Annotated in this window: 60 protein-coding genes, 1 pseudogene and 1 riboswitch (2 of these 62 cut by a window edge); of the genes and pseudogenes, 43 read left to right on the top strand and 18 right to left on the bottom strand. The window is 35.6% G+C overall.

All coding sequences use genetic code 11. The features are described 5' to 3' along the window. Window positions 1-1,909, bottom strand: the 5' portion of a protein-coding gene (locus AC1Q8L_RS07095; protein ID WP_086387943.1) for an ATP-binding protein. Its footprint begins 782 nt before the window's first position; the window shows 1,909 of its 2,691 coding nt (coding positions 1-1,909); it begins with the start codon at window positions 1,907-1,909; its stop codon lies off the left edge, out of view. Window positions 1,910-2,113: 204 nt separating this feature from the next. Next, window positions 2,114-2,365, bottom strand: a complete 252-nt coding sequence (locus tag AC1Q8L_RS07090) for a hypothetical protein (RefSeq protein ID WP_000991350.1) — start codon at window positions 2,363-2,365, stop codon at window positions 2,114-2,116. Window positions 2,366-2,602: 237 nt separating this feature from the next. Between AC1Q8L_RS07090 and AC1Q8L_RS07085 the strand changes: the two genes are divergently transcribed. The 5 genes from AC1Q8L_RS07085 (at window position 2,603) to AC1Q8L_RS07065 (ending at window position 4,599) form a co-directional block, all read left to right on the top strand. Next, complete coding sequence (locus AC1Q8L_RS07085) at window positions 2,603-2,743, top strand: hypothetical protein (RefSeq protein ID WP_001004567.1); 141 nt, start codon at window positions 2,603-2,605, stop codon at window positions 2,741-2,743. A 36-nt stretch (window positions 2,744-2,779) separates the two neighbouring features. Then, on the top strand, window positions 2,780-3,310 hold the full coding sequence (locus AC1Q8L_RS07080) for a general stress protein (RefSeq protein WP_086387942.1): 531 nt from the start codon (window positions 2,780-2,782) through the stop codon (window positions 3,308-3,310). A 139-nt stretch (window positions 3,311-3,449) separates the two neighbouring features. Beyond that, on the top strand, window positions 3,450-3,653 hold the full coding sequence (locus tag AC1Q8L_RS07075; RefSeq protein WP_000635853.1) for a DUF4028 family protein: 204 nt from the start codon (window positions 3,450-3,452) through the stop codon (window positions 3,651-3,653). A 142-nt stretch (window positions 3,654-3,795) separates the two neighbouring features. After that, a complete protein-coding gene (locus tag AC1Q8L_RS07070; protein WP_000637510.1) occupies window positions 3,796-4,107 on the top strand; it encodes a YbjQ family protein in 312 nt (103 codons plus the stop codon). 345 nt (window positions 4,108-4,452) lie between these two features. Then, entirely contained in the window at window positions 4,453-4,599 is a 147-nt protein-coding gene (locus tag AC1Q8L_RS07065) for a hypothetical protein (protein WP_000498642.1), read from the top strand. 96 nt (window positions 4,600-4,695) lie between these two features. On the opposite strand, the gene AC1Q8L_RS07060 is transcribed toward AC1Q8L_RS07065, so the two are convergent. The 4 genes from AC1Q8L_RS07060 to AC1Q8L_RS07045 form a co-directional block, all read right to left on the bottom strand. Beyond that, entirely contained in the window at window positions 4,696-5,001 is a 306-nt protein-coding gene (locus AC1Q8L_RS07060) for a hypothetical protein (protein WP_000264238.1), read from the bottom strand. A 57-nt stretch (window positions 5,002-5,058) separates the two neighbouring features. Continuing rightward, a complete protein-coding gene (locus tag AC1Q8L_RS07055; protein ID WP_086387941.1) occupies window positions 5,059-6,249 on the bottom strand; it encodes an MFS transporter in 1,191 nt (396 codons plus the stop codon). 70 nt (window positions 6,250-6,319) lie between these two features. Continuing rightward, window positions 6,320-7,000, bottom strand: a complete 681-nt coding sequence (locus tag AC1Q8L_RS07050; RefSeq protein ID WP_001056900.1) for a FadR/GntR family transcriptional regulator — start codon at window positions 6,998-7,000, stop codon at window positions 6,320-6,322. A gap of 145 nt (window positions 7,001-7,145) precedes the next feature. After that, window positions 7,146-8,138, bottom strand: coding sequence for a zinc-dependent alcohol dehydrogenase family protein (locus AC1Q8L_RS07045; RefSeq protein WP_025118249.1), 993 nt, complete (start codon window positions 8,136-8,138; stop codon window positions 7,146-7,148). Window positions 8,139-8,287: 149 nt separating this feature from the next. On the opposite strand from AC1Q8L_RS07045, the gene bsh reads away from it, so the two are divergent. Further along, window positions 8,288-9,274, top strand: a complete 987-nt coding sequence (gene bsh, locus AC1Q8L_RS07040; RefSeq protein WP_000337600.1) for a choloylglycine hydrolase — start codon at window positions 8,288-8,290, stop codon at window positions 9,272-9,274. A gap of 59 nt (window positions 9,275-9,333) precedes the next feature. Here bsh and AC1Q8L_RS07035 read toward each other — a convergent pair whose 3' ends face one another. Beyond that, a complete protein-coding gene (locus tag AC1Q8L_RS07035; RefSeq protein WP_000273536.1) occupies window positions 9,334-9,474 on the bottom strand; it encodes a YflJ family protein in 141 nt (46 codons plus the stop codon). Window positions 9,475-9,628: 154 nt separating this feature from the next. Between AC1Q8L_RS07035 and AC1Q8L_RS07030 the strand changes: the two genes are divergently transcribed. Continuing rightward, window positions 9,629-9,991, top strand: a complete 363-nt coding sequence (locus AC1Q8L_RS07030; protein ID WP_000582776.1) for a hypothetical protein — start codon at window positions 9,629-9,631, stop codon at window positions 9,989-9,991. A gap of 27 nt (window positions 9,992-10,018) precedes the next feature. Here AC1Q8L_RS07030 and AC1Q8L_RS07025 read toward each other — a convergent pair whose 3' ends face one another. Continuing rightward, window positions 10,019-10,204 (bottom strand): YhzD family protein, encoded by a 186-nt coding sequence (locus tag AC1Q8L_RS07025; protein ID WP_000539552.1) that lies wholly within the window; start codon window positions 10,202-10,204, stop codon window positions 10,019-10,021. Between the two features lie 208 nt (window positions 10,205-10,412). On the opposite strand from AC1Q8L_RS07025, the gene AC1Q8L_RS07020 reads away from it, so the two are divergent. From AC1Q8L_RS07020 to AC1Q8L_RS07005, 4 genes are all read left to right on the top strand, one after another. Beyond that, window positions 10,413-11,654 (top strand): metallophosphoesterase family protein, encoded by a 1,242-nt coding sequence (locus AC1Q8L_RS07020; protein WP_016513175.1) that lies wholly within the window; start codon window positions 10,413-10,415, stop codon window positions 11,652-11,654. Further along, on the top strand, window positions 11,651-14,575 hold the full coding sequence (locus AC1Q8L_RS07015) for an ATP-binding protein (protein ID WP_086387939.1): 2,925 nt from the start codon (window positions 11,651-11,653) through the stop codon (window positions 14,573-14,575). The genes AC1Q8L_RS07020 and AC1Q8L_RS07015 overlap by 4 nt, the downstream gene beginning before the upstream one ends. A gap of 41 nt (window positions 14,576-14,616) precedes the next feature. Then, window positions 14,617-15,561, top strand: a complete 945-nt coding sequence (gene yhaM, locus AC1Q8L_RS07010; RefSeq protein WP_000726652.1) for a 3'-5' exoribonuclease YhaM — start codon at window positions 14,617-14,619, stop codon at window positions 15,559-15,561. A gap of 302 nt (window positions 15,562-15,863) precedes the next feature. Then, window positions 15,864-16,196 carry a DUF1904 family protein gene (locus tag AC1Q8L_RS07005; RefSeq protein ID WP_001120260.1) on the top strand — a complete coding sequence of 111 codons (333 nt, stop codon included), beginning with the start codon at window positions 15,864-15,866 and terminating at the stop codon, window positions 16,194-16,196. Between the two features lie 460 nt (window positions 16,197-16,656). Here the strand turns inward: AC1Q8L_RS07005 and AC1Q8L_RS07000 are convergent, their stop codons facing one another. Then, complete coding sequence (locus AC1Q8L_RS07000) at window positions 16,657-17,283, bottom strand: LysE family translocator (protein ID WP_000433006.1); 627 nt, start codon at window positions 17,281-17,283, stop codon at window positions 16,657-16,659. 492 nt (window positions 17,284-17,775) lie between these two features. Between AC1Q8L_RS07000 and AC1Q8L_RS06995 the strand changes: the two genes are divergently transcribed. The 15 genes from AC1Q8L_RS06995 (at window position 17,776) to glpD (ending at window position 32,066) form a co-directional block, all read left to right on the top strand. Beyond that, entirely contained in the window at window positions 17,776-18,720 is a 945-nt protein-coding gene (locus tag AC1Q8L_RS06995) for a ring-cleaving dioxygenase (protein ID WP_000272974.1), read from the top strand. A 43-nt stretch (window positions 18,721-18,763) separates the two neighbouring features. Then, window positions 18,764-19,741: a ring-cleaving dioxygenase gene (locus AC1Q8L_RS06990; protein WP_001072581.1), complete on the top strand. Its 978-nt coding sequence runs from the start codon at window positions 18,764-18,766 to the stop codon at window positions 19,739-19,741. A 255-nt stretch (window positions 19,742-19,996) separates the two neighbouring features. Further along, the gene (locus AC1Q8L_RS06985) at window positions 19,997-21,091 is read left to right on the top strand and encodes a response regulator aspartate phosphatase (protein ID WP_000500591.1); all 1,095 of its coding nucleotides are present in this window, start codon (window positions 19,997-19,999) and stop codon (window positions 21,089-21,091) included. Further along, window positions 21,091-21,336, top strand: coding sequence for a Phr family secreted Rap phosphatase inhibitor (locus tag AC1Q8L_RS06980; RefSeq protein WP_000714518.1), 246 nt, complete (start codon window positions 21,091-21,093; stop codon window positions 21,334-21,336). Before AC1Q8L_RS06985 ends, AC1Q8L_RS06980 begins: the two co-directional genes overlap by 1 nt. 240 nt (window positions 21,337-21,576) lie before the next feature. After that, window positions 21,577-22,449, top strand: coding sequence for an alpha/beta fold hydrolase (locus AC1Q8L_RS06975; protein WP_071713735.1), 873 nt, complete (start codon window positions 21,577-21,579; stop codon window positions 22,447-22,449). Between the two features lie 77 nt (window positions 22,450-22,526). Beyond that, window positions 22,527-22,727, top strand: coding sequence for a sporulation YhaL family protein (locus AC1Q8L_RS06970; RefSeq protein WP_000449225.1), 201 nt, complete (start codon window positions 22,527-22,529; stop codon window positions 22,725-22,727). 215 nt (window positions 22,728-22,942) lie between these two features. Beyond that, entirely contained in the window at window positions 22,943-23,794 is an 852-nt protein-coding gene (locus AC1Q8L_RS06965) for a DUF2935 domain-containing protein (protein ID WP_000554478.1), read from the top strand. 305 nt (window positions 23,795-24,099) lie between these two features. Further along, window positions 24,100-24,765, top strand: a complete 666-nt coding sequence (locus AC1Q8L_RS06960; protein ID WP_072939785.1) for a DUF7018 domain-containing (lipo)protein — start codon at window positions 24,100-24,102, stop codon at window positions 24,763-24,765. After that, entirely contained in the window at window positions 24,746-24,895 is a 150-nt protein-coding gene (locus AC1Q8L_RS06955; protein WP_000260576.1) for a hypothetical protein, read from the top strand. Before AC1Q8L_RS06960 ends, AC1Q8L_RS06955 begins: the two co-directional genes overlap by 20 nt. Before the next feature lie 233 nt (window positions 24,896-25,128). Further along, on the top strand, window positions 25,129-26,325 hold the full coding sequence (locus AC1Q8L_RS06950; RefSeq protein WP_086387069.1) for an oxalate decarboxylase family bicupin: 1,197 nt from the start codon (window positions 25,129-25,131) through the stop codon (window positions 26,323-26,325). Between the two features lie 263 nt (window positions 26,326-26,588). Beyond that, window positions 26,589-27,038, top strand: coding sequence for a helix-turn-helix domain-containing protein (locus AC1Q8L_RS06945; RefSeq protein ID WP_000577655.1), 450 nt, complete (start codon window positions 26,589-26,591; stop codon window positions 27,036-27,038). A 97-nt stretch (window positions 27,039-27,135) separates the two neighbouring features. Continuing rightward, window positions 27,136-27,696: a glycerol uptake operon antiterminator GlpP gene (gene glpP / locus AC1Q8L_RS06940; RefSeq protein ID WP_000394286.1), complete on the top strand. Its 561-nt coding sequence runs from the start codon at window positions 27,136-27,138 to the stop codon at window positions 27,694-27,696. 228 nt (window positions 27,697-27,924) lie between these two features. Beyond that, on the top strand, window positions 27,925-28,746 hold the full coding sequence (glpF, locus tag AC1Q8L_RS06935; RefSeq protein WP_001272200.1) for a glycerol uptake facilitator protein GlpF: 822 nt from the start codon (window positions 27,925-27,927) through the stop codon (window positions 28,744-28,746). Window positions 28,747-28,759: 13 nt separating this feature from the next. After that, entirely contained in the window at window positions 28,760-30,250 is a 1,491-nt protein-coding gene (glpK, locus tag AC1Q8L_RS06930) for a glycerol kinase GlpK (protein WP_000760007.1), read from the top strand. 133 nt (window positions 30,251-30,383) lie between these two features. Continuing rightward, window positions 30,384-32,066 carry an aerobic glycerol-3-phosphate dehydrogenase gene (gene glpD / locus AC1Q8L_RS06925; protein WP_000672829.1) on the top strand — a complete coding sequence of 561 codons (1,683 nt, stop codon included), beginning with the start codon at window positions 30,384-30,386 and terminating at the stop codon, window positions 32,064-32,066. A gap of 198 nt (window positions 32,067-32,264) precedes the next feature. Here the strand turns inward: glpD and AC1Q8L_RS06920 are convergent, their stop codons facing one another. After that, complete coding sequence (locus AC1Q8L_RS06920) at window positions 32,265-32,429, bottom strand: hypothetical protein (RefSeq protein ID WP_000561150.1); 165 nt, start codon at window positions 32,427-32,429, stop codon at window positions 32,265-32,267. Between the two features lie 280 nt (window positions 32,430-32,709). Here AC1Q8L_RS06920 and AC1Q8L_RS06915 point away from each other — a divergent pair, with 280 nt between their 5' ends. From AC1Q8L_RS06915 to AC1Q8L_RS06905, 3 genes and pseudogenes are all read left to right on the top strand, one after another. Then, window positions 32,710-33,243 carry a sigma-70 family RNA polymerase sigma factor gene (locus AC1Q8L_RS06915; protein ID WP_000344008.1) on the top strand — a complete coding sequence of 178 codons (534 nt, stop codon included), beginning with the start codon at window positions 32,710-32,712 and terminating at the stop codon, window positions 33,241-33,243. 4 nt (window positions 33,244-33,247) lie between these two features. Then, window positions 33,248-33,655: a PadR family transcriptional regulator gene (locus tag AC1Q8L_RS06910; protein WP_000390151.1), complete on the top strand. Its 408-nt coding sequence runs from the start codon at window positions 33,248-33,250 to the stop codon at window positions 33,653-33,655. 7 nt (window positions 33,656-33,662) lie between these two features. Beyond that, window positions 33,663-34,918 (top strand): annotated as a pseudogene (locus AC1Q8L_RS06905) (FtsW/RodA/SpoVE family cell cycle protein). Between the two features lie 4 nt (window positions 34,919-34,922). Here the strand turns inward: AC1Q8L_RS06905 and helD are convergent. After that, window positions 34,923-37,259 (bottom strand): RNA polymerase recycling motor HelD, encoded by a 2,337-nt coding sequence (gene helD, locus AC1Q8L_RS06900; protein ID WP_025118253.1) that lies wholly within the window; start codon window positions 37,257-37,259, stop codon window positions 34,923-34,925. Between the two features lie 277 nt (window positions 37,260-37,536). Here helD and AC1Q8L_RS06895 point away from each other — a divergent pair, with 277 nt between their 5' ends. Beyond that, window positions 37,537-37,782 carry a hypothetical protein gene (locus tag AC1Q8L_RS06895; RefSeq protein WP_000521398.1) on the top strand — a complete coding sequence of 82 codons (246 nt, stop codon included), beginning with the start codon at window positions 37,537-37,539 and terminating at the stop codon, window positions 37,780-37,782. A 203-nt stretch (window positions 37,783-37,985) separates the two neighbouring features. Here AC1Q8L_RS06895 and prsA read toward each other — a convergent pair whose 3' ends face one another. After that, the gene (gene prsA / locus AC1Q8L_RS06890; protein ID WP_016513168.1) at window positions 37,986-38,855 is read right to left on the bottom strand and encodes a peptidylprolyl isomerase PrsA; all 870 of its coding nucleotides are present in this window, start codon (window positions 38,853-38,855) and stop codon (window positions 37,986-37,988) included. A gap of 424 nt (window positions 38,856-39,279) precedes the next feature. After that, a complete protein-coding gene (locus AC1Q8L_RS06885; protein WP_000172690.1) occupies window positions 39,280-39,474 on the bottom strand; it encodes a hypothetical protein in 195 nt (64 codons plus the stop codon). Window positions 39,475-39,589: 115 nt separating this feature from the next. Between AC1Q8L_RS06885 and AC1Q8L_RS06880 the strand changes: the two genes are divergently transcribed. Continuing rightward, entirely contained in the window at window positions 39,590-39,925 is a 336-nt protein-coding gene (locus tag AC1Q8L_RS06880) for a DUF1878 family protein (protein WP_000383655.1), read from the top strand. Window positions 39,926-39,930: 5 nt separating this feature from the next. Here AC1Q8L_RS06880 and AC1Q8L_RS06875 read toward each other — a convergent pair whose 3' ends face one another. The 3 genes from AC1Q8L_RS06875 to AC1Q8L_RS06865 all read right to left on the bottom strand — a co-directional run bounded on the left by AC1Q8L_RS06875 (window position 39,931) and on the right by AC1Q8L_RS06865 (window position 41,764). Next, window positions 39,931-40,488 carry an HTH-type transcriptional regulator Hpr gene (locus tag AC1Q8L_RS06875; RefSeq protein WP_000834924.1) on the bottom strand — a complete coding sequence of 186 codons (558 nt, stop codon included), beginning with the start codon at window positions 40,486-40,488 and terminating at the stop codon, window positions 39,931-39,933. 298 nt (window positions 40,489-40,786) lie between these two features. Then, the gene (locus AC1Q8L_RS06870) at window positions 40,787-41,149 is read right to left on the bottom strand and encodes a YtxH domain-containing protein (RefSeq protein ID WP_000030302.1); all 363 of its coding nucleotides are present in this window, start codon (window positions 41,147-41,149) and stop codon (window positions 40,787-40,789) included. Window positions 41,150-41,329: 180 nt separating this feature from the next. Next, window positions 41,330-41,764, bottom strand: coding sequence for an HIT family protein (locus AC1Q8L_RS06865; RefSeq protein WP_001016835.1), 435 nt, complete (start codon window positions 41,762-41,764; stop codon window positions 41,330-41,332). A gap of 562 nt (window positions 41,765-42,326) precedes the next feature. Here AC1Q8L_RS06865 and ecsA point away from each other — a divergent pair. Genes ecsA through ecsC form a run of 3 tightly spaced genes read left to right on the top strand, consistent with a single transcriptional unit; the run spans window position 42,327 to window position 44,995 of the window. Then, window positions 42,327-43,070 (top strand): ABC transporter ATP-binding protein EcsA, encoded by a 744-nt coding sequence (gene ecsA, locus AC1Q8L_RS06860; protein WP_001292598.1) that lies wholly within the window; start codon window positions 42,327-42,329, stop codon window positions 43,068-43,070. After that, window positions 43,063-44,274, top strand: a complete 1,212-nt coding sequence (gene ecsB, locus AC1Q8L_RS06855; RefSeq protein ID WP_492339415.1) for an ABC transporter permease EcsB — start codon at window positions 43,063-43,065, stop codon at window positions 44,272-44,274. The genes ecsA and ecsB overlap by 8 nt, the downstream gene beginning before the upstream one ends. A 13-nt stretch (window positions 44,275-44,287) precedes the next feature. Next, the gene (ecsC, locus tag AC1Q8L_RS06850) at window positions 44,288-44,995 is read left to right on the top strand and encodes an ecs operon protein EcsC (protein ID WP_000634126.1); all 708 of its coding nucleotides are present in this window, start codon (window positions 44,288-44,290) and stop codon (window positions 44,993-44,995) included. A 40-nt stretch (window positions 44,996-45,035) separates the two neighbouring features. Here the strand turns inward: ecsC and AC1Q8L_RS06845 are convergent, their stop codons facing one another. Next, window positions 45,036-45,161 (bottom strand): YjcZ family sporulation protein, encoded by a 126-nt coding sequence (locus AC1Q8L_RS06845; RefSeq protein ID WP_081810414.1) that lies wholly within the window; start codon window positions 45,159-45,161, stop codon window positions 45,036-45,038. 155 nt (window positions 45,162-45,316) lie between these two features. Between AC1Q8L_RS06845 and AC1Q8L_RS06840 the strand changes: the two genes are divergently transcribed. From AC1Q8L_RS06840 to AC1Q8L_RS06810, 7 genes are all read left to right on the top strand, one after another. Further along, window positions 45,317-45,898, top strand: a complete 582-nt coding sequence (locus AC1Q8L_RS06840) for a TetR/AcrR family transcriptional regulator (protein WP_025118254.1) — start codon at window positions 45,317-45,319, stop codon at window positions 45,896-45,898. Between the two features lie 2 nt (window positions 45,899-45,900). After that, window positions 45,901-46,068, top strand: a complete 168-nt coding sequence (locus AC1Q8L_RS06835; RefSeq protein ID WP_000783806.1) for a hypothetical protein — start codon at window positions 45,901-45,903, stop codon at window positions 46,066-46,068. 79 nt (window positions 46,069-46,147) lie between these two features. Next, window positions 46,148-46,624 (top strand): PH domain-containing protein, encoded by a 477-nt coding sequence (locus tag AC1Q8L_RS06830; RefSeq protein ID WP_000371357.1) that lies wholly within the window; start codon window positions 46,148-46,150, stop codon window positions 46,622-46,624. Further along, a complete protein-coding gene (locus AC1Q8L_RS06825; RefSeq protein WP_016513166.1) occupies window positions 46,617-48,068 on the top strand; it encodes a PH domain-containing protein in 1,452 nt (483 codons plus the stop codon). Before AC1Q8L_RS06830 ends, AC1Q8L_RS06825 begins: the two co-directional genes overlap by 8 nt. Before the next feature lie 199 nt (window positions 48,069-48,267). Then, a complete protein-coding gene (locus AC1Q8L_RS06820) occupies window positions 48,268-48,921 on the top strand; it encodes a DUF975 family protein (RefSeq protein WP_000625399.1) in 654 nt (217 codons plus the stop codon). Window positions 48,922-49,101: 180 nt separating this feature from the next. Continuing rightward, window positions 49,102-49,545: a hypothetical protein gene (locus AC1Q8L_RS06815; RefSeq protein WP_081810415.1), complete on the top strand. Its 444-nt coding sequence runs from the start codon at window positions 49,102-49,104 to the stop codon at window positions 49,543-49,545. Then, entirely contained in the window at window positions 49,542-49,808 is a 267-nt protein-coding gene (locus tag AC1Q8L_RS06810; protein ID WP_000877837.1) for a CPCC family cysteine-rich protein, read from the top strand. The genes AC1Q8L_RS06815 and AC1Q8L_RS06810 overlap by 4 nt, the downstream gene beginning before the upstream one ends. Window positions 49,809-49,881: 73 nt before the next feature. On the opposite strand, the gene AC1Q8L_RS06805 is transcribed toward AC1Q8L_RS06810, so the two are convergent. Next, window positions 49,882-50,265: a hypothetical protein gene (locus AC1Q8L_RS06805; protein WP_000714567.1), complete on the bottom strand. Its 384-nt coding sequence runs from the start codon at window positions 50,263-50,265 to the stop codon at window positions 49,882-49,884. A gap of 331 nt (window positions 50,266-50,596) precedes the next feature. On the opposite strand from AC1Q8L_RS06805, the gene AC1Q8L_RS06800 reads away from it, so the two are divergent. Both AC1Q8L_RS06800 and AC1Q8L_RS06795 read left to right on the top strand, forming a co-directional pair. After that, window positions 50,597-51,133 carry a TetR/AcrR family transcriptional regulator gene (locus AC1Q8L_RS06800; RefSeq protein WP_000028013.1) on the top strand — a complete coding sequence of 179 codons (537 nt, stop codon included), beginning with the start codon at window positions 50,597-50,599 and terminating at the stop codon, window positions 51,131-51,133. 173 nt (window positions 51,134-51,306) lie between these two features. Beyond that, a riboswitch (cyclic di-GMP riboswitch) is annotated at window positions 51,307-51,399 on the top strand. 59 nt (window positions 51,400-51,458) lie between these two features. Continuing rightward, a protein-coding gene (locus tag AC1Q8L_RS06795; protein WP_086387073.1) for a SpaA isopeptide-forming pilin-related protein crosses the window boundary here: on the top strand, window positions 51,459-57,671 show its 5' portion. The gene runs 327 nt beyond the window's last position; only the first 6,213 of its 6,540 coding nucleotides appear in the window; it begins with the start codon at window positions 51,459-51,461; its stop codon lies beyond the right edge, outside the window.

Below are 57,671 nucleotides of genomic sequence, written 5' to 3'. Positions count from 1 at the left end.
AAGAAACGGATCCTTTTTCTGTAAATTTAAATGCATTGGATAATAAGTTTTTAATAATTTGCTCAATCCGTTTTGCATCTGTATAAAACAGATCAGGAATCGTATCACTGTCTTCAATAGTAAATTCGACATTTTTTTGTGCAGCTATATGTAAAAAGTTTTGATGCATATTGGCTGCCATGTCACTTATGTTCGTTGCTTCAAAAATGATGTCTAGTTTGCCTGCTTCTACTTTAGATAAATCGAGTATGTCATTAATTAAAGTAAGTAAGTCTTTCCCTGATGAATGAATGACAGTTGCTAATTCAATCTCATCGTCGGATAAATTGTTATCATGATTTTCTCTTAACATTTCAGATAATAGTAAAATACTATTTAACGGTGTGCGTAATTCATGTGACATATTTGCTAGGAACTCAGATTTGTATTTTGAGCTGCGTAACAACTCGCTTGCTTTTTCTTCTAATTCTGATTTGGTAATTTGTAAGTCAGCTGTCTTCTGCTCAGCCTCTTCAGTTCTAGACTCTAATTGTTCATTCGTTGTTCGTAATTCTTCTGCTTGCATTTGTAGTTCTTCCGCTTGCGTTTGCAATTCTTCTGATTGAACTTGTAACTCTTCTGTCATTGCTTGTGATTCATGTAAAAGAGTTTGAATTCGCATACGTCCCATAATGCTATGGATTGTTAAACCTAGATTATCAACGGTTTGTTGAATTAAATCTTGATGTAAATCTGAAATCTCAGTTACACTTACTAACTCCATTACTGCGATCACTTCATCCTCAAATAAGATAGGGATGACTAGTAGATTTTTAGGACGTATTTCTAATACTCCACTAGTGACATAACGAAACTCTTCGGGTATATCCCTGAGAATAAAACTTTTCTTTTCTAAGGCAGACTGTCCAATGAAACCTTCACCCATTTGAATGGATTGTTTCCCAATATCAGCACCTTGATCGGCGAAAGAAGCTTTTTTCACATAGTAGACAGTTTCTTCATATTCTTCACGTACATAAAATGCACCGCAAGAAGTGTGCGTTTTTTGTATAATTCCACTAAGAATTTTTTTACCTAACATCTCAATAGAAGATACACCTTGATACATTAAAATTAATTCTGCAAGCTCAGTTTGTAACCACTCTCTTTTCGATATTTCGTCTAGTAAGTGGTTCGTTGTATGAGCAAGATCTTTTATTTCATCACGTGTATTTACATGAATTCTTTCCGTAATTTTTTCTTTAGAAGAAATTGATTTAATAGCTTGAATTACATTTTTAATCGTTTTTGTAATGGAATTCGAAATATAGAGTGAAACGATAATGGAAATAAAAGAAAGTAAGAACAATAAACTGTATAACCAAATCTCTAATTTATTATTTTCAGTATCTAATTGTGCTGCTCTTTTTTTCGTTAATTGCTCCTCAGTGCTACGGAAGTTAGTTACCTGTGACTGTAAGGACTGAATTTTAGTCGTGTCGATTGTTTGTACATTATTACTATTATTATTTGTAATAAGTGGGTGAATCTCTTTATTAATCCAACTAGTAATGTTTTCGTTAATCTGTTTTAATTTTTCTTGCTGAGAGGGGTTATCCTCTAATAAAGAAAAAAGATCTTGATAATGTTTTTCGTAATCCTTTTCCGCAGAGTTAAGGGATTGCACGTAATTAGGGTTATTAGAAATGATAAACCCTTTCGCTTTATTTTCAATTGTTAGTAACTCTTTCTCCACTTGATTCGTCAAATTGAGAACTTTAAAATCATGATCAATAATAAAATTACGAGATTTTTGTAAGTTGGAAATCTCATTGTTTAACATAATGAAAGAAACAAGTAAGAACAAAATGATAACTAAATAACCAGCCATAATTTTGTAGCGAATACTAAATTTTGCTTTCGAGTTCATTAAAAATTCCTACCTTCAAGGTTATTAAAACTTTTCTATTTTAAAGAATGAAAAACGTAATATATATTATATCAGTTTTCATAAGGCCAAACTAGAAATCCCCCTATTGTATTAGGGGGTTCTTTTTTTATAGAGGAAATCATTTTGAAATATAAAAACATATATGAAAGGTAGTAAGCGAGGGAATAGAGGATAACAAACATTCTAAGAAGGGAAGAGTGTTCTTAAAGCTCTTTTTGCATCTATTCCTTCAAAAATAAATAATATAAGATCTTTCTTTTTTACAGTAAGGAAAAAGGATACTAGAGTGCTTAAATTTTTGATTGATGTCATTGTTCCATGTTTACTTATAAACAAATTAGCTTGAAATGTTGTCATTAAAGCATAAAAATGATGAATCTGAGTTATTGTAGGTGTTTCATTATAAGAAATAGTAGTAGAGTGAATGGCGTTCATCGTAATATTCCTTTCCATATAGTAAGCATAACAATATAAACATACCCGTTTTAAAAAATGTTAAACATATAAATAAGAAAAAATATAAGTATAGTTTTTTTACGTTTAGAAAAGGTTAGGAAGGGTATACATATACTACAAAGAGATTGATTGAAGATGAATTGTAAGATGTCTATGTTTAGTAGATTAGTCTATCAAAATATACTTTTACTTTAAATAAAAAGGAGCCTGGTATACATGAATGAAATGATGATTGATATTACATTTGATTTAATTTACTTGTTAAGTAGTTCACTTGTAGTGCTTTTACTATTCGCTTTCTTCGTAAATGGTTATGTTAATAAGAAGATTAGTGTATACAGAAATGAAGAAAAATAAAGATACATTATATAAAACTTTAGGAGGTTAATAGTTATGAATGTAGATAGAAAAATAGTAGGTGTTTTTAGAACAATTGATGATGCGGCACTCGTTATTAATGAATTAAATGATAAAGGATACTCAGCAGAGAATATTTCAGCTATTGCGAAAGATCAAAAGGAAATTGAACACCTTGAAGAAAAATCGGGTGAAAAAGTGAATAGCGAAACTGCACATAGAGCAGATATCTTTTCAGCGACAGGGCTTGTAGCTGGAGGGGTAGCAGGCGGGCTTGGTGGATTATTAACAGGTCTTGGTGTACTTGCTGTTTCTGGAATGGGTCCAATTGTAGCAGCAGGACCAATCGCAGCAGCTATTGGAGGAGCCGGTATTGGCGGAGGAGCTGGAAGTTTAATAGGAGCATTTATCGGCTTAGGAATCCCTGAAGACCATGCTAAAAAGTATGAAGAATATATTTACGATGGCAATATATTAATTTTAGTAGATGCAAAATTAGACGATAAGTTAGAAATCTATAAAATATTTGATAAGCATAATGCCTATAACTCTGATTTCTTTAAATAAAATATAAACAAAGTGAATATCGTTTTTTGATCTTACAACTTTGGCGCGGCCGAGGAGTCGTATGACTATAAGAGAGGAAGGGCTTATAGTAAAAGATCAAGTTCTATCATGTTATTTAAAAGGGAAGAGGTGCCTTTTCGTGATTGTAAAAATATTAAAGGATAGCAGTAATAGTTTCCTTTGTACAGTTCAAAACAAAAATGGAGACCAGTATGTGAAAAAATGGTTTAGTAAACATGAAAATAACAAAGAATTAGGGCGACCAACTTTTAAAGAAGTAGAAAAGGATTGGAAAGAAAATAGAGAATCGTTTATGTATCCCAATATTAAAGCACTTTATTAAAATTAAACATAATGCGCGCTTTATTATTACAAAACTGTCACATTCCTGTAAGGTAATTCAATGGATTAGATACTTTTTCCATGTCATAATAAAGACATAAGAAAGCTTATCAAAACTACAACTTATTAGGAGAGTGTCAGTCATGATTGTAACAACAACGTCTGGAATTCAAGGTAAAGAAATTATTGAGTATATCGATATTGTAAATGGTGAAGCTATTATGGGTGCAAATATTGTCCGCGATTTATTCGCTTCAGTTCGTGATGTTGTCGGTGGTCGTGCTGGTTCTTATGAAAGCAAGCTAAAAGAAGCTCGTGATATCGCAATGGATGAAATGAAAGAACTCGCAAAACAAAAAGGTGCGAACGCTATCGTTGGTATTGACGTAGATTACGAAGTTGTTCGTGATGGAATGTTAATGGTTGCTGTAAGTGGTACAGCTGTACGTATATAAGTAAATAAAAAACAGGCTCACCCCTTGAAGTTTATGCTTTGAGGGGGTTTTTTGTTTTTAAGTTGTAGAAGTAAACTCCAGTTGCAAGGGTAAAATGAAAAAGAGACAGTGATGCTACATATATGTAATGTGAGTGCAAACTTTATAATAAAGTTGTTATTTGAGATAATGGAAGAATTAGTGGTATAAATAATTTTATAGATAATAATCAAAATAGAGAAGACAGAATGTTCATGGATGGAATAGTTAGGGGGATTTCCCAATCTGTAATAAAAAACGGAGGTACCGAGAGCGGTTTACAGATGTCTACTACATAAAATTTATAATGGATTGGAGGCAATTTTTATGTTTTGGTTAGGAGGCTTTTTAGGATACATTGTAGGTTCTATTACTACATGTGCGCTACTTTACTTTGGTTATAGAGCCGAGAAGAACAAAAAAGCGGATATGCGAAAGAAAGAGGAGAGAAACATCAATAAAAAAGGTGTATAGGATGTGGAAGAAAAATTGATAACATTGATGCAAAAATAAAGGACAGTTACATATTTTATATGATTACTATGTACTGTCCCGCTTATTCCTTTTGGATTAACAAAAATTGTTTCCTGTCTTGCTATAAATTTCATAAGCAAAAAATCCAAATAAATAGCCTATTCCGGATCCTAAACTAATTGAAAGCAGTGAGAAATCTGGGGAAAACATGCCGAAAATCAAACCAATTATACAGCCAAAAAGCATTCCTATAGGTATTAAACTATCTAATAACAGTTGAGCTTTTTGAGGTTTTTTCTTACCTAATTTTCCTTCTTTATATTTCCGTTCCATTCTTTTTATTACAAATACTACAATTCCACCAACTATTAAAACGGGCGCGATTGCCGAAATGAACCACATATTAGAAGTTCCTTTCGTATTTTAACCAAATTATACCATGTAATAACATTTTTTAGTTTAAGCGGAGATAAGATTTTTTGCTTCTCCTTCCTTTTTGTTCATGACTAAAGTTAATAGGAGTAAAATTAAGCTTAAAAGTGCCATTATAATAAAAACTTGCGTATAACTATCAAAATAGTCACGAGCGATTCCAGCTAGGACAGGAATGAATCCGCCCATAATATATCCTCCTGATTGCATCATAGCAGTCCATGCACTTGCATCTTCTGAAGTTTTTGTTTCATATAGTGGCAGCATAAGAGCGAGTGGAAATACGCCGCCGAGCCCGATCCCTAGTAAAATAGAAGGGGTCCATGGTGTAGTTAGTGGGTAAATCATAAGCGATAAACCTACGAGTACAAAGCATATACTTCCTAATAACCAAAGTGCTCTGTTTTTATAAATATCCGCTAATGTTGGAATTAAAAAGCTACATATCATTTGAATCACTGTAAAAACAGTTATAAGAGTACCCGCTTGCTCGCTACTCACACCCATACTTTGATTTGCTGGCGCAAGCCAAGTCGTAATAGAGTAAAATATTCCTGATTGTAGTCCGAAAAAGATTGTGAACAACCATGCTTTTTTATTTCTTAAAGGTAAGCTATTATTCTTTTTATTTTGTGTACTCGTATTCTTCTTTCGTTTCATAACGGGATACCAAAATATAATGGCGATAATAGTTAGTGCACCCCAAAAAGCGAGTGCCATATTCCAAGATCCTTTTAATACATGTTGTAAAGGAATCGTTAATCCTGCACTTAAAGAAGCACCAGTACCCATACCTACTGAATATATTCCAATCATTAAGCCGATTTTCGTAGGGAATTTTTCTTTAATAAAACCTGATAATAACGGACCTGCAAGTGCAATTCCAATACCGATAAATAAAGAGCTCGCGAATAATGTGGAAATAGAAAAGGTAAAAGCTCTCATACATGTTGCCAAGCCAATTAAAATAAGACAAGCCATAATTGATTTTTCTGCCCCGTATTTCTTAATTACCTTCCCAGTCAGTAAGGCGAATGTCCCCATACAAAAAACAGGAATAGCTGTTAAAAAACTAACGGAAAAATTGCTTATATTTAAGTCTTGTCGGATTGTTTCTAATACAGGTGAAACAGATGTAATTCCGATACGTAAATTAATAGAAACAAAAAATAGCGCTAGTATATACAAATAAGTTCGTTCTTGATGTTTCAATTTCATTTTCTCCTCTCTTAAACATCAGATGTTATTGAGTATATCATCTGATGTTTTTGTGTAATAGATAAGGAGCTTATTTCAGCTCCAAATTTTGAACAGCGTATTTTCGTGCTTCTTCAGTATTTTGTTTTAAAATCGCTTGGAATAACTTTTCATGAATGTCAGAGTTATCTTCATAGTTCGCTGTATTTAATATGAATTGGCTTAAAATGTGACGAAGGGCAGGTACGAAAGATTGATACAAATCAAGTAGAACTTCGTTTTTGCTCGCCTTTGCAATGGCTAGATGAAACTGAATGTCTGCATCTATGTATGCTACATAATTTCCTTCTTGAAGGGCATTTTTTCTTTTATTCAAATGTCCTTTTAAGTATAAAAGATCCTCGTCGCTTCGGCGCTGTGCCGCTAACATCGCTACTTCTTTATCTAACATATTTCGTGCTTCATACACATGATTTATATTAGCTGCTTGTAGTCGTTTTTCAAATGAATCTTGCGTTATATTAAGTGAGACAATACGAGTACCTTGTCCTTGTCGAACTTCTAATATGCCAGCATGTACTAATATTTTTATGCTTTCTCGTAGCGTTGAGCGTCCTACCCCTAACTCTTCCATTAATTGCGGCTCTGTAGGGAGGCGATCACCAACTTCATACTTCCCAGAAAAGATTTTCTCTTGTAGACGTTCCAATACTTCATCGACTAATTTCCGCCGAGAAACTTTTGAAAAAGATTTCTTTTCGTTCATATTCATCTGCTCATCTCCTGTTATGTTCGCTTTTATGATAACCAATATAAGTGCTGTTGACAATGTTATTTTTAGGTAGTTGAAGCCGGGATATCAAAATTAGGTTTATAAGGCATAAAAAAATCAATCAAAATAGAGTCTTCAATTGCATTCAATAACTCGTCAAAAACACTTTCCCTTTCGTTTTCTCAGCAGATTGCACAACATCAACTGCCGCTTTCACATCTGCTAAGTCATACGTAGAATGTACCGTCATAAAACACAATTGCTTATTTTCTACTAAACGAATTAAGTGACGAAACGTTTCTTGCCATTTATATGGTGACACTTCATTATTCCAATGTCGTAAATGAAATATGTTTGCGTGTACTTTTGCTCTCGTGACAATCTCGGCCCAGTTCACTTGTATTCCTGATAGAAGACCGATCGTTAAAAAATGCCCGTTTGGACGTAAGGAGAAAGCTAATTCATTTCCATCCGGTCCTCCGATGGAATCAATTGCAGCATCCGCACCGAGCCCGTTTGTTAATGACATAACTGTTTCATAAAGCGGGGTAGTGGAAGTATCAATTACATATGCAGCACCAAGGCGCAGTAATTCTTCTGTATGCTTATTATTTCTTGTAACAGCAATTAATCGGAAATTTAAAATTTGTGATAACTGCGCAAATAGATGTCCAATAGCGGATCCACAAGCATTCACTAATAAAACATCATTATGCTGTAAGTTTAGCGTTTCTGTACATGTAACCCACGCAGTAAGAGGATTAATATACATTTGTGCCGCTGTAAAATCATCAATGGAATCAGGAACAGGGACTACAAAATCAGCTAATGTCTTCACATATTCTTGCCAAGTACCTTTCCCGCGTAAAGGTAACACACGTTTACCGATAAGGTCTCGAGAAACAAAAGCGCCTACATCTTCTACAATACCAACACCTTCATAACCAGGTATGTTAGGCAAAGGGATTCTATGTGCGTATGCTCCAGTGATGGGAATTAAGTCAGATGGATTAATCGGTCTAACTAGCATACGAACGAAAACTTCATTATCTTTCAGTGGTTCTATATTTTTATATTCAACTTGTAATACGTCTTTTGGATTGCCGAACTTATGAAATTGAATGCATGTTCCAAGCAAAGTAATTTGCCCCCTTAGTTTGATTGGGTTTATTATAGCATTTTTGGTTTGGGCGATTATTTTGTTAGTGATAAATAGAGTTTTTAATTTACGTATTTATCAGAATTTTATAAAATGTTTATAGAACTATAAAATGGGGGGATTTCTTCATGTGTACTAGTTTGACGTTACAAACAAAAAATTTCCAGCATCTTTTTGGGAGAACAATGGATTTCACATTAGATATGAATCAAGAAGTAATAATCATTCCTCGGCGTTATCAGTGGAACAATATAACTGGTGAAACGATCCGAGCGAAAAAGGCTGTTGTCGGAATGGGAATTAATTTTGGAGGAAGGGTCATGATGGCGGACGGAGTAAATGAAACTGGTATGACATGTGCAACTCTCTATTTCCCAGGATTTGCTACTTATAGTAATCATATAGATAGCAATAAAACGAATGTAGCACCATTTGATTTTGTGACTTGGAGCCTCACGCAGTTCAATTCTGTTGAAGAATTAAGAAAATATATTGATAACATTGCCTTTATAGATGTGCCATTACCAGTTTTAGGAATTACGCCACCGCTACATTGGATTTTAGCAGATAAATCGGGAGCGTGTATTGTACTTGAGCCGACAGCTGATGGAATAAAAGTGTATGACAATCCAATAGGAGTAATGACTAATAGTCCGGAGTTTAATTGGCATTTACAAAATTTAAGACAATATATTGGACTTAAATCGCAGCCATTTGCGCCAACTGAGTGGGGAGATGTACCATTAAGTGCTTTTGGCCAAGGTTCAGGAACAATGGGACTTCCTGGAGATTTCACCCCGCCATCAAGATTTGTACGGGCAGCATATGGCAAACAAAACATTCAAAGTATAGAGAACGAAGAAGAGGGGATATCGGCTATTTTTCATATCTTATCAAATTGTGAGGTTCCTAAGGGGGCAGTAATAACAGAAGACGGTATATTAGATAATACGATCTATACAAGTGCAATGTGTATGGAGTCTGGAACATATTATTACCATACTTACGATTGTAGACAAATTATAGCCATTCATTTATTCAATGAAGATTTAGATACAGCTGAGATTAAAACGTATCCGTTCCAGCGGAAGCAAAAAATCTTTTATGAAAACTGATAAAAACACCTCCATTGAATTTGCATACTTAGTATGCGAATTCGGGAGGTGTTTTTCTATTAAGCCGAAGCTTTCTTCATTCTCTCAAGTAAACTAGATAACACATGCGTACGATACGATTCTAGTTTTTTACCTTCATAAGTACGGATACCTAATTTTTTAAGTTCTTTTACATACCAACCTTTGCTTCCGAAATACATGTGATCGCTCCCCTTCAACTTTGTTTTTATTTGTTCTGATTGCATATGGAGGTACAGGTAATATAATGAAGGAAATGAATTTCGCGCGAAAATGGTTAACTTTGTTGCAAAAGACATATATACTAAAGATAGTATACAACGAGGTGGACAAGACGTGATTATAGAGAAGCACGAAATTCAAATTGACCAAATTACTAGCGGTAAAGTGAATATCTTTACTTTCTATAGAAATAGAAAGCAAATTGATGATCATTTTTTACGATTGCAAGAACCATCGCTTACAGCAAACTACTTCTTCCATTTTCATTTTGATGCAGAGAGCTTGCATCTACTGCAGGAAGAGTTTCCAGGCGTATATCCGTACGACGGTAGTGAAACGATTCACGACTGGACGGAAAAGATGAAAGCTGAATTGCAACATCAGATCCAAACAGGTAAATGGAATAAACGCGTACGTATTGGTAATCGCATTCTAGATGTGGTGTTTACGTGGTGTGACGAAGATATAGTAGAGTGAAAAAGAAGCGGATGACGCTTCTTTTTTTTAGCGCTGGAATAAAACGAGCTTACCTGCAGTAGATGTACAGCGATGTGTTTTTTCATACAATCCTTTTTCTTGTAAAATAGATTCACCTTTTGCTTTTGCTTCTTTTTCAGTTGCCGCCTCGAATGATTCGTCTAATGCTTTTGAACCATCTTTTTCAAAGACTGTTAGAACGTATACTCCCATGAAAATTCCCTCCAATAATTAAAATCAGAATCTTATAATTATTTTGACATAAAACGCTACAATATGCAAAGAAATATATGACATTGCGTGGTAAAATAGAATGAAACTTTAATCATCGAGAATATTTTCATTCTCGATGATGATTAGTTTTCAGCGATGTTAATTTTAATAAAATGAAACTTTTGAAAGATAGAAAGGATCGTTATTTGTGAAACAAGTAAAGTTTATACATGCGGCTGATTTGCATTTGGATAGTCCGTTTAAAGGAATGGAGATGAATGTTGCGCAGTCTGTTTGGGAGAGAATGAAGCAAAGTACGTTTGAATCATTTGAGCGTATTGTTGATAAAGCGATTCAAGAGCGCGTTGATTTCGTATTACTAGCTGGGGATTTGTATGATGCGGAGACGAGAAGTTTGAGGGCGCAAGTGTTTGTGCGTGAGCAAATGAAGAGACTTTCGCAGTACGATATCCCTGTTTTTATTATTCACGGTAACCATGATCATTTAGGAGGAAGCTGGGCAGCGATTGAGTTTCCGGAAAATGTTCATGTGTTTACGGAGCCTTACGTAGAAGAGAAATCATTTTATAAAAATGGTGAGCTATTAGCTTCTATTTATGGGTTTAGTTATTTGCAGCAAGCGGTAACGGATAATATGACAGCGCAGTATACGAAAATGAGTGATGCGCCTTTTCATATTGGCATGCTTCACGGAAGTGTGGAAGGAGATGCAGAGCATAATCGCTATGCACCGTTTCAAATTCGTGAGTTGAAAGAAAAACAGTTTGATTATTGGGCTCTTGGCCATATACATAAACGTGAAATTTTATCAGAAGAGCCATACATTATTTATCCAGGGAACATACAAGGTCGTCATCGTAAGGAAACAGGTGAGAAGGGTGCGTACCTTATTGAACTTACGAAACAAGGAACGCATTGCTCATTTTTCCATACGGCAGATGTTGTATGGGATGAGATCGAAGTTTGTATTGATGGACTTGAAACTGTTGATGAACTTATGACGAGCATGTCAACTGCGATGAATGAGTGCCGAAGAGAAGAGGAAGGGACGCTTTTAACTGTCGTATTCACAGGGCAGGGCCCACTTTCTTCTTATTTGCGTGACGAAAAGCGTGTGGAAGAGATTTTTCACATTTTAGCATCTGGCGAAGAGCGAAAAGATTTCGTATATGCAATGAAGTGGAAAAATGAGACGGTTTCTTTTGCGGAAATCGAACGTTTGAAAGCGGAAAATCATTTCGTCGGTAGTGTGCTAAAGGAGCTAGAAGCTTTCACAAATATGGACGGCGTGTTGCGCACCATTTGGACATCTCCTGTAGCGCGTAATAGTATTGAATCTTTTACAGAAGACGAGAAGAAAGAGATTCAAAAGGAAGCAGAAAATATTATTTTAGAGCAATTATTCCAGCAAGAGAGGGATAAAAAATGAGAATTGAAAAACTCCATATTTATGGGTACGGAAAATTAGAAAATGTGGAAATGGATCTTTCCTTGCTGACGGTGCTATACGGTGAAAATGAAGCGGGGAAATCGACAATTCGCTCGTTTATGAAAAGTATTCTGTTCGGTTTTCCGACGAGAGGACAGCGCCGTTATGAGCCGAAAGAAGGCGGGAAGTATGGCGGTGCGATGACTGTACAAACAGAGCAGTACGGCCGTTTGAAAATTGAACGATTGCCAAAGACGGCAGCTGGCGAGGTGACCGTTTATTTTGAAGACGGGAAAACGGGCGGCGAGGAAATTTTAAACGATATATTAAGCGGGATGAATGAAAGTTTATTTGAATCGGTCTTTTCATTTGATATGCATGGTCTTCAAAATATTCATCAGCTCGGCGAAGCGGATATTGGCAATTATTTATTTTCAGCAAGTGCAGTCGGAAGCGATGCGCTATTACAGTTAGATAAAAAGCTAGAAAAAGAAATGGATCAGCGTTTTAAACCGAGTGGGCGTAAACCGGAAATTAACGTGTCACTGCAAGAGATGAAGAAGCTTGAAGAGAAGATGAAAGAGTGGCAAGGAAAAATTGGCACGTATGAAAAACAAGTGGAGCAGTTAAAAGAAAGTGAAGAGAAGCTTGCTTCTGTTCGCGGAGAGAAAGAGAGTGCAGAAAGGCGAAAGCAAGATTATGAAATATTAGCAGCGCTTGAGCCCCTCGTTATTGAAAAGCGTGCGCATGAGAAAGTGTTAGAAAATGAGAGCAGGCAGTTTCCTGTAAACGGAATGGCGCGCTATGAAGCGATTAAGGCGAAGATGGAGCCGCTTCAGTTACAAGTTGATTCGCTCCATAAGAAAATCGAGACAGTGCAATCGGAAATTGCCTCGATTCAAATAGATGAAGAGTTTTTACGAAAAGAAAGTTATGTAGAAGAACTTCGTATGCAGCATTTGTCTTATGAAAATGCGTGCCAAGAAATGCGTGATATGACAGGAAGTATTACGAATATAAAAGAAGAAATTGCAGAACTAGAACAACAAATTGGTGCTACTTTTGAAAAGGAAGCGGTTCTTGCGTTTGACATGAGTTTGGCAACGAAAGAATTAATTACGCAAACCGTGCAAAAGGCACGTGAATTAGAAACGCAAAAAGCACAGCTTGATGATCGTTTTAAAGTAGCGCAAGAGCAATTAGAAGAACAAGAAGAAAATATAAGACAGATTCAGAAACAAATGTTAGTTGATGAAGAGCGAAATACGTTAGTTGAGAAAGAGAAATCGTTCCAAGACGCGGCGTTTATCGGTATGGATGCAGAGAGAATGAAGCGCAAGTATGAGGAAAAAGCAGGAGCGGCTATGCAAAAGAAAAAGCAGTGGCAAAGAATTTGTCTTCTGTTACTTCTTATTAACACGCTTGTTTTATTCACGAGTTTATTTATTGATAACCGCCCGCTCTTATTTATTAGTGTTATTGTTTTTGTAGGGATTGTCCTTGCTCTTGTTTTATATAAAGATCCATCAAGCGGATTACAAGAAGAGCTTCTTACTCTTCAGCAAAGTGCTGGCGGGAGACAAAGTGAAGAAGCGCTGTCTGTGCGCTATCAGTTAGAAAAAGATGAAGAGATTCGGAAACTATTTGAGCGTGAGTCTTATAAATTGCAGCAAATGGAGCGAGCTTATGATAAAGTCGTTTCATCGTATGAGGAATGGGAGAGAGAAACGTTCCAGGCGGGAGAACAAGTAGATGCATATAAAACGCGCTATATGTTCCCAGAATTTTATACGTATGCACACATATTGCCAGCGTTTGAGCGTATTGAAAAAATGCAGCAATTATATCGGGAGTTAGAAAAACAAGGCACGCGAAAATCTTCATTATATGAAATGATTTCGCATTTTGAACAGAAACTAGAAGCTGTTATCGGTAGTGCGGAGTATAGTAAGCTACACGGGGCACAAAGTCGTATGCAAAATGAGAAAGAGAAGCGCCAAACTTGTAAGCAGTTAAAAGAAAAACTGGCGGAATGGCAAGAAGAATATGAGTTTATGCAAGAACAATTGAAACAACTGTTAGTAGAACGAAATGCATTATGGAATATTGCAGAGACTACAGATGAAGAGATGTTTTTAGAAGCGGGTAAACTGGCGGAAAAACGTGAAGATGCTGAGAAACAAGTAGTGCGTTTATTACCGCAAATTGATCTGTTAGAACAGCGTTTAAAGAGTTTATCATTAGCTGAACATTACGAAGCTGACGGTTATGAAGAGAAATTAAAGAGAGAAATTACAGTCGTACAAAACTGTCTGGCGCAAGAGAAAGAACTGACAGAGCGCATCGCGAAACATCGTATGGAAATTGCGAATTTAGAAGAAGGTAGTACGTACGGAGATTTAATGCATGAATGGGAAATGAAAAAAGCGCAATTGCGTGAACAAGTGAAGAAATGGGCTGCTTATGCGGCCGTAAAAACGGTGTTAACGAAAACGAAGCAATATTATCATGAAGTGCATCTGCCTCGTATTTTACAAAAATCAGAAGAGTATTTCGTCTATTTAACGGGCGGACGCTATAGTAAAATCTTTTCACCGTCAGAGGCGGAGCCGTTCATTGTTGAACGTAACGACGGTATACGTTTTTACAGTCATGAACTAAGCCAAGCGACAGCGGAGCAGTTATATTTATCACTGAGATTTGCACTTGCGAAAACATTTGAACATGATTACCCATTTATTATTGATGATAGTTTCGTGCACTTTGATGCGGTAAGGACGGATCGAACGATTGAACTAATAAAGGAAATCGCAAAAGATAGACAAGTCATCTTCTTTACATGTCATGCGCATTTACTCGCGTATTTTACAGAAAAACAGATTGTAAAATTAACACATAAGCGTAAAGAAAATGAGTTGTGATATGCTATACTAAAAGTAACTGATTTGGTGGAGGAATTCGAATGAAAAAGAAAATTGCAGAATATGAAGTTGGTGAACAAGTCGATGTTTTCTTGTTAATTAAAACAGCGACAAAAGGTCTAGCAAGTAATGGAAAGCCATTTTTAACAGTAATCTTACAAGATCCAAGTGGAGATATTGAAGCGAAGCTATGGGACGTATCACCAGAAGTTGAGAAACAATATGTAGCAGAAACAATCGTTAAAGTAGCTGGTGATATTTTAAACTACAAAGGACGTATTCAATTACGTGTGAAACAAATCCGTGTTGCGAATGAAAATGAAGTAACAGACATCTCGGATTTCGTAGAAAAAGCACCAGTGAAAAAAGAAGATATGGTTGAGAAAATTACACAATACATATTTGAAATGAGAAATCCGAACATTCAACGTCTAACAAGACATTTGTTAAATAAGCATCAAAACGAATTTTTAGAATATCCAGCAGCGACAAAGAACCATCACGAGTTCGTATCTGGACTAGCTTATCACGTCGTATCGATGCTAGATTTAGCGAAAGCTATTTCAAATCTATACCCATCATTAGATAAAGACTTACTATATGCAGGCGTTATTTTACATGACCTTGGTAAAGTAATTGAACTATCTGGCCCGATTTCTACAACGTATACGTTAGAAGGAAATTTACTAGGCCACATTTCTATCATGGTGAACGAAATCGGTAAAGCAGCAGACGAATTGCAAATCGATGCAGAAGAAGTATTAATTCTTCAACACATCGTCCTTTCTCATCACGGAAAAGCGGAATGGGGTAGCCCAAAACCACCATTAGTAAAAGAAGCAGAAATTCTGCATTACATCGATAACTTAGATGCAAAAATGAACATGATGGACCGCGCATTAGGACGCACAAAACCAGGCGAATACACAGAGCGTGTCTTCGCACTTGATAATCGTTCGTTCTATAAACCGACGTTCCATAATTAATAGTGTGAATAAAGTGGCCTTATTAAGTTTTAAAAGCTTAGTGAGGCTGTTTTCTTTATTAAAAATTAAATGAAATAGTTAAGAAGTACGCATGGGGTTAACGAAGAACGATTAAAACATATCTCACCACTAGAATGGGAGCATATCAACTTTAATATGGCAGATACTTAGAATCGCTTCAGCCTGTATAACAGGCCTAAAAATAAGAGTTGAAACTTGTTTAGCATCTATTTTTGTTAAAAGGTGGGAGAATTGTGCTATGATGTGGGCAAAATATAAAACTATCTAAAGGAGGGATTTACATGCCGCATATTGTGTTTCGTGGAATTACTACTGAACAATTAAAACACATAAGCAAGCCATTAGTAGAAGAGCTCGCAGAGATTTGTGAGTGTGGTACGGATAATTTTACGTTGGAACTACCAAGTTCTACGTATGTATTCAATGGAGAAGAAATAGAAGCGTTTCCTCTTATTGAAGTGAAATGGTTCGAGCGTGGACAGGAAATTCGTAATCGATTTGCCAAGGCCATTACTACATATGTAATGGATTTTGGACTTCCAGAAGTAGAGGTTGTATTTACGGTTTTCACAGAATCAGCGTATTATATTAACGGGAAGCATTGTGCAAGTTAGAGCTATTATAAATGTTTTTGTAACATTTATCCCGCATTAACGGGCAGTAAGACCCCCACCTCAAAATTCAGCGGAAGCAAAGAAGTTAGGTGGGGGATCAACTGTCCGTAAAAGCCCGATTGGTTCAACTAATAATCAGTGGGGGATGAACAAAACCCCCACTGATTAAAGTTTCACTTTATAAGGGATAGAACCACATCGCTATCAAGCTAACTAGACAAAATATCCTCTAAAAAGAAAAAGGCGTTATTCTTTCTGAGAAATCATAGGAAAGGATAACGCCTTTATATCAATTTTAATATAATCGATTCACTTCTTTATAAAAAGTTTGGTTATTTTATTGAAGCTTATTCCACAAACACACCCGTTTGTTCACTTTTTTACTGTTTGAAAGCCATACTTTTTATATTGATTCATTTATTGGAAAAACCGAAAGTTTTAAACTCTCTCTATTACATATTTATTTTTGGAAAAATAGCCTAACTCCAAATACTAATAATACTGTGCCAGTAATACCCTCTATTGTACGGTTCACCTTTTCTTTTCTTAAAAAAGTTCTTAATTGACGTATTAGAGAGATATAAAGTAAATACCATATTGCTGTCAAAGTCGTAAATGTGAATCCCAACAAAAGAAATTGGAAGAAATGACTTTGATTACTCACAATAAATTGGGGTAGAAAACTAAGGAAAAATACAGCCGTTTTTGGGTTTAAGATTGCCGTGGTAAATCCTTGTCTAAAACTTTTAACCGTTCCAATATCCTTAGAGTTTATTTCCACTGAACCTGACATATCTTCTTTTTTAGAAAAGGCACTTTTAATTGACTTTACAGCTAAATAAATTAAATAAAATGCCCCAGCATATTTTATTAATGTAAATAGCATAGCAAATTTCATTAAGATAGCAGAGAGTCCTAGTGTAGCCATTATTGTATGAATCATCATTCCAGATACCGTTCCTAAGACGGTCTTTATCCCACCATTTCTACCATGAGAGATAGTGTTTTTTGTAACTAAAGCAAAACCGGGACCAGGCATCATTATAATAAGGAGTGCTGTAAGGATAAATAGCATATAATTTTCCATGTTCTGGTATTTCCTTTCTGATTTTTAGTTTCGCTTATAGTATAGCTTTTTTCCTTAAAACATTAAATATAAAAAGTGTGATCAGGATAGTATCATAAACTTTCAAGGAGTTGTAATTGAATTATAGAGGGCTTCACTTGAATAATGTTCTTCTGTAAATGAGCGTTTTAATAGAATGTCAATTACGTAAATAATCAGATTTTACACCCTAAATGTTATTTAACAAAAAAAATCTCGAATTCGAGATTTTTCTCTTGCTTTTCAATCACTTGAGGTGTAAAGTGATAGTAACGAAAGCGATTGAGTCATATGAAAAACATACACTCAGTTGTTTTCGATTAAAAAACAAAGTAACTTATACAGTAAAAACTAAGATGAATTTACAAAAACATAATTAAGAATAAATTGAAAAGCTAAAAACCATATTAGTTGTGGGAAATGTTATTTTTTTAGTTATCACTTGACTAGTAAAACGAAACGGAGGAATAACCAATGTATGAAATTAAAGGGCATCATCACATTTCAATGGTTACGAAAAATGCAAATGAAAATAATCACTTTTATAAAAACGTGCTTGGCTTACGTCGTGTGAAAATGACAGTAAACCAAGATGATCCGTCAATGTACCACCTATTTTATGGGGATAAAACAGGAAGTCCAGGTACGGAATTATCATTTTTTGAAATTCCTTTAGTAGGAAGAACATATCGTGGTACAAATGCAATTACTCGAATTGGATTGCTCGTTCCTTCAGAGGATAGCTTACATTACTGGAAAGAACGATTTGAGAAATTTGATGTGAAACATAGTGAAATAACAACATATGCAAATCGTCCTGCTTTGCAATTTGAGGATGCTGAAGGTCTTCGCTTAGTATTACTCGTTTCAAACGGAGAAAAAGTAGAGCACTGGGAAACTTGGGAGAAATCAGAAGTTCCTGCAGAGCATCAAATTCAAGGAATGGGTTCTGTGGAAATGACAGTTCGTAGACTTGATAAAATGTCGAGTACACTTACAGAGATGTTTGGTTATACAGAGGTTAGCCGAAATGATCAAGAAGCAATTTTCCAGTCCATTAAAGGAGAGGCTTTTGGAGAAATCGTTGTGAAATATTTAGATGGTCCTACTGAAAAACCGGGCCGAGGGAGCATTCACCATTTAGCAATTCGCGTGAAAAACGATGCAGAGCTTGCTTATTGGGAAGAACAGGTGAAACAAAGAGGCTTCCATTCTTCAGGAATCATCGACCGTTTCTACTTTAAAAGCTTATATTTCCGTGAATCAAACGGAATCCTTTTTGAAATTGCGACAGATGGACCAGGATTTACAGTTGATGGAGATGTGGAACATTTAGGAGAAAAACTTGATTTACCACCGTTCTTAGAAGATCAGCGTGCAGAGATTGAAGCGAATTTAGCACCTATTGAAGAGAAGTAATAGGAGAGAAAATATAAATTAAAAAACATTGGAGGAATATAAAATGAACCAATTAAAAGGAATTCACCACGTTACAGCGATTACAAGTAGTGCAGAAAAGAACTATGAGTTTTTCACTCACGTTTTAGGAATGCGTTTAGTTAAGAAAACAGTAAACCAAGATGATATTCAAACGTACCATTTATTCTTTGCAGATGATAAAGGTAGTGCAGGAACAGATATGACATTCTTTGATTTCCCAGGTGTTCCGAAAGGTGTACACGGTACAAATGAAATTTCAAAAACTTCATTCCGTGTTCCGACTGATGCAGCATTAGAGTATTGGGTGAAACGCTTTGACCGTCTTGAAGTAGAACATACAGGAATTAAAGAGCAATTTGGTAAGAAAACTCTTTCTTTCGTTGACTTTGATGACCAACAATATCAATTAATCTCAGATGAACTTGATAAAGGAATCGAATCAGGTACACCGTGGCAAAACGGGCCAGTACCATTAGAATATGCAATCACTGGTTTAGGACCTGTATTTATCCGTATTGCAAACTTTAGCTTCTTCAAAGAAGTGTTAGAAAAAGTTCTATTATTTAAAGAGGTTGCGCAAGAAGGGGAATTCTATTTATTTGAAGTGAACAAAGGCGGAAACGGTGCATCTGTTATTGTAGAACATAATACAGTTCTTCCTGAAGCACAACAAGGTTTTGGTACAGTGCACCATGCGGCATTCCGCGTAGAAGATCGCGCTGTATTAGAAGAATGGATTGAGAGAATCAGTAGCGTAGGACTTCCTTCATCTGGATATGTAAACCGTCACTTCTTCGAATCATTATATGCAAGAGTTGCACCACAAATTTTATTTGAATTCGCAACAGATGGCCCAGGATTTATGGGAGATGAGCCATACGAAACACTTGGTGAAAAATTATCTTTACCTCCATTCCTAGAGCCAAAACGTGAAGAAATTGAAAAATTAGTTCGTCCAATTGATACAGTGAGAAGTACGAAGGAATTTATTAAAGAGTAAAAATAGAGATAGTAAGTAGGAGAGCAAGTAGTTTTAGCGGAGTGCTGGAACTGCTTGCTTTTTTATTTATCCTAGTAAGTTTTCTGACAATTGTTTCTCAAGTTGTTAAAAAGGAAAACTTTGGTATAATTAATCAAAATATTAAATTTTCTGATAATTATTTTTCAATGCATAGAAAAGGAGTGGTAATATACAATTTTGATAATTGTATAAAAATACTAATTTTGTAAGTTTGAGAAAAGGAGATGCGAGTGTATGGGAGCAGATGTAGTAACGCGGGAGCAAATGAAACATTCTTTAGATGATTGGTATCGTGTAATGTTACAGCAAAACATAGAGAAGGCCACGGAAATGAAAGAGGAGATTGAAAGTAAGATTAGTGGGTTGGACGTGGATCAGGATGTATTGCTTTATCATGCGTTGTTGAATTTTAGATATGATGCATTAGTTGATTGGATTTCAGTTAGAGAAGATAGTTTTGATAAAGTGGAATCTTTCGAAATTCCAACAGAAGGTGTTCTAGCTTATTACTATCACTTTTTTAAAGGGTTTCATTGCACATTAATTTCAAATTATAATGAAGCGAAAGAACAGTATGAGCAAGCTGAGAAGTTATTGAAATATATTGCCGATCCGATAGAACATGCGGAGTTTAATTATCGGATGGGGAATTTCTATTATCAAAAATATGACCAAGTTCATGCAATAGATTACTTGAATAGGGCAAAAGCAGCATTTTTACAATATCCAGGCTATGAAATAAAAGTAGGATTATGTGAAAATGCTTTTGGACTATGTTGTGTAGACATAGATCACTATGAATTAGCGGAAGAAAACTTTAATTCTGCTATGGAAGTATTGCAAAAAGCAGATCAAAAAAAATATATGCTAATGGTTCGGCATAATTTAGCTTGGCTTTATGCTAGTCAAAATCTTTCAGAATTAGCGATTCGTCATATATCTGAGGTGACCAAAAATTACCCAGAACACTTTAAAGCCTTGTTTGTAGAAGCACATGAACATTACAAATTAGGACAATATAATTTAGCGAATCCAATTGTTGAAAAAGGTTTAAATATTTGTGTTGATTTAGGAGAAAAAGAATTTCAACATCGGTTTAAAATTTTGAAAGAACTCAATGGAAAATCTTCAGTATCAATTATTGAAGATGTAATTTTAGAAGGACTTTCTTATTTTGAGAGAGAAAGATTATGGGATTGTATTCAAGAATACACTGAAATTTTAGCACTGAAATTTTATGAATTTGATGATCATGTTAAGGCAAGTAAATATTTTTATATGAATAATAAGGCTCAAAAAAATATATTGGAAAAGGGAGCGTTAAAATAATGAAGAAATTTCGTTTGGCTATTGTTGGGACTGCATTAGTAGGGGTATTATCAATTGGGTTCAATAGTTCTTTTACAAATCAAGCTGTAAATATAGGAGACACAGGAGGAGCACCAGCAAGACCAGACTACGTTAATATAGGAGACACAGGAGGGGCACCAGCAAGACCAGACTACGTTAACATTGGAGACACAGGAGGAGCACCAGCAGATAATAGAGGCGACGGCGGAGTAAGCCAACTATAATAACAAAGAAAGGGACTTCAACATGAAGTCCCTTTTTCTATTTTCAGGTCATGTAGAGAAAAGAATTGACTTACTTTAAATATGTAACTATAATGGTTACAGAATAACCATTAGTAACAGAAATGAGTTATATTTTTTTAGTATAATTGTAACTGTTTTAGTTACAATTAAAAAGAGAACATAAAATAACCAAAAAATGTAAAAACTTTAAATAACAACAAGAGGAAGGAGACGGGAACTTTGAAACGGTTTAAGTTTTATTTGATTAGCGGTATTGTGCTTGTTGTGCTTATCGTATGTAACTTCGTTGATAAGCCGATTGCGAAGGTTGAAGAAGTGAAAGATACTGTTATGATGAAGCTGAATACGAAAGAGAGTATGGCGCAAATTGATGGGCAGACGATTTATTTTAAGCAAATTGGTGAGGGAAAACCGCCGTTACTCATGTTGCATGGGTTTGGTGGTTCTTCTGATGGGTTTAGTGATATTTATCCGGAACTAGCGCGAGACCATACGATTATTGCGGTTGATATTTTAGGGTTTGGGCGTTCTTCTAAGCCAGTTGATTTTCAGTATTCGTTTCCTGCGCAAGTGAATTTATATTATAAGTTAATGAAGAAGCTCGGATACGATCAGTTTGCGGTGCTTGGCCATTCGATGGGCGGAGAGATGTCCCTCAATTTAGCGTATTTATATCCGGATGCAGTAACGCATCTCATCTTGGCGGATGCTACAGGGATAGAGTCTTTCCAGCAAAAAGAAAGTTATGAAGTACCACCGCTATCGACGGACTTACAAACTGTAACCGAGATTACGAAGTATAATAAAAATGAAGTGAAAAATAGTCGTGATGATAAAGAGCATTATGATCAGCTTACGAAAATGAGAGAGCGCCGCATCGCGATGGAAGCCGATAAGATTAAGGTGCCGACTTTAATTATATGGGGACGACACGATAAGAGCGTTTCTTGGAAAAATGGTGAACTGTATCATGGGCTATTTGCAAATAGTACGTTTCATATTATTGAAAAAGGATACCACGCACCGTTTCGTCAGGAACCAATTGAGTTTATGGAATATGTACAAGCATTTTTCGCGAAGCATCCACAATAAAATTTTAGGTATAAATCCACTTCTTTCCTCATAGAGTGAAACTAATAAGGCTTGTCTAAGGAAAGGAATGAAGTGATTTGGAAACTTTACCATGGTGGGTGTATCTTGTAATTGTCGGGATTGTACTAAGTGGCTACATGGTTTTATATACTTCGAAAAAAGAGCAAGATATGGATAATGAGTTTATTGAAAAAGAAGGCGAAGTATATATGAAGCGTTTAGAAGAAGAGCGTGAGAAACGTAATCAGGAAAGTGATAAAGATTCGGTATTGCTTTAATAGAAATTTTGAAAGGTTACCACCTAGTAGGATTTTACATCTCGGTGGTAGCTTTTTTTCTTCTGCGGGAGCAGTATATGTTCATCAAGCTAAGGTTATATTAGTTTAATTTTACATGTATAAGAGAGTCATCATAAACTTTTATTGATGGTATTTATATATTTTTTTACTCATAAGAATGGAACTAGTGGGGATTTTACTGGGGGGGATTAACAATGCATAGGGATGAAACTTCATTACATCCGGATACAGGTGTTACATCTGTAATGTTTGTTGAGCGTTCATTAAATGAAATTCGTTTTTGGTCTAGAATCATGAAGGAGCATTCTTTTTTTCTTCGTTTAGGATTTAGGTGCGAGGATACTCAACTAATCGAAGAGGCGAATCAATTTTATCGATTGTTTGAACATATTGAACAAATAGCGCATTCCTATACAAATGAAACAGATCCTGAGCAAATAAAAAGATTTAATGCAGAAGTACAACAAGCCGCAACTAATATTTGGGGATTTAAAAGAAAAATTTTAGGATTAATTCTCACATGTAAATTGCCAGGACAAAATAACTTTCCACTTTTAGTTGACCATACAAGTAGGGAAGCTGATTATTTTAGAAAACGTTTAATACAATTAAATGAAGGTAAATTAGATGCGCTTCCTGATGCTATTATTAAAGAAAATGTTTTCTTTTTACGGATTATGGCAGACCATGCTAAATTTATTGGCCATCTTCTTGATCCATCGGAAAGAAAGCTTGTAGATACAGCGCGGAATTTTAGCAATGATTTTGATGAATTGATGTATCAAGCAATTGACTTAGAATCTATGAAACCACAATCCCAAACAGCCCCTCTTTTAGATCAATTTTTAGATCAAAATCGTGTGTCGGTTGCATCTCTTCGGGATTTTAAGAAAACAGCACGTGATTTAATTGAGCAATGTAAAATAAAGAGTATCATTCATCCCTTATTAGCAGACCATGTTTTCCGTGAAGCTGATAGATTTCTTGAAATCATTGATATGTTTGATGTTCATCTTACAAATATTCAATCACAACCTAGATATTAGAAGATAAGGAAAGATAGTATTTTACTTTCGGTTGAGAAGTTAACAATTTATTGTTAGCTTCTTTTCATTGTTGTTAAAATTTTCTTTTCGTTTAGTAAATTTCCTTTTAAAGACTACATAAATCCCTTTGATCGAATATGTAATTCTTTGTAAAACGATATATATATATATATATATTGAAAGATTATGAATATACAGGAAATCTATGGATAGTAGATTTTAATAAATTATTCGGGGGGAATTTATTAGTTAAGTATATTAACTTGTTTGCACTACATTTTACAAATAAAGGGGTATTAGTAATCATGAAAGCAAAGAAATTAGTAAGTTTAGCATTACCAGTTATGTTATTGAGTGGTTGTATTACAATTGAAACTGATGGTAAGAAAGCTGAACCAAAGAAAGAAGAAACGCAAAAGGTAGAGAAAGAGAATAAGACTTCTGAAAAAGAGAGTAAGTCAACTGATGGCAAGAAAGAGGATAGCTTGTCTGTAGCGAAAGGTGAAGGTACAAACAGTAGTTCATCAAGTAGTCAACCAAATTCTTCTTCAAATAATTCAACTTCTTCTAGTTCTTCAACTGGTAAGGTAACTGGTTCAGATGTTGAAAGGTACAAGGCAGATATCATAAATAGTGCTACTCAAATTGAAGATACAATGAAATTAATTGAAGGAATAGCAGATTCAGACGTAAAATCATACAAACAAAAGAAAAGTGAAGTACAACTGAGTTTAGGTGGAGCAAAGGCAACTGCAACGAAACTGAAGAATCTACAAGCGCCTCCTGAGTTACAGGGAGAACAGGCGAAGATAAAGCAGTCGATGGAACTATATGCGGATTGTTTTCAACTTCTATTTGATGCATTAGATCAAGAAGACGAAAGTAAAATGCATCAATCAGTAAGTAAAGCACAAGAAGGTTCAAAACTGTTTGAAGAAGCAGCGAAGAGTATTGGTAGTAAAACCAACTAAAAATAAAGTATTTAAAGGGGTATTTGTAAGTGCAGTTGGTGCAAGTGAAGAGTTAGGAATTAGTTATGGAAACACATTACAAATTTATCAAATGGACGATAATGTTCGTATTCGATATGTAAAACAATAAATAATTGGTGAAAAACTCTGTAATAAATTTTACAGGGTTTTTTATTAGTTTTAATTTAATTTCTTCATTATCTTTCCAGACGCTGTCCATACTAGTATAAGTTGAGAAATGAACAAAACGATAATGATAGGAAGATAATGTAACTACATAGTAACTGTAACCATCCAAAGCCCAATTCATACACTATGATGGAGGCTTTTTACTTACTAATCGGATGAAAAAGGAGTGTAATCATGAAGAAACGTACTGTTAATGAAGCGGGAGGGAATGTGCCACAACCAATCCGCAGCGACGGAGCAGGTGCGATTGATTCTGGACCTCGTAATGTTATGCGGGATATTCAAAATCCGAATATGCTTGTTCCGCCTATAACGGATGCAGGGTTAGTTCCTAACTTGAAGTTTTCATTTTCGGACACTTCTATGATTTTGAAACAAGGCGGGTGGTCTCGGGAGATTACTGCTCGGGAACTACCGGTTTCGACGACGATTGCGGGAGTAAATATGAGTTTAACGGCCGGTGGAGTACGAGAACTACATTGGCATAAAGAAGCGGAATGGGCGTATATGCTTTTAGGACGGGCGCGCATAACGGCTGTTGATCAAAATGGACGGAATTTTATTGCTGATGTTGGACCAGGTGATCTTTGGTATTTTCCGCCTGGTATTCCGCATTCCATTCAAGGATTGGAACATTGTGAATTTCTACTCGTTTTCGATGATGGGCATTTTTCTGATTTATCTACTTTAGCTATTTCCGATTGGTTTGCGCATACGCCAAAAGAAGTGTTGTCGGCTAATTTCGGAGTGCCTGAGAGTGCTTTTCGTTCTATCCCTTCAGATCAAGTTTATATTTATCAAGGAGAGGTGCCAGGTTCGCTTGAAAGTCAGGAAATTCAATCGCCGAAAGGAGAAGTTCTTTTAACATTTAAACATGAATTGTTAAAACAAAAGCCGATTAAGACGCCTGGTGGTAGCGTTCGAATTGTAGATTCTACAAATTTCCCTATTTCCAAAACAATCGCAGCAGCGCTCGTTGAGGTTGAGCCTGGTGGAATGAGAGAACTTCATTGGCACCCGAATAATGATGAATGGCAATATTATTTGACAGGGGAAGCGAGAATGACTGTGTTTCTTGGAAATGGTACCGCTCGTACATTTGATTATAGAGCTGGCGATGTCGGATATGTACCGTTTGCGACGGGGCATTATATTCAAAATACAGGTACCGAAACATTATGGTTTTTAGAGATGTTCAGAAGTAATCGTTTTGAAGATGTATCGTTAAATCAATGGATGGCACTGACTCCTAAAGAAATAGTGGAGAGTAATATACATGTTGGCCCGCAAGTAATGGATTCCCTGCGTAAGGAGAAGAGGCCTGTTGTGAAATATCCGGGGTTTTCATATAGTCCGAAAAATGATGAGTAAAAATGAAAATTTGCGTTATTCTTTCTGGAGACTGATAAGAAGGGATGGCGTATTTTTTATGCCTAATCTAGTCTTTATTAGTATCCGTTCTTTGTATTATTGTTCGGGAAATTATTATTGGAGCATAGTATAGGGGAGATACATATAAAAGAGCGCCATTATAAGCTGTAACGCATAAGTTGCGCAGGAAATGCAACGATAACTAGCTTTACTCTTCATCATTTATTTGAACATAATGGGTATAGAGAGGTGATAAACACAGTATGATTTTTAGTGAGCGTTTAAAAGAAGAAAGGGAAAAAAGAAATTGGTCGCAAAATGATTTGGCTGAAAAACTTCATGTGAGCAGGCAATCTGTTTCGAAATGGGAGACGGGAAAGAACTATCCGAGCATTGAAATTATTATTCATTTAAGTGATCTGTTCGGTATTACAATTGATGAACTGCTAAGGAGTGATGAAGAATTGACGCAGAAAGTAATTGAAGATAGTAAGCAATTGGCGTATCCAAAATGGAAGGTGTTTTTTGATAGTCTATTTATGATAGGAGTATTTTTGTTTATTGCAAAAATCGTTGTATGGATGCTAAATAAGTTTGCAGGAGCAAGTATTACAATTGTAGCAGATGCGCCATATGTAATGAATCTTTTGCCCCTTGCATTCATGATTATAGGTGGTATGGGATCGGATAAGTTGAAGAAAATATATAAATAGAGGAAAGATTTGAAAGAAATCCCCTACACTAGCTGTTCTTTTCACTTAAATTGTGTACTATAAAGGATAGGATGACATAAAGAAGGGGATATAGAGAATGGAATTTCATGAACAGAAGATTTTGCCGGCAGTGAGGCAAATTAAAGATTTGGAAAAGCTATTACATAGTTCGTATGAATACATCGTTATTTTAGATATTCATGTCGGCCAATTGAAGAGTGTTATATCACTTGCGAAGCAATATTGTAAAAAGGTGTTTTTACATGTGGATTTAATTCATGGCTTGCAGAGTGATGGGCATGCGACGGAATATTTATGTCAGGAGTTTAGACCGTACGGGTTACTTTCGACAAAGGCGAGCGTTATTATGAAGGCGAAGCAAAAAGGTGTTGTGGCAATACAACGCATCTTTTTAATCGATTCGAGTGCGATGGAGAAGAGCTGCAATCTTTTAGATAAGACGAAACCGGATTATATTGAGGTGCTTCCAGGAGCAATGACGGATATTATCGCTGAAGTGAAAGAGCGTACTGGTGTACCGATTTTAGCAGGTGGTTTTATTCGTACTGTAGAAGATGTGGAAAGAGCTTTAAACGCTGGTGCGACAGCGATTACGACGTCAAAACGCGAACTATGGAAACATTACCAAAAAAAGTGACGAAAATGTGAAAAGATTCTGTTGACACCGCTTTCATAAGAGGTTAACATTATAGACAAGTTAATAAACGTGACGGAGAAAAGAAGAGATCCACATTTCATTGTTTCTATATAAATTTATATAGAAGCGTGCAAAGCTGTGGGTCTTTTTCTTTTGACAAAAACGAATGGCCATTCATTTTACCTCTATCACATTTGGAAGCGTTTAAATTGATTGTGGAGGGATACTATGTCAGCATTTTTAGGAGAGTTAATAGGGACTGCGTTGTTAATCGTACTTGGTGGCGGCGTTTGTGCTGGTGTAAGTTTAAAGAAATCGTTTGCGAAAGATTCAGGTTGGATTGTTATTACAATGGGCTGGGGCTTAGCAGTAGCGGTTGCAGCGTATGCGGTTGGATCAATTAGTGGGGCACATTTGAATCCAGCTTTAACGATAGGACTGGCATTTAAGGGAGCGTTCCCATGGAGTGACGTACCAGGTTATATCGTAGCACAAATGATTGGGGCAATTATCGGGGCAGTTATCGTATATTTACATTACTTACCACACTGGAAAGAAACAGAAGATCCAGGAACAAAGTTAGGTGTATTTGCAACAGGTCCAGCAATTCCGAACACATTTGCAAACCTTTTAAGTGAAATGATTGGAACATTCGTTTTAGTATTTGGTATATTAGCAATTGGTGCAAATAAATTTGCAGATGGATTAAATCCATTTATCGTAGGTTTCTTAATTGTAAGTATTGGTTTATCATTAGGTGGGACAACAGGATACGCAATTAACCCAGCACGTGATTTAGGTCCGCGTATCGCACACTTCTTCCTTCCGATTGCAGGAAAAGGCGGTTCAAACTGGAAGTATGCATGGATTCCAGTAGTAGGTCCAATTTTAGGTGGATCACTTGCAGGTTTATTCCATCAAGTTGTATTTGAAGGAAAACAAAATTCAGCACTTATTTATGTGATTATCGCAACTGTGATTGTACTAGCAATCTCTTATATGACAAGTAAAAAAAGCGGAAGCAATACAAATAGTAGAAAAGTAGCATAAGGGGGAAACCGATATGAAAAAATATATTCTTTCATTAGACCAAGGAACAACAAGCTCACGTGCAATTTTATTCAATAAAAAAGGTGAAATTGTTCATTCAGCTCAAAAAGAGTTTACACAACATTTTCCAAAGCCGGGCTGGGTAGAGCATAATGCGCAAGAAATTTGGGGATCTATTTTAGCAGTTATCGCAACTTGCTTAAGCGAAGCAGATGTAAAACCAGAACAAATCGCTGGTATCGGTATTACGAACCAACGTGAAACAACGGTTGTATGGGATAAAACAACTAGTAAACCAATTTACAACGCAATCGTATGGCAATCTCGCCAAACAGCTGAAATTTGTGATGAGTTAAAAGAAAAAGGTTATAGCGAAATGGTTCGCGAAAAAACAGGTCTTTTAATTGATGCATACTTCTCTGGAACGAAAGTAAAGTGGATTTTAGATAACGTTGAAGGTGCAAGAGAGAAAGCAGAAAACGGGGATCTATTATTCGGAACAATTGATTCATGGCTTGTATGGAAACTATCTGGTGGTAAAGCACACGTAACAGATTACTCAAACGCATCACGTACGTTAATGTTTAACATTCACGACTTACAGTGGGATGATGAGCTTCTAGACATGTTAACAGTACCAAAGAGTATGCTTCCAGAAGTACGTCCATCATCTGAAATATATGGAGAAACAATTGATTACCACTTCTTCGGTCAAAATGTACCGATTGCAGGTGTAGCTGGTGACCAACAAGCAGCTTTATTTGGACAAGCTTGTTTCGGTGAAGGTATGGCGAAGAACACTTACGGAACTGGTTGCTTTATGTTAATGAACACAGGTGAAAAAGCAGTAGCTTCTGAGCACGGTCTATTAACAACAATTGCATGGGGAATAGATGGTAAAGTGAACTACGCATTAGAAGGAAGTATTTTCGTAGCAGGTTCTGCGATTCAGTGGTTACGTGACGGAATGCGCATGTTTAAAGATGCAAGTGAGAGTGAAGTATATGCCTCTCGCGTTGAATCAACTGACGGTGTATACGTTGTACCAGCATTCGTTGGACTAGGAACACCTTATTGGGATAGTGAAGTACGCGGCGCTATGTTTGGTGTAACACGCGGTACGACGAAAGAGCATTTCATTCGTGCAACGCTAGAATCTTTAGCTTACCAAACGAAAGATGTATTATGCGCAATGGAAGCAGATTCAGGTATTGAACTGAAAACATTACGCGTTGATGGCGGAGCGGTTAAAAATAACTTCTTAATGAAGTTCCAAAGTGATATTTTAGATGTTCCTGTAGAGCGTCCAGTGATCAACGAAACGACAGCTTTAGGTGCAGCATACTTAGCTGGTCTTGCGGTTGGATATTGGAAAAACCAAGATGAAATTAAATCACAGTGGCATATGGACAAACGCTTTGAACCAACGATGGAAGCGGAAACAAGCGAAGAGCTATATGCTGGATGGAAAAAAGCAATTGAAGCAACAAAAGCTTTCAAATAATCATAAACAGTGTTATAATGGTGACAAGTTAATAATTCGGTAGGAGATTTGGAGAGACCACAACGCGCTATAGAGGCGAAATCTATAGCGGAGTTTGTGGTCTCTTTTTTCGTTATCAAAGGGAGGAATTACCATGAAATTTTCAAGTAAACAACGTAAAGACGTATTAAACGGAGTAAATAAACAAGAGTTAGATGTGATCGTAATTGGTGGAGGTATTACTGGTTCTGGTATTGCATTAGATGGAGCAACACGCGGGTTATCAACAATTGTGTTTGAAATGCAGGACTTTGCAGCAGGTACATCAAGTCGTTCAACGAAGCTTGTACACGGTGGTCTACGTTATTTAAAACAACTTGAAGTGAAAATGGTAGCAGAGGTGGGTAAAGAGCGTGCGATCGTATATGAGAACGGTCCCCATGTAACAACACCAGAGTGGATGTTACTTCCGTTCCATACAGGCGGTACGTTCGGATCATTTAGTACATCAATTGGTCTTCGTGTATACGACTTCTTAGCAGGTGTAAAACGAAGCGAGCGCAGAAAGATGTTTAACCGTGAAGAAACGCTAAACAAAGAGCCTCTTGTAAAAAAAGAAGGATTAAAAGGTGGCGGTTACTACGTAGAATATCGTACAGACGATGCGCGTCTTACAATTGAAGTAATGAAAGAAGCAATTGAGCATGGTGCGAAAGCTGTTAACTACGCAAAAGTAGACAGTTTCTTATATAAAGATGGAAAAGTATGCGGTGTACGTGTAATCGATTTACTAGACGGTGAAGTATATGAAGTTTACGGTAAGAAAATTGTAAACGCAGCTGGTCCTTGGGTAGATACACTTCGTGAAAAAGATAACTCGAAAAAAGGAAAAGTACTTCAGTTATCAAAAGGTGTTCACTTAGTAATTGATCAAAAACGTTTCCCACTCGGGCAAGCAATTTACTTCGATACACCAGATAAACGTATGGTGTTCGCGATTCCTCGCGGAGGAAAAACATACGTAGGTACAACAGATACGTTCTATGATAAAGACGCAGCTGTACCACAAATGACAACAGAAGATCGCACATACATCATTAATGCGATTAACTACATGTTCCCAAGCGTGAAAATTACAGAGAAAGACATTGAATCAAGCTGGGCTGGTGTACGTCCGTTAATTTATGAAGAAGGTAAGAATGCATCTGAAATTTCTCGTAAAGATGAAATTTGGACTTCTGAATCTGGTTTAATTACAATCGCAGGTGGTAAATTAACAGGATACCGTAAAATGGCTGAAATGGTAGTAGATTACGTAACGAACTTACTACAAAAAGAAGGTCATAGCGCATATCCGAAGAGCGATACGAAACATATGCCAATCTCTGGTGGACATGTAGATGGTTCACACGGATTCCCAGCATTTGTTGCGAAAAAAGCAGACGAAGGTACAAAATCTGGTTTAACGAAAGTACAAGCAGAAGAGTTCGCGAAATTCTACGGCTCTAACGTTGATGTACTGTTCGACTTAGCGAAAAAACATAAAGAAGAAGCGAAAGAATACAACATGCCGCTTGAAGTTCTAATCCCACTTGTATACGCAATGGATTACGAAATGACAGCAAAACCAGTTGACTTCTTCGTACGCCGCAGAGGCGCTGTATTCTTCAACATCCACTGGGTATACGAGTGGAAAGAAGCAGTAATCAACTACATGGCTGCGAAACTAGGCTGGAGCAAAGAAGAACAAATGAAATATACAGCTGAACTAGAAAAAGCACTAACAGACGCTGTAATTCCTGTAGATCAACAAGAACAGGCAGCTGCGTTAGCATAAAATAGAGAACCACCTGAAGGGGAGCCTTTAGGTGGTTTTTTCTCTTGACTAAAAATAAATAAAATGTGTTACAATGATGATAGAGTATTTAGTGTGAATTTTGCATAAAATAAAAAAGACAGAAGCCTGAGAAACTTCTGCCTTTGTAACCTAACTTGCTATTGTGGTGGTAGTAGGTGCGGTTATAAGACAATTACATTAACGTTTTAGCCGAGAACCGCCCTTACCTTTTCCACGAAGCAGGGTGGTTCTCGCTTTTTTGTATACAGAAATTAGCCATGGACCGAAGTATCTTCTACCGATGACAACGCCAGCTCCGGTTAGGATACCATACACTAATTTAATTACAAACATCGCGATCATATTATCACCTCCCCCTTTTTTCAAAATGGAAGAGATGATTACCACACCTACTAGTTATAGCTTATTAAGTTACGTATTCATTGTATTATGTTTTAAAATAGGGAACAAGATATATGGATGAAAATTCCTAGTTTTTAAGCAGAGCATTAGTGTCAGGGGACAAGAAGTAAATAAATATTCATAAAAAAACGGTATGGACATTACCATCCGTATTTTTTTATGTATTTATAAAACTTTTCCATACAGTGCGTCGTCTAATATATGGGAAGGAGGAAATGATGTGGATGAATTAACGATAGAAGCGTTTGAAATAGAAGATAAGGAGGAACTTATCGACGAAATAATGAACAAGTATGGGCAAGAAGTCCTGCAGCTTGTGTATTCATATGTGAATAATAAAGAGATTGCGGAGGATGTAACGCAAGATATATTTGTAAAATGTTATAAATCTCTTCATACATATAAAGGGAAATCGAATGTGAAAACGTGGTTATGGAGAATTGCGATTAATCAATGTAAGGACTATATAAAAAGTTGGTATAACAAAAAGGTAATCGTTACAGAGGATGAATTTGCGTATATTGGGATTCAAAATGATAGTGTCGAACAAACTGTCATTCAAAATGCGGAGGATAGTAGGTTGGCTTCTGCGGTAATGAGTTTACCGATAAAATATCGAGAAGTCATTTATCTATTTTATTATGAAGAATTATCAATTAAAGAGATTGCTACAGTAATAGAAGTAAAGGAAAACACGATAAAAACGAGACTGAAAAAAGCGAAGGAGCTTTTGAAGAAAGGATTGGAGGAATAATCAAATGGAAGATCGATTAAAAGGCTTGCGAAAATCAATGGAGAACACAACGTTTAAACATTTGAGTTTTTCTGATCAGCACCAGAAGCAGGTGCGCGAAAAAATTAAGCAATCGTCCGAAAAGGAAGAAGATATCCTTTTAGCAGTGTTACAACTTCTTATGAATGAAAAAACGGGTTATGAATTGATGCAGTTGCTAAGAGGGAGAGGGATTCAAAAATTCGAAGGTGGTGAAGGGTCTCTATACACTTTATTACATCGTCTAGAACAAAATCGCTTTATCCAATCTAGCTGGGATCACGCGGGAGCTAAATATTATCAATTAAATGATAAAGGAAATAAAATGCTGCGAAAGGCAGAGAAGAATGCTACGAAGGCACGATTTATATTAAAAGGATTAGTACAGGAGTGAGAAAAAATTGAGCAAAAAAGGGGAGCGTTTTTTAAAAGAAGTTACGAACCATATTAAATCAAAAGAAGCAAAGGACTTGGTGGCAACAGAACTAGACTTTCACTTGAAACAGACGAAGAATATGTGGATAGAGAAAGGCTTAAGTGAGGAAGTTGCTGAAGATAAGGCTGTTGAACAAATGGGAAGTCCAATTAAGCTTGGCCAGGAACTTAATAAACTACATAAGCCAAAGGTTGATTGGTTCTTAATTGGTTTATTAGTGGCTGCGATGGGGCTAGGATTTTTGCCAGTTATAGCTTTTGGATATACGAATGATGTAATAATGAATAAGGTGATATTTGTTATTCTCGGTGTTGTAACAGCTTTTGGGATGATGCTGATTGATTATCGGAAATTAGAGAGAATGGGAGGGTTGTTTTACACAATCGGGGTACTCATTCTGTTAATGCTATACTGTTTTCCGAACGCTTCGTTGACTGGAGAACCGTTAATAAAAATCGGTCCTATTGAAATTGATTGTTTAATAGCAGTACCGTTCTTTTTTCTAGCGTGGGCGTCTTTTTTCAATAATAGTAGGTTAAAGGTTATGCATCTTGTGGTTTTATATTTATTTTCTTTGTATTTATTTTTGATTGTATCAACCCTTTCGTCAATTTTTGTTTATATGACAATGGTATTCGTTATGCTTTGGTGGAGTAAGTTAGGAAAGAAAACGGCGTTGATTATTACGATTGTACCCATTTGTTTATTTATTATCAGGGCATCGGTATCCTGGTCTTCAGGATATCACTTAGATAGAATTTTAGGGTATTTAAATCCGGAGAGTGATGCAGGTGGTGCAGGATTTATTTAAAAGAGGTAATGTCGTCGGCTGGTTGGTTTGGTACATCTGGAGATACAAAATTCATTCCTGCTGCGGATACTGATTTTGTATTTGCAAGTTTGACTTACTATTATGGGTATTGGCTTGCGCTAGTTCTTATCTTCGTGCTTTCTCTTTTTGTAGCAAGATTAATAGTCATATCTTATAAAATAAATGATCGGTATGGTAAATTGCTGCTCGCTGGTGGAGTGACTCTTTTTGTATTCCAATTCATTTATAATGTTGGAATGATACTAGGATTATTGCCGCATGCTGCTATATCCTTACCTTTTATTAGCTACGGATTAACGCCAACTGTATTTCATGCGCTTATAATGGGGATCGTGCTGAGTGTGTATAGGCGTAAGGATATTTCAATTAGAATGAGAAAAACACCTTGAATCATCAAGGTGTTTTCGTTATAAGCTTAAAACTCTCCGAATTAGCCCCAAGCACAAAAGGACTAACCTCGCCAACACTATAAAGTTGCAACTCATGCATCGCGCGCGTACAAGCAGTGTAGAACAATCTACGTACGCTCTCATCACTGTATACATCTTCAGAAGCATCATAAATAATAACAGCGTCAAATTCAATACCCTTCGCTAAATAAGCAGGGATCACGACAATACCTTGCTCATACTCGGCTGAGTTACTCTTCACGAGTTTAATATTCTCGATATGACGGAGTGCTTCGTATGCAGCGGCGCTTTCAGTTGCGGATTTACATATAATTGCGATTGTATTGTGATTTTGTTTTTGTAGTTCGGTAACTTTTGTAGTAATATGCTCGTGCAGTTCGCTGTAATCAGCTACTTTCGTTACTGTAGGTTTCTCGCCGTCGCGTTCAAAGGCGTGAATGTTCTTCCCTTCCGGTACGAGAGCACGTGTAAATTCAATAATCGGTTTTGTTGAGCGGTAGCTACGAGTTAAGTTAATACCGTTCGTTTCATCTGGTCCGTATAAGCTAGTAAGTGTATTGAAATTCACTGCCTCACTCGCATGGGCAAATATCGCTTGGTTAAAGTCTCCGAGTACCGTCATTCTTGCAGCAGGGAAGAGACGTTTTAAGAACTCGAACTGAAACGGAGAATAATCTTGCGCTTCATCTACGAGTACGTGTTTAATCGATCTGTTCGTTTGGAAGCCTTCAATTAATTCTTTTAAAAGTAAAAATGGAGTCGCATCCTCGTAATATAGCTTTCCTTCATCAAGCATGTTCACCGTTAGAGAGCAAATGTCATCCCATTCTTTCGGTTTTTCTCCAGTAACCCATGATGCGTCTGTGAAGAGTTGTTTATAGATTCCTGTGAAATTGATGAAGCGCAGTGTTTGAACGCCTTTACGAAGCGGCTTCAATTTTTTGCGGACAATCATACGTCCCAGGACTTTCGTTTCTTTCTCATAGTCATTAAAAGAGTTGTCGTCAAACTCGCCTTTTTTCTGCAAGTATTTATAAGCCTTTTGATATTCATCTTTACTAAGTAATTCAATTTCTTCTTCTACCCAAGGCTTTTTCAGTTCTGCTTTTTCAAGTGCATCTATTTGTTTATTTAGCCAATCCGTTAACTTCTCAATTCGACTATGGAAGCGGAGGGAGGAGTCAGTATTGTAAAATTGCTCTGTAATTTCTTTAGCTGAGGCGATCAGTTTCCCTCTAAATTTCATTCCTCTAAATAGCATGCCTGAAGTTTCAAGAGATTGTCTGTACGCTTTAATCATTTCGAAAAATTGAGTGGATGCTTTAAATCGGATGCTCGCATTTCTAATTTTGTAATTTGCGCTATTTGTTTCAGTTAGCATATATTCTAATTGTTCGTAAGGATCTTCCACATCAAATGACTTACTTAGTCTATGGTTTAAATATTCTTGGAATGTTACTTGCTGCATATTTTCTTCACCGAGTTCAGGTAGTACGTTAGAAACGTAGCTATTGAACATAGAGTTAGGGGAAAAGAGAATAATTTGATCCGCTTTTAGCCATTCGCGATATTTATATAGTAAGTAGGCGATTCGCTGCAGGGCAGCTGATGTTTTACCACTACCAGCAGCTCCTTGAACGATAAGGAGTCGGCCTTCATCGTGACGGATAATTTCATTTTGCTCACGCTGAATCGTAGCGACGATGCTCTGCATATGTTTGTTTGTACCTTTTCCGAGCGCTTGTTGCAGAATTTCATCACCGATTGTGAGGCTCGTATCGAACATGGAATCAATCTCGCCATTTTGAATAATGTATTGTAATTTTTTCTCCACATTACCGCGAATTACGCCGCCTGGTGTGTTGTATTCAGCCGGTCCTGGTGGATAGTCGTAATAAACACTTGAAATTGGGGCGCGCCAGTCATAAATAAGAAAGTTTTCTCCGCTTGCATCAGTAAGGGTAGAAACACCGATATAGATTTGTTCTGCGGCAGGTTCGCCTTCTTCAGTAAAATCGATGCGTCCGAAGTAAGGTGCTTTTTGCATGCGTCGCAGCGCGGCAAGTCGATTAAAGGTGTGTTTATGGGTGATTTGTGTAACAGCTAGTGACTGAGCTTGTTGTCTTAAGTTGATAACTGTTTCAAGGTAATCATCAAAAGTATCTGTATTCACTTTAACGTCATCCCAGAAGTGTTTACGGATGTTGATTACTTCTGCCCGGCGTCTGCCAGTTTCGTTTTCCAGCTTATCAATTTGCTGCGTAATCGTTTCGATTACGGTATCCAATCGTTTTTGCTCTAGATCAAGTTTTTTGTTCATACGTAAGCACTCCTTTAAAAGTGAAAAATAGAGGTTGACTGAAGAAAGGTTTTGTTGTACAATTAAGATACGGATAAATACGTTCTGTGTATTTTAGAAAACGTGTTTCTGTACTAATTTAACATAGTTTCTTAATTTAATCAATAATGATGAGAAAAACCCTTGGTTCCACGCGTTGTGAATCAAGGGTTTTTTGTTTTTCTGTAAGAAATAATTGCAATTTTGCCGAGGATAATCTAAGTAAAGTATAGAAACAATCAGGAATAGGGGGATACTGATGGGGAAATATTTTGAGGAAGCACATCGTTTTTGTTCTCGTAATAGAAAGCACTTAGAAAAGGATGTTATATGTGGTTGTTTCTATTGTTTAGAAATTTTCCATCCAGAAAAAATTACAGAGTGGTGGGATGATGATAACACAGCAGTTTGTCCGTATTGTGGGATTGACTCTATTATAGGGGAAAGTTCAGGATTTAGAATCACAGAAATGTTTTTAAGTGAAATGCATAAAAGATGGTTTTAGTTAAACGAATGACAAAATAAACTTTCGGTAACGAAGATAGTGTAAAACTAGCTAAGATTGTACACTATCCATAAAATGAAAAAGACGTTATCCTTTCTATAGAATCGAAGAGTCAATCATGTAATTTCATTTACTCAATCTGTACACAATTTCCCCCTGGAAGAGGGGATATAAAAAAGCTCGGGCTTAGCCCGAGCTTTTCATTATTTCTTTTCGTCTTTTTTCTCGTCAGCTTTTTGCTCTTTGAAAAGATCTTTTAAATCTTTATCGTCAACTTTTACGTCAGCTTTTTTGATTTCTTTCATCATAAGATCGTTCATGAATTGAGCATCTTGCGTTTTTTCTTGAGCTAGTGATTTTTTAATATCAGCTTTTGCTTTATCGAAAGTAGCATCTGCGTGATTATCAGTTACTTTAATAATATGGTAACCAAATTGTGTTTTTACAGGTTCGCTTACTTCATCTTTTTTCAACTTTTGAGCTGCTTCTTCGAATTCTTTTACCATTTTCCCTGGTCCGAAGAATCCTAAGTCGCCACCTTTTTCTTTTGAACCTGTATCTTCAGAGTATTGTTTTGCTAATTCTTCGAAAGATTTACCTTGAGCAAGTTCATCTTTCACTTTTTTAGCAGTTTCTTCATCTTTTACAAGGATATGACTTGCTTTAATTTCCTTTTTATAATCCTCGAATTTTGCTTTTACATCTTTATCAGTAATCGATTGTTCAACCGCTTTTTCTTGAGCTAATTGAGCACGTACACTATTTTTTATAGTTTCTTCTTTAATACCTTGTTGTTTCATTAGGGTATCGAATTGATCACCGTATTGTTTTTTCATTTCATCGAACTTTTTGTCTACATCTTTGTCTTCAACTTTGTAGTTTTTAATAAGTACTTTTTCCATAACCATGTTGTTTAGTACTTGTTTACCAGCTTGTGTTTTCATTTGATCGTAGAATTCTTCTTTTGTAATGTCACCAGCTTTAGATGTAACGATTTTGTCTGATGATGATGTTCCACATGCTGATAATGCGATTACACTTGTTGCGGCTAAGGCAAGCATAGCTTTCTTCATTCGATAAACACTCCTACTATTATGTATTTTTAATTTATCCTACACCGATGAATTTTAAATTCATAAGAGCCCGATTAAGTCTCACTGATACTTTTGCTTTTTTGTATTGGTAAAGCGCGCTTAACAGGGCTTACCGTGGCTGAGGATAAAGTTTTGATGAATGTTTTGTTCTATAGTATAAGCAATATGTACAAAATTTAATATATCATATTTCGACGCGTTTTCATATTGATAAAGAAAAATTAACCAGTACGTGTCAGATTTTGAAAGTGTGCCATATTGGGCGTATGCCGCATATACAGAATAGAGGAGGGGATGGGGATGAATTCTCAACTTATTTTATTACTTGTACTGTTTATTTTATTGGTTATTGTAGGTATAATTTGCTTATAGAGGAAAAAAGTGAGGAAGGGGCTTTCCTTCCTCACTTTCCATGAAATATAATTTCTATATAACTAGAAATTAATAAAATTGTTATACATACATTAATAACCCGAAAGACACCGGGCTGGCGGCTCGCAGCTATTTGTTTTCGTTCACACAGTGTATGTGTCATGAAATTCGTGTAAAATATAACAAGAAGTGCGAATGCGACAAAAACAACTGTTATAAGTGTCATGAGGCGAGACCTCCTTTTGGCTAAAATACATATACATATATTGTATCACACGATATTTTGTTCGTGTTACAAAATTCAGAAATAGAAAACTTTGTGTTAGAAAGTGAGGGAGAAAATGGACGTTGTTAGAAGATTAGAACAAGCTGAATACTACGTAGACCTACTATTTAAAATGATTGATGAAGAGAAGTGTCCATTTTATTCTTTGATCATAAAGAAAAAAGCTCGTAAAAAAGATATTGAACGTATACTAAATCTTTGTGAAAAACTGAACGAGCAATATGTAGTGGAGAAAGCAGAAGGGCTTCTTTTGTTCGATGCGCTGTTAGATCAATTTGAAAAAGCGCTTCCACATCAGCTCGAAGTACACGAAACTGCGGAAGCGCTAGCAAAACAAGGTTTATTTAAGCCGCTTATGAATGAATTCTTAAGCATGATTGCGAAAAAATAAATAGATTATTTCTTAACTAACTTTTGATCGGATTCTGTAAAGTTCTCTTCAATATCTTCTAATGATTTCTCAAAAATATCGATAAAGTCTTGTCCGTAAATATTACGCAGGATTGCAATCAGTTCGATATTTTCTGGGAACTTCCCATAAAAATTACGAAGTGCAAGAGCCCCATTAAACACTGAATTATTTTCAGGATCATACTCCTCCATTAAGCGAAGTAGTAATTCTTCCCCTTTGTCTGTAATTTCAATGTACGTATTTCGTTTATCATCTTCCTTTTTTGAGAATACAAGATAGCCGCGTTCTTCCAGCTTTTTCGAGAAGTTAAACGCCGTTGATACGTGCATAACTCCAAACTTAGCAATCTCAGAAATAGAAGCCCCTTTTAAATGATAAGCGATTGTTAAAATATGATGTTCATTAATATTTAAATCGTAAGGTTTAATCCACTGCTGCCAATCTTTCTCTACACATTTCCATAACGCTTTCGATAATTGAGCAATGCGTTGGCTGAAAATCATCGCTTCTTTTACCGAGTAATCTTTTTCTCCACTTTTCATTTACTCACCCACTTTAACATTCTTTTTCATTACTATCTATTATGCCAGTAAAATAAAAATTAATAAAGTCTTTTTGTAAGAATTGTGAAAATTTTTTAACAAAATGACATTCTATACAAATCATGCATAACTATGGAAGCGTTTTATGAGTCGTGAATACATGCGTTGTCCTTACATGTTAATTGATAACATATATTGTAAATGCATAAAAACACGGCATATCTATACGATATGCCGTGTCAAGGTCAATTTATATAAAAAATATTTGTTATATGCAAAAAACTAAGCAGGAATTTGTTTACGCTTTTTCTGGAACAGCTTCTTGCAGTTTCTCAATTGACTTTTGGATGTCCAAAATTTCTTTCTCAATATGGCGCTTGTTTTGAGAAATATCTTGTTTCCAGTTAGAAAGCGTGTCTTGCATGTCATCTTTTAGTTCTTGAAACACTTCTTTACCTTCTGAAGCAGTTTCAACAATTTGACGCTTTAATAATTTCGTATCAGCTGTAATATCAGCTAAAGTCTTTTTAATATCATTTCCTTTTTCTTTTAACTTGCCGCGCATGTCTTTACCAGAAGAAGGAGTTGAGAAAAGAACGGCTAGTCCTGCAACTGCTCCCCCGCAAATAACACCTGTAATAAAGGATTTAGCTTTTGACATAAAAGGAGACCTCCTTATTTTTTGTTCGTATTCATGATGTAAAACAATATGCATATCTTTCTTATATGTGCTATGCACAAAAAATCATCCCTGAGCATTTTAAGAGAAGAAACAAGCCATGCGGAATTTGATGACTTCAGGGAAGTGGCTTGTTATGTATTACGCCTTCTTATAGTGTCATTATTTCACACTATTTGCAATTGTACTTGCGATGTTTTGTAAATTTTCCATAGTGTATTCATTTTGGTGTGATTTCCAAACAGCACCGAAACCATCTTTTTCACCGTAGCGTGGAATTAAATGAAGGTGGAAGTGGAACACAGTTTGTCCAGCTTTTTCACCGTTATTGTTAAGTAGGTTAAAGCCAACTGGATTAAACTCTGCTTTAATCGCATTTGCGATTTTTGGAACGACAGAAAAAATGTGTGATGCGATTTCTGGCGTTAACGCAAAAATGTCTTGTTTGTGAACTTTCGGAATAACAAGAGTATGTCCTTTTGTTACTTGACTAATATCTAAAAATGCAAGCACATGTTCATCTTCGTATACTTTTGAGCAAGGGATTTGCCCATCAATGATTTTACAAAAAATACAATTGTCTGCTGTATGATTCATTGATCTCATCCTTTCAAATATCCTTAGCCGTATTTTACCATAATTACATAAGAGAACAAACACGAAAAACAGGAAGCTGACTCAGCTTCCTGTTTTCTGAAGAGGGATTGAAAAAGCATTATCGTAATTTACGTTTCGCAGACACCTCATTTATTTAAGAAATGCACGGTAAATCGGCTAAAGTTTCTGCCGTAGACACCCCATTTTCAAGTGAAATGAATTGCAATCTTTTTTAAAATGAAATTGTTTATTTTTTAAAACAGTATATGCTCTTTCAGAGACACCCCGTTTCGAAAATGAAACAAATAATCTGGTTATGTGTAAATTTCATTGTCCAACATGGACACCCCATTTCATGATGACTTCACTATGTTGTTGTACTCATCAATTGGTGGTTGCTTTTTCAATGTGTTCCTTCTTCACTAATTATGATGTCCGCTTTCGGGAAAATATATGCTAATAAATTTAAAAATTTTTTTTGAGTACATGGATACTATGTAGTACAGCATAATTTTTGGTAAGATGAATATAGAATGAATACTAATGAAGAAAGTGGTGTCGTATGAGCGAGTTATTGCGTGTAGAAAATGTTACAGGAGGATATACGAAACGACCTGTATTAAAAGATGTTTCGTTCTCTGTTAATAAAGGCGAACTTGTCGGCTTAATCGGTTTAAATGGAGCTGGTAAAAGTACGACGATTAAACATATTATCGGTTTAATGGAACCGAAAAAAGGAACTGTCACAATTAATGGGAAAACAATTCGTGATGATATGACAGCGTACCGTTCTAGCTTTTCATTCATTCCAGAAACGCCGGTATTATATGATGAATTAACGTTAGAAGAGCATTTGAAATTAACAGCGATGGCGTACGGCGTTGATGAAAAACAATATGAAGAACGTGTAGGACAACTATTACATGAATTTCGCATGAAAAATCGTTTAAAATGGTTTCCATCTCATTTCTCAAAAGGGATGAAACAAAAAGTAATGATTATGAGCGCATTTTTAGTTGAGCCATCTCTTTACATAGTAGATGAACCTTTCGTTGGATTAGATCCGTTAGCAATTCAATCTCTTCTTCAAATGATGGATCAAATGAAAAAGAGTGGCGCCGGCATTTTAATGAGCACACATATTTTAGCGACGGCAGAGCGTTATTGTGATTCGTTCATTATTTTGCATCAAGGTGAAGTAAGAGCGAAGGGAACGTTATCTGAGCTGCAATCACAGTTTAATATGCCAGGTGCAACGTTAGATGATATTTACATCGCGCTAACAAAGGAAGAAGATTATGAATAGCACAGCATTATGGAAAGAACGATTTCGTCACTTTCTAAAAGAAGTTCGTACATATAGTAAATACGTATTTAATGATCATTTGAAATTTATTTTTGTATTTATCATCGGCGCAGGAGCGTATTATTACCAGCAATGGTTACAAACGTTAACATCTTCGTTTCCAACTGCGCTCGTAATGGCAGTATTAATTGGACTCGTGTTAACGGCTGGATCCATTCAAACGTTATTAAAAGAAGCGGATCTCGTTTACTTACTGCCAGTTGAAGAAAAGTTAAAACCTTACTTCACAAAGGCATTTCTCTTTACATTTATGATTCAGTTATACATAATCACAATCGTAGCAGCTGCGCTTGCTCCGTTATACTTCCAACAAATGAAGCAAACAGGTGCTGGCTACATATGGATTGTCCTCGCATTTGTCATTGTAAAAGCGTGGAATTTATTCGTCGCGTGGGAAAAGTCATTTTTAACAGATCAAAATATACAAAGGGCTGATTGGTTTATTCGTTTTATCTTAAACGGTTTATTTGTATATTTCCTTGTAGAACGTACTTCAGTTCTTGTTATTAGCGGAATCGTTCTGCTCATGGTGTTATATCTTGCTATCATGCATCAAATGGTAAAAGGAAAGCCGCTAAACTGGGAGTATTTAATTTCTGAAGAAGGTAAGAAAATGATGCTGCTGTACCGAATTGCGAATATGTTCGTTGATGTACCAGCATTAAAAGAAAGAGTATCACGTAGAAAATGGCTTGATTTCATTCTTTCGATAATCGGCGAAAAGCGTACATATTTATACTTATATACGAGAACGTTTTTAAGATCAGGTAACTATTTTGGATTATATGTGCGTTTGCTCGCTCTTGGAGGAGTTATTCTTTACTTCATTCCATTTTTATATGGGCGATTTATCGTAAGTTTTATCTTCCTATACTTAATCGGCTATCAGCTATTAACTTTATGGAAACATCACCGCATGAAAATTTGGCTTGATTTGTATCCAGTAAAGGCAGATGAAAAGAAGAAAGATTTTCTTACTTTATTAAATGCGATTCTAATCATCGGGAGCGTAATCTTTACAGTGATATTTGCACTTGCGACGAAAGATTTCATGATGACGGGAATTTTACTAGTCGTAAGCATAGTATTTAGTATCGGTTTCGTTTATCAATACGGGGCAAAACGTATTGAGCGTTTAAATTGAAGGGAATGAACCTATGATTACATATGAAGAAAAGGTTATAAAAGAACTGGAGCAGTGGAAAGCTACATTCATGAAAGATTCTTCTATGATGACACGGTTCTCAAAGAAAGTGCAGACGAAAGTACAACAGCTTATTCCGGCGAAAGTGCAAAAAGTATTAACAGAAACGATTCGGATGATGGTACAAACAATTAGCGCCGGATCAAACTTTATAAAGCCGAAATTAAAAGAGACGAACTGGTCATTGCAAAGACGAGACGATGAAGTACGTAAAAAAATGGATGAGTACAAAAAAATAGCAGCGGCAGAAGGAGCAGGGACGGGAGCAGGCGGTATTCTCCTTGGCCTTGCTGACTTTCCGCTTTTACTCGGCATTAAAATTAAATTTTTATTCGATGCAGCAACATTGTACGGATTTGATACGAGCGACAAAGAAGAGCGCCTTTTTATCCTTCACGTTTTCCAGCTTGCCTTTTCAAGTGACGACCACCGAAAAGAAATATGGAAAGCAATCGAAACATGGGATACAGAAGAAGAAAATCATATGGACTGGGAAAAGTTCCAAACAGAGTACCGAGACTATATCGATTTAGCAAAAATGCTTCAGCTCGTACCCATAATCGGTGCCCCAGTCGGCGCGTATGCGAACTATCAATTACTGCAAAGACTTGGGGAAGTAACGATGAATTGTTATCGTATGCGGTTGCTGAATAGGGATTAAAAAGAAGGCGTCCTACATGTGTAATGTAGGACGCCTTTTCTTAGAAGCTAAGTCCGATATAGCTAACTCCAACTATAATCAATACGATAAAAAGTACAATGATTAATGAAAATCCGCTCTTACCAGCTTGTCCCGCTTCACCGCCGTCATTACCACCAAGTCCCATATGATATCCTCCTTATTGTTATATATTGCTTTTACTTTATAACTTTCTGTATTTTCCAATAAATACCTTATGTAGTGCTAACTAAATTGAAAATCATTTCGTTTTGTTTTATAATTCACTTACCGACCGGTAAGTAAAAATAAGTGAGGTACAGTATGACGAAGAATTTACAAACATCGCAGAACATTGTAGAGGCATCATTTAAACTTATGGCAGAACACGGCATTGAGAAGATGAGTCTTTCCATGATTGCGAAAGAGGTAGGTATTTCAAAACCGGCTATTTACTATCATTTTTCTTCTAAAGAAGCGTTAGTTGATTTTTTATTTGAAGAAATTTTTTCTGGGTATCATTTCGTGAATTATTTTGATAAAGAGCATTATACGAAAGAAAACTTTGCAGAAAAGTTAATTTCAGATGGTTTACATATGCTCTCTGAATATGAAGGGCAAGAAGGAATATTACGTGTTATAAATGAATTTATCGTAACTGCATCGCGAAATGAAAAGTATCAGAAACGCTTATTTGAAATACAAGAAGATTTCTTAAATGGTTTCTACGATTTATTGAAGAAGGGTGTGGAACTTGACGTTGTGTCACAACAGGAAACGGAAGAAAATGCTCATACGTTAGCGCTCGTAATCGATAATATGAGTAATTACATGCTCATGGGATTCCAGTTAAAGTATAAAGAAATTTGGATTCGAAATGTGAAAAACGTCATGAAGGAGGAGTAAAGATGAAAATGCAAAAAAACTGGTGGCTCGGTTTTCTTGGATTTATTGGGATTTATAAAATACCAGGTATGATTGAAGCTTTTCAAGCGGATGGAAGTTGGCTAAAGTTAATCGGTTTCATTTGGTTACTTTGGTTCGGATATTTTATTCCGGAGAAGAAAGAAGATTAAATTTTAATTTTCTGTAAAGTTATGTAAAATATAGATTGAGAGAATTCATATATTAGATTACTAGATTTGGAGTGGTTACATGGATCCATTGAAAAATGAAATTCACCCTGACATGGTCAAGGTGTGGAAAGTTCGTGCTGTAATTGAAGAAGGGATCGGTATACTCGTTATTTTAGCTTACCTTTTCCTCATGATAAAGTTTGATTGGTGGGCGTGGATTTTGTATGTGATGATTGGGCTAACAGTTGTGTTCGCACCATTTGCGTACTTCTTATTCCCGAAACTACGTCAACGTTATTACAGCTACCAACTAAATGAAGAAGAGCTTGAAATTCAGCATGGTCTTTTTGTCGTAAAGCGCGTATTAGTACCGATGATTCGTGTGCAGCACGTAACGATTGAACAAGGACCAATTATGAGAAAATATGGCTTAGCAGAATTACACATTTCAACGGCAGCAACTTCTCACAGCATCCCAGGCTTAACGATGTATGAAGCAGAAATGTTGAAAACGAAAATCGCAGAATTAGCGAAAGTGAGTGATGAGGATGTATAAGAGGCAGCATCCAATCACGATGTTATTAGAATTAAAAATAACAGATTTTATACCACTCATTATTTTCATGTTTAGCTTAAACGGAAAATTCCCGTTTTGGTATTTAATTCCCGCAGCATTTGGTTTACTCACCGTTTTTTCAGCATTTGAAAAATGGTATTACACAACATATTGGGTTGAAAATAACGTATTACATGTGAAAAAAGGTCTCTTCGTGAAAAAGGAGAGCTACTTAAATAAAGAACGTGTTCAAACGATTAATACAAGTTCTAACGTACTATATCAAATGCTCGGTTTAAAAAAAATTCAGATTGAAACAGCTGGTGGGGGCGATGAAGCAGAAGTTAGCTTAGCTGGTATTACGGCAGAAGAAGCGGCGGAGCTTATTACTTTGCTAAATGAGCCAACTCCAGAAGTGAAAGCAGAAGGAACGTTAGACGAAGCAACAGAAAATGTAGTAGAAAAAGAAATTGTTACAGAAGAAAAACAAGCGACAGAATATAAATTAACTTGGAAAGAGATTTTATTAGCATCTGTTACATCTGGTCAATTTGGACTATTATTCTCTTTAATCTTTTTCGTTTATCACCAAGTAGATGAGTACATTCCGAAATGGATAGAGAATGGCGTAAAGTCGTATGTAATGGAACATGATATATATGGCTGGATTTTCATGGTAGCCATGTTACTCGTTCTTTCTTGGATTATATCTACAATCGGTTACGCGTTAAAACATGGCGATTTCACAGTGAATCGAAGAAATGACGAAGTCCGCATTTCGCAAGGATTGCTTGAGAAAAAAGAGCTCGTACTAAAATTGCATCGTATTCAAGGTATTACGATAAAAGAAAGTATTTTACGCCAACCATTCGGTTATTGTGCTGTGCAAGTAGAAGTCATTCAAAGTAAAGGAATGAGTGACGAAAAAGAAAAGGTTACACTGCACCCAATCATTCGAAAAGATCGAGTACAACAGTTACTCGCCCATTTACAATTACCATACGAACTGAATGCAAACATTATTGCATTACCAAAAGCAGCATTACGCCGCTATCTCATTGATAGTTTCATTTTCTTCGCAATGCTAGCAATCCCGTTTATTGGAATAAGTATATACTCTGAAAAGCACTTCATCATGTGGGCATTAATTCCGCTCGCGATCCTCATCTTTACACTTGGATACGCAACATTTACAACAAATGGTTACAGTGTTAACGGAGAACAAATTACACTTGTCTATCGTAGCGTCGGAAAATATACAGGACTTATTAGAAGAAGACATGTCCAATCAATGGAGAAGACACAATCATATTTCCAGCGCCGTGCGGATTTATGTACGTATAAGTTTTCGAGTGCATCATCTAGTTATAAAATAGAGCATACGAGAGTAGAAGATGCGGAGAGAATGCAGAATTGGTATAAGAAGAAGTTAAGTGAGAAATAACTTGAGAAAGCTTGCCTATTATGAAGGGCAAGCTTTTTTGTTATAGGGAAAAGAGTCGTTTAATCCATATATTAGTACAACTACAGCACACATGTATCAATACGTATGCAAAAAGGAGTATGCTTCTATTTCAGGGGAATCTGTGGAATTTTTGATATAAATGGTATACTAAAATATAAATAGTATTAGGAGGTTATATATGATAAGTCAGTTGAAAAGAGAAGCGCTTGATGCATTAAAAGGAAGATGGGGATTAGCGGTAGGGGCAACTTTATTAATTGGAATCCTTATTGGAGCTGTTGAAATGCTAACAACAGGTATTTTCTCGATATTTTGGGGTTGGGAAGAGGCAAGTGATTCACTTACAGTAAGTATTATAGTAATGCTTGTTATTGGTCCATTAACAATAGGTGCCTATTATCTTGTTTTAAATGCAATTCGTGGGACTGATGCTCGCATTGGTCATATATTTAGATGGTTTAGCGATGGAAGTAAGTTGATGAAGTCGTTTTTAACATATTTACTAATGTATGTATACTTGACTCTATGGACATTACTTCTTATTATTCCAGGTATTATTAAATCATTTTCTTATTCTATGACATATTTTATTTTGAATGATCATCCAGAATATACAGCGAATCAAGCGATTACTGAGAGTCGTCATATGATGAATGGACATAAAATGGATTACTTTTTACTATGCTTAAGTTTCTTAGGCTGGTTCATATTAAGTATTCTTACTATAGGAATCGGTTTCTTATGGTTAGCACCGTATTTCTACGCGACATCAGCCGCATTTTATGAAGAGATTTCAAAAGAATATTATAAAAAAGAAGGCACTACTTTCTAATAACCACCTATCCCCTAAAGAATATAGGGCACAGATAGTTTAGATGTTCTGTTTAGGGGGGATTTCAGGATAAGGTATAGGTTTTTATATAAAAATTATGCCCTCTATGTTTTAGCATAGAGGGCTATTTTTTTTGTGAAAGTAATGAATAATATATGTGAAACAAAAAAAGTGAGGTGAATGAGAGTGAGCAAATTTTTAATACCGTATTCGTTTTCTATATTAAGTTTCTTTATTTCAGTAACGGCACTTGATTTATATGATAGGATGGGAAACAATAGTGAGCTGGTTTCGCCGAACATAATCGGTAAGATAATTCAATCTACTGCGCAAATGGGAGTCCTTACATTATATTTCGGAGTACCTATCATTTTAGGTGGCTGTCTACTTGGTGAGCTATTGTTTAGAGGTATCATTTTACGATTTAAACTAAGCTATATTCTATCTTTATTATTATATTTACTTTTAGCTTTTAGTATTGTTTCTGTAACGGTTGGAATTCCAATTACATATGAGGATTCTAATACTACTTTCATGGTAATAACTATGATTTGCGCTGTTACATTCTTTATGGGCCGGAATATATGGGAGAAAAAAGAAATGAATAATGGAGTAACAGAATGAAATATACATGTCCGTGCTGCGGGTATAGAACAATAGAAGAAGAACCACCAGGTACATATGAAATTTGTAATATATGTTACTGGGAAGATGATGAGGTACAGTTTAACGATCCTGACTTTGAAGGCGGTGCAAATGAAGTCTCGTTAAGACAAGCACAGAAAAACTTCATTGCATTTGGTGCTTGCGAGGAATGTTTTGTGAAATCAGTTAGAAAGCCGACTAGCGAAGATGTGAAGGATACTAGTTGGAAGCAAATTAGTTAAATAGATTTAAATAAAAATGTTATTACTCGATGTAACAAGAGTAATAACATTTTTTTATGTAATGATGAAAGAATTAACGGCGTCTTATAAGGTAAAATAATAAAGATGATAACGTAATAGGTAGGCCTGTTTCCAAAAAGGCTTCTAAATTAAAGGATAGAAAATATCGGTCGTTAAACAACATAAAGAAGAAATGATTGTAGGAAATACCTAACACTATAAATAAAGGAATACCGATTTTTAATTCGTGACTTCCTTTTATTTTTCTATAACAAAATTCGCCTATTAAACAACCGATAAGAACAGGAATACTTCCAAGAATTGAAAGCATAATAATAGATACCCAAATCGGCCCCCATGAATCCGCATAATTTGGAACGCTTGTATACTGTAAAACATTCACAATGATAGAAAAAAACAATAAGCATATTAAATAACTAATAGAAAATTTTTTCAATGGAATCATCCTTATAAAATTTCACTTTATTTTTATGAAAATATAAACCTCTTTAAATTATAGATTAGATGTATAAGGATAATCAATTTTTATACATTTCGTGTTTATGGATATATTTTCGATGAATATAAAAGTATAGATGTATAGTCAATGTTATGTATTTGATGTTATCATATTGAATGATATGGAAATTTTTAATGGAATAAGTAACTAAAAATTCAAAGGTAATGCAGCTTTTGTTGTATAAAGAAAATACTTAGTAGTAATCAACAATATTAAAAATAAGATTCGTATTTATATAAATTTAGTAGAAATGGGGTTTTAAAAAGGAATGAGTATCAGCATAACGCGGCAAAAGATTTTGGCGGCCGCTTCTCAAATTGTGCAATGTAAAGGGGTTGCTAAATTAACCTTAGAAGCAGTGGCAAAAGAGGCGGGTGTAAGTAAAGGTGGATTATTGTATCACTTTGCAAATAAAGAAGCTTTAATAGAAGGTATGATAGTCAGAGGGATAGAGGATAATGAGGGCGCTATTTACAATAAAGTAGCGGAAGACTCAGAGAGGAAAGGGAGATGGGTTCGCTCTTTTGTAGAGGAAAGATTAAGTAATGAGAGAAGAACAGAAGAGTTGTCTAGTAGTATGATGGCAGCATTCATGTTAAAACCTGAATTACTTGAGCCATTACAACAATCATTTCAGCAACTGCAAAAGAATATAGAAAACGATGAGATAGATTCAGTTTGTGCAACAATTATTAGATTAGCAGCAGATGGATTATGGTATTCGGAATATTTAGGGGTTGGCAGACTAAGCCCCGAGTTAAGAGAAAAAGTGATTCAAGCTCTTATTAGTAATTCATATAAATAGAATATACGAACTATATAATGCGAAAACAATTCACCGTTACTTATTTAATGTAGTGGTGAATTGTTTTTTTTTATTAGAAAAATAGAACAATTTTATAGAGTATTGAATTATAACCGTCCAGACGGTATAGTAATATTTGGTTTAAGAGGAAAATGAAACAAAAAAAGAATAAAAGATATTTTTAGCACACTATTCGAAAGGATAGGCCGCAAAGCTTAGAGTCTACGGTAATACATATTGGTTACTAAGATCGTCTGGTTGCACATTTTTGATGCAACCGGACGGTCTTTTTTTGTTATATAAATATAAAAAATAGGAGGGAACTATGCAAATGAAAAGTACTAAAAGGCATATTTCAATGGTTTCATTAGTTTTTCTAGTATTATTTTCAGTGCTGAATGTGTGGGCTCCAGTTATTCAAGCTGCTGTGATGAAAAGTCCAGTGGACGAAATTAATATTTCCCGTACTGATGGCACGACATCTGAACCGTATCAAGCCTCAGATGGTATGAAAGTAGAAGTGAAGTGGTCAGCTAAAGAAAAAATAAAAAGTGGAGATCAATTCACAATTGATATGCCAAAAGAGTTTCGAAAAGACCTTATGAATATGAGTTTTCCTTTAAAAGATGCTGAAGGAAAAACAGTTGGTACATGTGAGATGAAAAAGGGTCTATTAACGTGTACTATGGGTGATTACGTAGAAGGAAAGAATAACATTAAAGGTTCTTTATTCGTAGAATTCTACTTTGGTCTAGAAGCATATGATGGTGTTAAAGAAATTCCATTAGAATTTAACGTTGATGGTCAAATCGTCAATAAAGAAGTAAGTGTAAATAATACGACAGAGAGACCGAAGCCACAGCCCAATACGGAAAATTTATTGAAATGGGGTTCTTATAATCAAGAAGATCCTTCAATTGCTGATTGGCTTGTATACGTAAATGCAACTGGGACAGAAATGCAAGATCTTAAATTAACAGATACATTAGGACCTGGGCATGAGTTAATTACAGACAGCGTAGTATTAGAAGAGGCTGTATTTGAAGATGGTTATGCACCAACAAATATTAAGCCAGCAGATTTATCTAACATTAAAATAAATGCAACGAAGACTGGATTTACAATTGAATTTCCCGACAGTTCAAAAGGCTATATTTTAAGATATAAAACAAAGATTACTAATCCTGCTGCAAAGCCTCATAAAAATACTGTGAAATTAGAAGGTAAAAATATTAAAACTGAAGAAAAAGTAGGACAAGTATTTGTAAGTGGTGGGGGAGGATCCGGTTCAGGTGACAATAATCCACCTAGCATTGAAAAAAATATAGTTGATGAGAATGGCAAGCTTGTAGAGAATGAGCAGTTAACACAAATGGATCAAGTTATTCAATACCAAGTTGGTACACATATACCGAACGATCCTCCTAAATACACATCTATGGTAATTAGTGATGATTTAGAAGATGTTTTAGAAGTATTAGAGGCAAAAGTGTATGATCAAAATGGCCAAGATATTACTTCTAAAGGAACGTTAAATATAGATAAACAAAGAAGTGAAGTAACATTTACATTTGGTGAGAGTTTTGACTATAAGTCATATGAAGACCAGATAATTAACCTTAGTATTAAGGCGAAAATTAAAAATAATGCAGACTTATCTTCTTACGTAGATAAGAAGATTCCTAATAAAGCGGAATTACATTTTGATGATAAAACATTAACATCAAAAGAAGTAACTATTACGCCGCCTGAAGCTCCAAAAGATGGTACAGTATCGCTTCATAAAATAGATTCTGAGAATCCGAACAAAGGGTTAAAAGGTGCCGAATTTGAAGTTCGAAATAGTGCAAATGAAGTTGTTGTAAAACTGAAAACGGACGAAAAAGGTTTTTCAGTACCTCAAACTTTAGCTCCTGGGACGTATAAAGTTTATGAAACAGTAGCACCAGAAGGATATCAAAAATTAACAAGCCCAGTAGAGGTTACACTTCAAGCTGGAGAAATAAAAACAATTGAAATTAAAAATACTATGCAAAAGGGTCAAATTGAAGTAAAGAAAATTGATTCGGAAAATGGTGAAAAACCATTAGCAAATGCAGAGTTTGATATAGTAAAAGACGGTGTAGTAGTCGAACATATTGTTACAGATAAAGATGGTAAGGCAATCTCTAAACCGTTAGCACCAGGAAAATATATTTTAAAAGAAACAAAAGCACCTGAAGGCTACCAATTAAAAGAAACAGAGTTCGAAGTAAATGTAACAGGGGACGGCATATTCCCAATACAAGTGGAAAATGCAATGGTAGACAAAGGTAATATAGAAATTACAAAAGTGGACAAAGAAAACGGGGCAGTATTAGCCGGTGTCGAATTTGAAGTCCAAGATGAGAAAGATGACGTAGTAAGAAAAGTAGTAACAGATAAAGATGGAAAAGCAAACGTTTCAGATCTATCAGTAGGAAAGTACAAATTAGTAGAGACGAAAAGCTTACCAGGTTACAAAAATCTAGCAGAACCAGTACGATTTGAAATTAAAAAAGGTATGACAAAAGCTTTAGTAATAAAAGTAGAAAATGAGCAGTTAGACAAAGGCTCAGTAGAAATTACAAAAATAGATAAAGATAGTCAAAAAGTATTAGAAGGCGTAGTCTTCGAAGTGCAAGATGAGCAAGGAAAAGTAGTAACAGAAGTAAAAACAGATAAAGATGGTAAAGCAAAAATCTCAGATTTATCAGTAGGAAAGTACAAATTAGTAGAGACGAAAAGTTTACCTGGCTACAAAATGCTAACAGAACCAGTATCATTCGAAATTACAAAAGGTATGACAACAGTCCTATCATTGAAAGTAGAAAATGAACAGTTAGATAAAGGTTCAGTAGAAATTACAAAAGTAGATAAAGACAACAAAAAAGCATTAAAAGGCGTAGTCTTTGAAGTTCAAGATGAAGCTGGAACAGTAGTAAAGGAAGTAAAAACAGATAAAGATGGTAAAGCAAAAATCTCAGATCTATCAGTAGGAAAGTACAAATTAGTAGAGAAAGAAAGTTTACCAGGCTATAAGAAACTAACAGATCCAGTATTATTTGAAATTAAAAAAGGCATGACTGAAGTTCTATCATTAAAAATAGAAAATGAAATGGTAGATACGGGAAATGTAGAGATAACAAAGATAGATAAAGATAATAAAGCACCGTTAGCGGGAGTAACATTCATCGTCCAAGATGAAAAGGGGAATGAAGTTACAAAAGTAACGACAGATAAAGATGGAAAAGCAAATGTTTCAGATTTACCTGTAGGAAAGTATGAATTAGTAGAGGTAGAAAGTTTACCTGGTTATAAAAAGCTAGAAAAACCAGTATCATTTGAAATCAAAAAAGGCATGACCGAGGTTCTATCATTAAAAGTAGAAAATGAAATGGTGGATACAGGGAATGTAGAGATAACAAAAATAGATAAAGATAGTAAAGCTCCATTAGAAAATGTTGTATTTGAAGTACGTGATTCAAAAGGAAAAGTAGTTGCGAAAGTAACGACGGATAAAGAAGGAAAAGCAAACGTTTCAGATTTACCTATTGGGAAGTATGAGTTGGTGGAAGTAGAAACACCGGCAGGATACAAACCACTAGAAAAGCCAGTTTCATTCGAAATTGAAAAGGGTAGAGTAACAGCGCTAAAGCTAACAGTAGAAAATGAATTAGTGGATACAGGAAATGTAGAAATTACAAAAGTAGATAAAGAAAATAAAGATGCTTTAGCTGATGCAGTATTTGAGATTCAAGATGCAGCAGGACAAGTAGTCGCTAAAATAACGACAGATAAAAAAGGACAAGCACAAGTTACTAATTTATCAGTCGGCACATACAAGTTAGTAGAAGTAAAGGCACCAAAAGGGTATAAACAATTGGTAGATCCGATTGCTTTCCAAATTGAAAAAGGCATGACAAAATCTCTTGCTTTAACAGTAGAAAACGAAATGTTAGACAAGGGAAATGTGGAAGTAACAAAAGTAGATAAAGATAGTCAAAAAGTATTAGAAGGCGTAGTCTTCGAAGTTCAAGACGACAAAGGAAAAGTAGTAACAGAAGTAACGACAGATAAAGATGGAAAAGCAAACGTTTCAGATCTATCAATAGGAAAATACAAATTAGTAGAGACGAAGAGCTTACCAGGTTACAAGAAGTTAACGGAACCAGTATCATTCGAAATTAAAAAAGGTATGACGAAAGTTTTATCATTGAAAGTAGAGAACGAGCTGTTAGATAAAGGTTCAGTAGCGATTACAAAAGTAGACAAAGAAAGTGGCGCAGTATTAGCGGGCGTAACATTCGAAGTGCAAGATGAAAAAGATAAAGTAGTAACAAAAGTAACGACAGATAAAGAAGGACAAGCAAACGTTTCCGATTTATCAGTAGGGAAATATAAGCTAGTAGAGGTAGAAAGCTTACCAGGATATAAAAAACTAGCGAAGCCAGTATCATTCGAAATCAAAAAGGGTATGACAGAAGTTTTATCACTAAAAGTAGAGAACGAATTAGTAGATAAAGGCTCAGTAGAAATTACAAAAGTGGACAAAGAAAGTGGCGTGTTATTAAAAGGCGTAACATTCGAAGTGCAAGATGAAAAAGGCAAATTAGTAACGAAAGTAAAAACAGATAAAGAAGGAAAAGCGAAAATTTCAGATCTATCTGTAGGAAATTACAAACTAGTAGAAGTAGAAAGCTTACCAGGCTACAAAAAGCTAACAGAGCCAGTATCATTCGAAATTAAAAAGGGTATGACAGAAGTCTTATCATTAAAAGTAGCGAATGAACAGTTAGACAAAGGTTCAATAGAAATCACAAAAGTAGATAAAGATAGTCAAAAAGTATTAGAAGGCGTAGTCTTCGAAGTACAAGACGAACAAGGTAAAGTAGTAAAGGAAGTAACAACAGATAAAAATGGTAAAGCAAAAATCTCAGACTTATCTGTAGGAAAGTACAAATTAGTAGAGAAAGAAAGCTTACCAGGTTACAAACAATTAACAGAACCAGTATCGTTTGAAATCAAAAAAGGAATGACAGAAGTTCTATCATTAAAAATAGAAAATGAAATGGTAGATACGGGAAATGTAGAAATTACAAAAATAGATAAAGATAATAAGGCACCGTTAGCAGGTGTAGTCTTTGAAGTTCAAGACGACAAAGGCAAGGTGGTAACGAAAGTAACGACAGATAAAGCTGGAAAAGCAACAGTTTCAGATTTATCTGTAGGAAAGTACAAGTTAGTAGAAGTAGAGAGTTTACCAGGCTACAAAAAATTAGAAAAGCCTGTACCATTTGAAATTAAAAAAGGTATGACAAAATCTTTAACGTTCACTGTAGAAAATGAAATGGTAGATACGGGGAATGTAGAAATCACAAAAATAGATAAAGACAGTAAAGCACCATTAGAAAATGTTGTATTTGAAGTACGTGATTCAAAAGGAAAAGTAGTTGCAAAAGTAACAACGGATAAAGAAGGAAAAGCAAACGTTTCAGATTTATCTATTGGAAAGTATGAGTTAGTAGAAGTAGAAACACCGGCAGGATACAAACCACTAGAAAAGCCAGTTTCATTTGAAATTGAAAAAGGTAGAGTTACAGCATTACAATTGACTGTAGAAAATGAATTAGTGGATGTAGGAAATGTAGAAATTACAAAAGTAGACAAAGAAACGAAAGATGCTTTAGCTGATGCTGTATTTGAGATTCAAGATGAAGCAGGACAAGTAGTTGCTAAAATAACGACAGATAAAAAAGGACAAGTACAAGTTACTAATTTATCAGTTGGAACATACAAGTTAGTAGAAGTAAAAGCACCAAAAGGATATAAGCAATTGGTAGATCCGATTACTTTCCAAATTGAAAAAGGCATGACAAAATCTCTTGCTTTAACAGTAGAAAATGAAATGTTAGACAAGGGAAATGTAGAAGTAACAAAAGTAGATAAAGATAGCCAAAAAGTATTAGAAGGCGTAGTCTTCGAAGTACAAGATGAGCAAGGCAAAGTAGTAACAGAAGTAACGACAGATAAAGAAGGAAAAGCAAAAGTTTCAGATCTATCAGTAGGAAAATACAAATTAGTAGAGACGAAGAGCTTACCAGGTTACAAGAAGTTAACGGAACCAGTATCATTCGAAATTAAAAAAGGTATGACAAAAGTCTTATCATTGAAAGTAGAGAATGAAAAGTTAGACAAAGGTTCAGTGGAGATTACAAAAATGGCCGCTGAAAGCAAGGAAGTCTTATCAGGAGCTGTGTTTGAAGTTCATGATGACAAGGGAAAAGTAGTAGTGAAAGTAACAACAGATAAAGATGGAAAGGCAAAAATCGCAGATCTATCTGTAGGTAACTACACACTAGTAGAAGTAGAAGCACCAAAAGGATATGAAAAATTAACTAATCCAATTCCATTTGAAATTACAAATGGAATGATAAATGCAGTTCAATTAGAAGTATTAAACAAATTGAATCATTTAGCACCACCAGGTCCAGAAACACCAGATCCAGAAAAACCTGGA

This window comes from Bacillus sp. GW823-FHT06A11 (assembly GCF_058795355.1).
Note: the sequence above shows the minus strand (reverse complement) of the source record. Positions and strands in the feature narration are given on the sequence as shown.

Bases quoted from the DNA above. Each gene is read 5' to 3' on its own strand.
- ecsB (WP_492339415.1), top strand. From the start codon at position 43,063: ATGAATAGCACAGCATTATGGAAAGAACGATTTCGTCACTTTCTAAAA.
- AC1Q8L_RS07065 (WP_000498642.1), top strand. From the start codon at position 4,453: ATGTTTTGGTTAGGAGGCTTTTTAGGATACATTGTAGGTTCTATTACT.
- AC1Q8L_RS06825 (WP_016513166.1), top strand. From the start codon at position 46,617: ATGTATAAGAGGCAGCATCCAATCACGATGTTATTAGAATTAAAAATA.
- AC1Q8L_RS06920 (WP_000561150.1), bottom strand. From the start codon at position 32,429: ATGATCGCGATGTTTGTAATTAAATTAGTGTATGGTATCCTAACCGGA.
- AC1Q8L_RS06880 (WP_000383655.1), top strand. From the start codon at position 39,590: ATGGACGTTGTTAGAAGATTAGAACAAGCTGAATACTACGTAGACCTA.
- AC1Q8L_RS06950 (WP_086387069.1), top strand. From the start codon at position 25,129: ATGAAGAAACGTACTGTTAATGAAGCGGGAGGGAATGTGCCACAACCA.
- glpD (WP_000672829.1), top strand. From the start codon at position 30,384: ATGAAATTTTCAAGTAAACAACGTAAAGACGTATTAAACGGAGTAAAT.
- AC1Q8L_RS06990 (WP_001072581.1), top strand. From the start codon at position 18,764: ATGAACCAATTAAAAGGAATTCACCACGTTACAGCGATTACAAGTAGT.
- glpP (WP_000394286.1), top strand. From the start codon at position 27,136: ATGGAATTTCATGAACAGAAGATTTTGCCGGCAGTGAGGCAAATTAAA.
- AC1Q8L_RS06995 (WP_000272974.1), top strand. From the start codon at position 17,776: ATGTATGAAATTAAAGGGCATCATCACATTTCAATGGTTACGAAAAAT.
- AC1Q8L_RS07060 (WP_000264238.1), bottom strand. From the start codon at position 5,001: ATGTGGTTCATTTCGGCAATCGCGCCCGTTTTAATAGTTGGTGGAATT.
- helD (WP_025118253.1), bottom strand. From the start codon at position 37,259: ATGAACAAAAAACTTGATCTAGAGCAAAAACGATTGGATACCGTAATC.
- AC1Q8L_RS06985 (WP_000500591.1), top strand. From the start codon at position 19,997: ATGGGAGCAGATGTAGTAACGCGGGAGCAAATGAAACATTCTTTAGAT.
- AC1Q8L_RS07035 (WP_000273536.1), bottom strand. From the start codon at position 9,474: ATGTATTTCGGAAGCAAAGGTTGGTATGTAAAAGAACTTAAAAAATTA.
- yhaM (WP_000726652.1), top strand. From the start codon at position 14,617: ATGAAAAAGAAAATTGCAGAATATGAAGTTGGTGAACAAGTCGATGTT.
- AC1Q8L_RS06845 (WP_081810414.1), bottom strand. From the start codon at position 45,161: ATGGGACTTGGTGGTAATGACGGCGGTGAAGCGGGACAAGCTGGTAAG.
- ecsA (WP_001292598.1), top strand. From the start codon at position 42,327: ATGAGCGAGTTATTGCGTGTAGAAAATGTTACAGGAGGATATACGAAA.
- bsh (WP_000337600.1), top strand. From the start codon at position 8,288: ATGTGTACTAGTTTGACGTTACAAACAAAAAATTTCCAGCATCTTTTT.
- AC1Q8L_RS07000 (WP_000433006.1), bottom strand. From the start codon at position 17,283: ATGGAAAATTATATGCTATTTATCCTTACAGCACTCCTTATTATAATG.
- AC1Q8L_RS06815 (WP_081810415.1), top strand. From the start codon at position 49,102: ATGAGAGTGAGCAAATTTTTAATACCGTATTCGTTTTCTATATTAAGT.
- AC1Q8L_RS06980 (WP_000714518.1), top strand. From the start codon at position 21,091: ATGAAGAAATTTCGTTTGGCTATTGTTGGGACTGCATTAGTAGGGGTA.
- glpK (WP_000760007.1), top strand. From the start codon at position 28,760: ATGAAAAAATATATTCTTTCATTAGACCAAGGAACAACAAGCTCACGT.
- AC1Q8L_RS06865 (WP_001016835.1), bottom strand. From the start codon at position 41,764: ATGAATCATACAGCAGACAATTGTATTTTTTGTAAAATCATTGATGGG.
- AC1Q8L_RS06875 (WP_000834924.1), bottom strand. From the start codon at position 40,488: ATGAAAAGTGGAGAAAAAGATTACTCGGTAAAAGAAGCGATGATTTTC.
- AC1Q8L_RS06800 (WP_000028013.1), top strand. From the start codon at position 50,597: ATGAGTATCAGCATAACGCGGCAAAAGATTTTGGCGGCCGCTTCTCAA.
- AC1Q8L_RS07070 (WP_000637510.1), top strand. From the start codon at position 3,796: ATGATTGTAACAACAACGTCTGGAATTCAAGGTAAAGAAATTATTGAG.
- AC1Q8L_RS07080 (WP_086387942.1), top strand. From the start codon at position 2,780: ATGAATGTAGATAGAAAAATAGTAGGTGTTTTTAGAACAATTGATGAT.
- AC1Q8L_RS07025 (WP_000539552.1), bottom strand. From the start codon at position 10,204: ATGGGAGTATACGTTCTAACAGTCTTTGAAAAAGATGGTTCAAAAGCA.
- AC1Q8L_RS06965 (WP_000554478.1), top strand. From the start codon at position 22,943: ATGCATAGGGATGAAACTTCATTACATCCGGATACAGGTGTTACATCT.
- AC1Q8L_RS07005 (WP_001120260.1), top strand. From the start codon at position 15,864: ATGCCGCATATTGTGTTTCGTGGAATTACTACTGAACAATTAAAACAC.
- AC1Q8L_RS06835 (WP_000783806.1), top strand. From the start codon at position 45,901: ATGAAAATGCAAAAAAACTGGTGGCTCGGTTTTCTTGGATTTATTGGG.
- AC1Q8L_RS06895 (WP_000521398.1), top strand. From the start codon at position 37,537: ATGGGGAAATATTTTGAGGAAGCACATCGTTTTTGTTCTCGTAATAGA.
- AC1Q8L_RS06870 (WP_000030302.1), bottom strand. From the start codon at position 41,149: ATGTCAAAAGCTAAATCCTTTATTACAGGTGTTATTTGCGGGGGAGCA.
- AC1Q8L_RS06885 (WP_000172690.1), bottom strand. From the start codon at position 39,474: ATGACACTTATAACAGTTGTTTTTGTCGCATTCGCACTTCTTGTTATA.
- AC1Q8L_RS07085 (WP_001004567.1), top strand. From the start codon at position 2,603: ATGAATGAAATGATGATTGATATTACATTTGATTTAATTTACTTGTTA.
- AC1Q8L_RS07015 (WP_086387939.1), top strand. From the start codon at position 11,651: ATGAGAATTGAAAAACTCCATATTTATGGGTACGGAAAATTAGAAAAT.
- AC1Q8L_RS07050 (WP_001056900.1), bottom strand. From the start codon at position 7,000: ATGAATATGAACGAAAAGAAATCTTTTTCAAAAGTTTCTCGGCGGAAA.
- AC1Q8L_RS06960 (WP_072939785.1), top strand. From the start codon at position 24,100: ATGAAAGCAAAGAAATTAGTAAGTTTAGCATTACCAGTTATGTTATTG.
- AC1Q8L_RS06830 (WP_000371357.1), top strand. From the start codon at position 46,148: ATGGATCCATTGAAAAATGAAATTCACCCTGACATGGTCAAGGTGTGG.
- AC1Q8L_RS06910 (WP_000390151.1), top strand. From the start codon at position 33,248: ATGGAAGATCGATTAAAAGGCTTGCGAAAATCAATGGAGAACACAACG.
- AC1Q8L_RS06945 (WP_000577655.1), top strand. From the start codon at position 26,589: ATGATTTTTAGTGAGCGTTTAAAAGAAGAAAGGGAAAAAAGAAATTGG.
- AC1Q8L_RS06810 (WP_000877837.1), top strand. From the start codon at position 49,542: ATGAAATATACATGTCCGTGCTGCGGGTATAGAACAATAGAAGAAGAA.
- AC1Q8L_RS06840 (WP_025118254.1), top strand. From the start codon at position 45,317: ATGACGAAGAATTTACAAACATCGCAGAACATTGTAGAGGCATCATTT.
- AC1Q8L_RS07055 (WP_086387941.1), bottom strand. From the start codon at position 6,249: ATGAAATTGAAACATCAAGAACGAACTTATTTGTATATACTAGCGCTA.
- prsA (WP_016513168.1), bottom strand. From the start codon at position 38,855: ATGAAGAAAGCTATGCTTGCCTTAGCCGCAACAAGTGTAATCGCATTA.
- AC1Q8L_RS07090 (WP_000991350.1), bottom strand. From the start codon at position 2,365: ATGAACGCCATTCACTCTACTACTATTTCTTATAATGAAACACCTACA.
- glpF (WP_001272200.1), top strand. From the start codon at position 27,925: ATGTCAGCATTTTTAGGAGAGTTAATAGGGACTGCGTTGTTAATCGTA.
- ecsC (WP_000634126.1), top strand. From the start codon at position 44,288: ATGATTACATATGAAGAAAAGGTTATAAAAGAACTGGAGCAGTGGAAA.
- AC1Q8L_RS06820 (WP_000625399.1), top strand. From the start codon at position 48,268: ATGATAAGTCAGTTGAAAAGAGAAGCGCTTGATGCATTAAAAGGAAGA.